At 62.6% G+C, this 52,923-nt stretch carries 63 protein-coding genes (2 of these 63 only partly in view); 30 read left to right on the forward strand and 33 right to left on the reverse strand.

Going from position 1 to position 52,923, the window contains the following annotated elements; translation table 11 throughout:
• The 6 genes from ACS0VV_RS14045 to ACS0VV_RS14070 form a co-directional block, all read right to left on the reverse strand.
• Positions 1–374, reverse strand: partial view of an endonuclease domain-containing protein gene (locus tag ACS0VV_RS14045; RefSeq protein ID WP_483533313.1) — the 5' portion only. It extends 169 nt beyond the left edge of the window; 374 of the gene's 543 nt are visible here — the first part of the coding sequence; it begins with the start codon at positions 372–374; its stop codon lies beyond the left edge, outside the window.
• Entirely contained in the window at positions 371–634 is a 264-nt protein-coding gene (locus tag ACS0VV_RS14050) for a hypothetical protein (RefSeq protein WP_483533314.1), read from the reverse strand. Before ACS0VV_RS14050 ends, ACS0VV_RS14045 begins: the two co-directional genes overlap by 4 nt.
• Before the next feature lie 151 nt (positions 635–785).
• The gene (gene sufB / locus ACS0VV_RS14055) at positions 786–2,282 is read right to left on the reverse strand and encodes a Fe-S cluster assembly protein SufB (protein WP_483533315.1); all 1,497 of its coding nucleotides are present in this window, start codon (positions 2,280–2,282) and stop codon (positions 786–788) included.
• A complete protein-coding gene (locus ACS0VV_RS14060) occupies positions 2,279–2,701 on the reverse strand; it encodes an SUF system Fe-S cluster assembly regulator (protein WP_483533316.1) in 423 nt (140 codons plus the stop codon). The genes sufB and ACS0VV_RS14060 overlap by 4 nt, the downstream gene beginning before the upstream one ends.
• 362 nt (positions 2,702–3,063) lie before the next feature.
• Positions 3,064–3,930, reverse strand: a complete 867-nt coding sequence (locus ACS0VV_RS14065; RefSeq protein WP_483533317.1) for a helix-turn-helix domain-containing protein — start codon at positions 3,928–3,930, stop codon at positions 3,064–3,066.
• Between the two features lie 153 nt (positions 3,931–4,083).
• Entirely contained in the window at positions 4,084–5,883 is a 1,800-nt protein-coding gene (locus ACS0VV_RS14070; RefSeq protein ID WP_483533318.1) for a DUF885 domain-containing protein, read from the reverse strand.
• Positions 5,884–6,177: 294 nt separating this feature from the next.
• On the opposite strand from ACS0VV_RS14070, the gene ACS0VV_RS14075 reads away from it, so the two are divergent.
• From ACS0VV_RS14075 to ACS0VV_RS14090, 4 genes are all read left to right on the forward strand, one after another.
• Positions 6,178–7,209: a quinone-dependent dihydroorotate dehydrogenase gene (locus tag ACS0VV_RS14075; RefSeq protein ID WP_483533319.1), complete on the forward strand. Its 1,032-nt coding sequence runs from the start codon at positions 6,178–6,180 to the stop codon at positions 7,207–7,209.
• A gap of 11 nt (positions 7,210–7,220) precedes the next feature.
• Complete coding sequence (gene ggt / locus ACS0VV_RS14080; RefSeq protein WP_483533320.1) at positions 7,221–8,951, forward strand: gamma-glutamyltransferase; 1,731 nt, start codon at positions 7,221–7,223, stop codon at positions 8,949–8,951.
• Between the two features lie 155 nt (positions 8,952–9,106).
• Positions 9,107–10,840, forward strand: a complete 1,734-nt coding sequence (locus ACS0VV_RS14085; protein WP_483533561.1) for an AMP-dependent synthetase/ligase — start codon at positions 9,107–9,109, stop codon at positions 10,838–10,840.
• A 146-nt stretch (positions 10,841–10,986) separates the two neighbouring features.
• On the forward strand, positions 10,987–12,570 hold the full coding sequence (locus ACS0VV_RS14090) for a hypothetical protein (protein ID WP_483533321.1): 1,584 nt from the start codon (positions 10,987–10,989) through the stop codon (positions 12,568–12,570).
• A gap of 26 nt (positions 12,571–12,596) precedes the next feature.
• On the opposite strand, the gene ACS0VV_RS14095 is transcribed toward ACS0VV_RS14090, so the two are convergent.
• The 4 genes from ACS0VV_RS14095 to ACS0VV_RS14110 form a co-directional block, all read right to left on the reverse strand.
• The gene (locus ACS0VV_RS14095) at positions 12,597–13,115 is read right to left on the reverse strand and encodes a hypothetical protein (RefSeq protein WP_483533322.1); all 519 of its coding nucleotides are present in this window, start codon (positions 13,113–13,115) and stop codon (positions 12,597–12,599) included.
• On the reverse strand, positions 13,112–13,612 hold the full coding sequence (locus ACS0VV_RS14100) for a hypothetical protein (protein WP_483533323.1): 501 nt from the start codon (positions 13,610–13,612) through the stop codon (positions 13,112–13,114). The genes ACS0VV_RS14095 and ACS0VV_RS14100 overlap by 4 nt, the downstream gene beginning before the upstream one ends.
• Positions 13,613–13,835: 223 nt before the next feature.
• Positions 13,836–14,822, reverse strand: a complete 987-nt coding sequence (gene thiS, locus ACS0VV_RS14105) for a sulfur carrier protein ThiS (RefSeq protein WP_483533324.1) — start codon at positions 14,820–14,822, stop codon at positions 13,836–13,838.
• 22 nt (positions 14,823–14,844) lie between these two features.
• Positions 14,845–15,225, reverse strand: coding sequence for a MerC domain-containing protein (locus ACS0VV_RS14110; RefSeq protein WP_483533325.1), 381 nt, complete (start codon positions 15,223–15,225; stop codon positions 14,845–14,847).
• A gap of 115 nt (positions 15,226–15,340) precedes the next feature.
• Here ACS0VV_RS14110 and ACS0VV_RS14115 point away from each other — a divergent pair, with 115 nt between their 5' ends.
• From ACS0VV_RS14115 to rpsI, 5 genes are all read left to right on the forward strand, one after another.
• Positions 15,341–16,402: a COX15/CtaA family protein gene (locus tag ACS0VV_RS14115; protein ID WP_483533326.1), complete on the forward strand. Its 1,062-nt coding sequence runs from the start codon at positions 15,341–15,343 to the stop codon at positions 16,400–16,402.
• Positions 16,399–16,734: a divalent-cation tolerance protein CutA gene (gene cutA, locus ACS0VV_RS14120; protein WP_483533327.1), complete on the forward strand. Its 336-nt coding sequence runs from the start codon at positions 16,399–16,401 to the stop codon at positions 16,732–16,734. The genes ACS0VV_RS14115 and cutA overlap by 4 nt, the downstream gene beginning before the upstream one ends.
• A gap of 14 nt (positions 16,735–16,748) precedes the next feature.
• On the forward strand, positions 16,749–17,477 hold the full coding sequence (locus ACS0VV_RS14125) for a hypothetical protein (protein WP_483533328.1): 729 nt from the start codon (positions 16,749–16,751) through the stop codon (positions 17,475–17,477).
• 167 nt (positions 17,478–17,644) lie between these two features.
• A complete protein-coding gene (gene rplM / locus ACS0VV_RS14130; RefSeq protein ID WP_483533329.1) occupies positions 17,645–18,124 on the forward strand; it encodes a 50S ribosomal protein L13 in 480 nt (159 codons plus the stop codon).
• On the forward strand, positions 18,124–18,660 hold the full coding sequence (gene rpsI / locus ACS0VV_RS14135; protein ID WP_483533330.1) for a 30S ribosomal protein S9: 537 nt from the start codon (positions 18,124–18,126) through the stop codon (positions 18,658–18,660). Before rplM ends, rpsI begins: the two co-directional genes overlap by 1 nt.
• An 87-nt stretch (positions 18,661–18,747) precedes the next feature.
• On the opposite strand, the gene ACS0VV_RS14140 is transcribed toward rpsI, so the two are convergent.
• Positions 18,748–19,539, reverse strand: coding sequence for a metallophosphoesterase family protein (locus tag ACS0VV_RS14140; protein WP_483533331.1), 792 nt, complete (start codon positions 19,537–19,539; stop codon positions 18,748–18,750).
• Positions 19,512–19,778 (reverse strand): hypothetical protein, encoded by a 267-nt coding sequence (locus ACS0VV_RS14145; RefSeq protein ID WP_483533332.1) that lies wholly within the window; start codon positions 19,776–19,778, stop codon positions 19,512–19,514. Before ACS0VV_RS14145 ends, ACS0VV_RS14140 begins: the two co-directional genes overlap by 28 nt.
• A gap of 253 nt (positions 19,779–20,031) precedes the next feature.
• Here ACS0VV_RS14145 and ACS0VV_RS14150 point away from each other — a divergent pair, with 253 nt between their 5' ends.
• Positions 20,032–20,346: a UrcA family protein gene (locus tag ACS0VV_RS14150; protein ID WP_483533333.1), complete on the forward strand. Its 315-nt coding sequence runs from the start codon at positions 20,032–20,034 to the stop codon at positions 20,344–20,346.
• 85 nt (positions 20,347–20,431) lie between these two features.
• Here ACS0VV_RS14150 and ACS0VV_RS14155 read toward each other — a convergent pair whose 3' ends face one another.
• The 3 genes from ACS0VV_RS14155 to ACS0VV_RS14165 all read right to left on the reverse strand — a co-directional run bounded on the left by ACS0VV_RS14155 (position 20,432) and on the right by ACS0VV_RS14165 (position 23,990).
• Positions 20,432–21,178 carry a LytR/AlgR family response regulator transcription factor gene (locus ACS0VV_RS14155; RefSeq protein WP_483533334.1) on the reverse strand — a complete coding sequence of 249 codons (747 nt, stop codon included), beginning with the start codon at positions 21,176–21,178 and terminating at the stop codon, positions 20,432–20,434.
• On the reverse strand, positions 21,175–22,359 hold the full coding sequence (locus tag ACS0VV_RS14160; RefSeq protein ID WP_483533335.1) for a sensor histidine kinase: 1,185 nt from the start codon (positions 22,357–22,359) through the stop codon (positions 21,175–21,177). The genes ACS0VV_RS14155 and ACS0VV_RS14160 overlap by 4 nt, the downstream gene beginning before the upstream one ends.
• Positions 22,360–22,466: 107 nt before the next feature.
• Positions 22,467–23,990 carry a fumarate hydratase gene (locus ACS0VV_RS14165; protein ID WP_483533336.1) on the reverse strand — a complete coding sequence of 508 codons (1,524 nt, stop codon included), beginning with the start codon at positions 23,988–23,990 and terminating at the stop codon, positions 22,467–22,469.
• Positions 23,991–24,119: 129 nt separating this feature from the next.
• Between ACS0VV_RS14165 and ACS0VV_RS14170 the strand changes: the two genes are divergently transcribed.
• Genes ACS0VV_RS14170 through ACS0VV_RS14185 form a run of 4 tightly spaced genes read left to right on the forward strand, consistent with a single transcriptional unit; the run spans position 24,120 to position 27,020 of the window.
• Complete coding sequence (locus ACS0VV_RS14170; protein ID WP_483533337.1) at positions 24,120–24,740, forward strand: protein-L-isoaspartate O-methyltransferase family protein; 621 nt, start codon at positions 24,120–24,122, stop codon at positions 24,738–24,740.
• Between the two features lie 2 nt (positions 24,741–24,742).
• Positions 24,743–26,188, forward strand: coding sequence for a TolC family outer membrane protein (locus ACS0VV_RS14175; protein WP_483533338.1), 1,446 nt, complete (start codon positions 24,743–24,745; stop codon positions 26,186–26,188).
• Complete coding sequence (locus ACS0VV_RS14180) at positions 26,189–26,641, forward strand: DUF2497 domain-containing protein (RefSeq protein WP_483533339.1); 453 nt, start codon at positions 26,189–26,191, stop codon at positions 26,639–26,641.
• Between the two features lie 16 nt (positions 26,642–26,657).
• Positions 26,658–27,020 (forward strand): (2Fe-2S) ferredoxin domain-containing protein, encoded by a 363-nt coding sequence (locus ACS0VV_RS14185; protein ID WP_483533340.1) that lies wholly within the window; start codon positions 26,658–26,660, stop codon positions 27,018–27,020.
• Here ACS0VV_RS14185 and ACS0VV_RS14190 read toward each other — a convergent pair.
• Positions 27,017–27,355: a hypothetical protein gene (locus ACS0VV_RS14190; protein WP_483533341.1), complete on the reverse strand. Its 339-nt coding sequence runs from the start codon at positions 27,353–27,355 to the stop codon at positions 27,017–27,019. The two genes, ACS0VV_RS14185 and ACS0VV_RS14190, sit on opposite strands and share 4 nt — an antisense overlap.
• A gap of 108 nt (positions 27,356–27,463) precedes the next feature.
• Between ACS0VV_RS14190 and ACS0VV_RS14195 the strand changes: the two genes are divergently transcribed.
• From ACS0VV_RS14195 to xth, 3 genes are read left to right on the forward strand one after another with little or no spacing between them, the layout of a single operon-like run.
• Positions 27,464–27,892, forward strand: a complete 429-nt coding sequence (locus ACS0VV_RS14195) for a CBS domain-containing protein (RefSeq protein WP_483533342.1) — start codon at positions 27,464–27,466, stop codon at positions 27,890–27,892.
• A gap of 36 nt (positions 27,893–27,928) precedes the next feature.
• Positions 27,929–28,255, forward strand: coding sequence for a HesB/IscA family protein (locus ACS0VV_RS14200; protein WP_483533343.1), 327 nt, complete (start codon positions 27,929–27,931; stop codon positions 28,253–28,255).
• Positions 28,256–28,266: 11 nt separating this feature from the next.
• Positions 28,267–29,052 carry an exodeoxyribonuclease III gene (xth, locus tag ACS0VV_RS14205; protein WP_483533344.1) on the forward strand — a complete coding sequence of 262 codons (786 nt, stop codon included), beginning with the start codon at positions 28,267–28,269 and terminating at the stop codon, positions 29,050–29,052.
• Between the two features lie 45 nt (positions 29,053–29,097).
• Here the strand turns inward: xth and ACS0VV_RS14210 are convergent, their stop codons facing one another.
• The 10 genes from ACS0VV_RS14210 to ACS0VV_RS14255 form a co-directional block, all read right to left on the reverse strand.
• Positions 29,098–29,781: a cell wall hydrolase gene (locus ACS0VV_RS14210; protein ID WP_483533345.1), complete on the reverse strand. Its 684-nt coding sequence runs from the start codon at positions 29,779–29,781 to the stop codon at positions 29,098–29,100.
• A gap of 223 nt (positions 29,782–30,004) precedes the next feature.
• Positions 30,005–30,340, reverse strand: coding sequence for a DUF1491 family protein (locus ACS0VV_RS14215; protein ID WP_483533346.1), 336 nt, complete (start codon positions 30,338–30,340; stop codon positions 30,005–30,007).
• Entirely contained in the window at positions 30,337–30,816 is a 480-nt protein-coding gene (locus tag ACS0VV_RS14220) for a PaaI family thioesterase (RefSeq protein WP_483533347.1), read from the reverse strand. Before ACS0VV_RS14220 ends, ACS0VV_RS14215 begins: the two co-directional genes overlap by 4 nt.
• The gene (locus ACS0VV_RS14225) at positions 30,803–31,264 is read right to left on the reverse strand and encodes a PTS sugar transporter subunit IIA (RefSeq protein ID WP_483533348.1); all 462 of its coding nucleotides are present in this window, start codon (positions 31,262–31,264) and stop codon (positions 30,803–30,805) included. The genes ACS0VV_RS14220 and ACS0VV_RS14225 overlap by 14 nt, the downstream gene beginning before the upstream one ends.
• 122 nt (positions 31,265–31,386) lie before the next feature.
• Positions 31,387–31,956 carry a ribosome hibernation-promoting factor, HPF/YfiA family gene (hpf, locus tag ACS0VV_RS14230; protein ID WP_483533349.1) on the reverse strand — a complete coding sequence of 190 codons (570 nt, stop codon included), beginning with the start codon at positions 31,954–31,956 and terminating at the stop codon, positions 31,387–31,389.
• 55 nt (positions 31,957–32,011) lie between these two features.
• The gene (dnaQ, locus tag ACS0VV_RS14235) at positions 32,012–32,698 is read right to left on the reverse strand and encodes a DNA polymerase III subunit epsilon (protein ID WP_483533350.1); all 687 of its coding nucleotides are present in this window, start codon (positions 32,696–32,698) and stop codon (positions 32,012–32,014) included.
• A 16-nt stretch (positions 32,699–32,714) separates the two neighbouring features.
• Positions 32,715–33,335, reverse strand: a complete 621-nt coding sequence (coaE, locus tag ACS0VV_RS14240; protein WP_483533351.1) for a dephospho-CoA kinase — start codon at positions 33,333–33,335, stop codon at positions 32,715–32,717.
• Positions 33,332–34,216, reverse strand: a complete 885-nt coding sequence (aroE, locus tag ACS0VV_RS14245; protein WP_483533352.1) for a shikimate dehydrogenase — start codon at positions 34,214–34,216, stop codon at positions 33,332–33,334. Before aroE ends, coaE begins: the two co-directional genes overlap by 4 nt.
• Positions 34,213–34,791, reverse strand: a complete 579-nt coding sequence (locus tag ACS0VV_RS14250; RefSeq protein ID WP_483533353.1) for a Maf family protein — start codon at positions 34,789–34,791, stop codon at positions 34,213–34,215. Before ACS0VV_RS14250 ends, aroE begins: the two co-directional genes overlap by 4 nt.
• The gene (locus ACS0VV_RS14255) at positions 34,788–35,624 is read right to left on the reverse strand and encodes a pyruvate, water dikinase regulatory protein (RefSeq protein WP_483533354.1); all 837 of its coding nucleotides are present in this window, start codon (positions 35,622–35,624) and stop codon (positions 34,788–34,790) included. The genes ACS0VV_RS14250 and ACS0VV_RS14255 overlap by 4 nt, the downstream gene beginning before the upstream one ends.
• A 306-nt stretch (positions 35,625–35,930) precedes the next feature.
• Here ACS0VV_RS14255 and hemE point away from each other — a divergent pair, with 306 nt between their 5' ends.
• The 5 genes from hemE to ACS0VV_RS14280 all read left to right on the forward strand — a co-directional run bounded on the left by hemE (position 35,931) and on the right by ACS0VV_RS14280 (position 39,755).
• Positions 35,931–36,947: a uroporphyrinogen decarboxylase gene (gene hemE / locus ACS0VV_RS14260; RefSeq protein WP_483533355.1), complete on the forward strand. Its 1,017-nt coding sequence runs from the start codon at positions 35,931–35,933 to the stop codon at positions 36,945–36,947.
• 33 nt (positions 36,948–36,980) lie between these two features.
• Positions 36,981–37,424: a CopD family protein gene (locus ACS0VV_RS14265; RefSeq protein ID WP_483533356.1), complete on the forward strand. Its 444-nt coding sequence runs from the start codon at positions 36,981–36,983 to the stop codon at positions 37,422–37,424.
• Positions 37,425–37,603: 179 nt separating this feature from the next.
• Positions 37,604–38,860 carry a transcription termination factor Rho gene (rho, locus tag ACS0VV_RS14270; RefSeq protein WP_483533357.1) on the forward strand — a complete coding sequence of 419 codons (1,257 nt, stop codon included), beginning with the start codon at positions 37,604–37,606 and terminating at the stop codon, positions 38,858–38,860.
• Between the two features lie 15 nt (positions 38,861–38,875).
• Positions 38,876–39,310: a hypothetical protein gene (locus ACS0VV_RS14275; protein ID WP_483533358.1), complete on the forward strand. Its 435-nt coding sequence runs from the start codon at positions 38,876–38,878 to the stop codon at positions 39,308–39,310.
• A gap of 55 nt (positions 39,311–39,365) precedes the next feature.
• A complete protein-coding gene (locus ACS0VV_RS14280; protein ID WP_483533359.1) occupies positions 39,366–39,755 on the forward strand; it encodes a BLUF domain-containing protein in 390 nt (129 codons plus the stop codon).
• Between the two features lie 15 nt (positions 39,756–39,770).
• On the opposite strand, the gene ACS0VV_RS14285 is transcribed toward ACS0VV_RS14280, so the two are convergent.
• Positions 39,771–40,469: a dienelactone hydrolase family protein gene (locus ACS0VV_RS14285; protein ID WP_483533562.1), complete on the reverse strand. Its 699-nt coding sequence runs from the start codon at positions 40,467–40,469 to the stop codon at positions 39,771–39,773.
• Between the two features lie 72 nt (positions 40,470–40,541).
• Here ACS0VV_RS14285 and ACS0VV_RS14290 point away from each other — a divergent pair, with 72 nt between their 5' ends.
• The 6 genes from ACS0VV_RS14290 to ACS0VV_RS14315 all read left to right on the forward strand — a co-directional run bounded on the left by ACS0VV_RS14290 (position 40,542) and on the right by ACS0VV_RS14315 (position 46,405).
• Positions 40,542–40,802 carry a DUF6489 family protein gene (locus ACS0VV_RS14290; RefSeq protein ID WP_483533360.1) on the forward strand — a complete coding sequence of 87 codons (261 nt, stop codon included), beginning with the start codon at positions 40,542–40,544 and terminating at the stop codon, positions 40,800–40,802.
• Between the two features lie 11 nt (positions 40,803–40,813).
• Positions 40,814–42,094 (forward strand): tRNA uridine-5-carboxymethylaminomethyl(34) synthesis GTPase MnmE, encoded by a 1,281-nt coding sequence (mnmE, locus tag ACS0VV_RS14295; RefSeq protein WP_483533361.1) that lies wholly within the window; start codon positions 40,814–40,816, stop codon positions 42,092–42,094.
• 87 nt (positions 42,095–42,181) lie between these two features.
• Positions 42,182–44,053, forward strand: coding sequence for a tRNA uridine-5-carboxymethylaminomethyl(34) synthesis enzyme MnmG (gene mnmG, locus ACS0VV_RS14300; protein WP_483533362.1), 1,872 nt, complete (start codon positions 42,182–42,184; stop codon positions 44,051–44,053).
• A complete protein-coding gene (gene rsmG / locus ACS0VV_RS14305; protein ID WP_483533363.1) occupies positions 44,050–44,676 on the forward strand; it encodes a 16S rRNA (guanine(527)-N(7))-methyltransferase RsmG in 627 nt (208 codons plus the stop codon). Before mnmG ends, rsmG begins: the two co-directional genes overlap by 4 nt.
• Complete coding sequence (locus tag ACS0VV_RS14310) at positions 44,673–45,449, forward strand: ParA family protein (protein WP_483533364.1); 777 nt, start codon at positions 44,673–44,675, stop codon at positions 45,447–45,449. The genes rsmG and ACS0VV_RS14310 overlap by 4 nt, the downstream gene beginning before the upstream one ends.
• The gene (locus tag ACS0VV_RS14315; RefSeq protein WP_483533365.1) at positions 45,446–46,405 is read left to right on the forward strand and encodes a ParB/RepB/Spo0J family partition protein; all 960 of its coding nucleotides are present in this window, start codon (positions 45,446–45,448) and stop codon (positions 46,403–46,405) included. Before ACS0VV_RS14310 ends, ACS0VV_RS14315 begins: the two co-directional genes overlap by 4 nt.
• 81 nt (positions 46,406–46,486) lie before the next feature.
• On the opposite strand, the gene ACS0VV_RS14320 is transcribed toward ACS0VV_RS14315, so the two are convergent.
• Both ACS0VV_RS14320 and ACS0VV_RS14325 read right to left on the reverse strand, forming a co-directional pair.
• Positions 46,487–47,419, reverse strand: coding sequence for a glycine zipper 2TM domain-containing protein (locus ACS0VV_RS14320; protein WP_483533366.1), 933 nt, complete (start codon positions 47,417–47,419; stop codon positions 46,487–46,489).
• A 143-nt stretch (positions 47,420–47,562) separates the two neighbouring features.
• On the reverse strand, positions 47,563–48,042 hold the full coding sequence (locus ACS0VV_RS14325; RefSeq protein ID WP_483533367.1) for a GAF domain-containing protein: 480 nt from the start codon (positions 48,040–48,042) through the stop codon (positions 47,563–47,565).
• A gap of 62 nt (positions 48,043–48,104) precedes the next feature.
• Here ACS0VV_RS14325 and ACS0VV_RS14330 point away from each other — a divergent pair, with 62 nt between their 5' ends.
• Positions 48,105–49,580 (forward strand): PQQ-dependent sugar dehydrogenase, encoded by a 1,476-nt coding sequence (locus ACS0VV_RS14330; RefSeq protein ID WP_483533368.1) that lies wholly within the window; start codon positions 48,105–48,107, stop codon positions 49,578–49,580.
• A 21-nt stretch (positions 49,581–49,601) separates the two neighbouring features.
• On the opposite strand, the gene ACS0VV_RS14335 is transcribed toward ACS0VV_RS14330, so the two are convergent.
• Positions 49,602–50,426, reverse strand: coding sequence for a DUF815 domain-containing protein (locus ACS0VV_RS14335; protein WP_483533369.1), 825 nt, complete (start codon positions 50,424–50,426; stop codon positions 49,602–49,604).
• A gap of 26 nt (positions 50,427–50,452) precedes the next feature.
• On the opposite strand from ACS0VV_RS14335, the gene ACS0VV_RS14340 reads away from it, so the two are divergent.
• A complete protein-coding gene (locus ACS0VV_RS14340; protein ID WP_483533370.1) occupies positions 50,453–51,370 on the forward strand; it encodes an L-threonylcarbamoyladenylate synthase in 918 nt (305 codons plus the stop codon).
• Here ACS0VV_RS14340 and ACS0VV_RS14345 read toward each other — a convergent pair.
• The 3 genes from ACS0VV_RS14345 to fdxA all read right to left on the reverse strand — a co-directional run.
• A complete protein-coding gene (locus tag ACS0VV_RS14345) occupies positions 51,367–51,705 on the reverse strand; it encodes a hypothetical protein (RefSeq protein WP_483533371.1) in 339 nt (112 codons plus the stop codon). The genes ACS0VV_RS14340 and ACS0VV_RS14345 overlap by 4 nt on opposite strands.
• 158 nt (positions 51,706–51,863) lie before the next feature.
• Positions 51,864–52,397 (reverse strand): CarD family transcriptional regulator, encoded by a 534-nt coding sequence (locus tag ACS0VV_RS14350; protein WP_483533372.1) that lies wholly within the window; start codon positions 52,395–52,397, stop codon positions 51,864–51,866.
• Between the two features lie 227 nt (positions 52,398–52,624).
• Positions 52,625–52,923 carry the 3' portion of a ferredoxin FdxA gene (fdxA, locus tag ACS0VV_RS14355; protein ID WP_483533373.1) on the reverse strand. The gene runs 40 nt beyond the window's last position, so 299 of the gene's 339 nt are visible here — the last part of the coding sequence; its start codon lies beyond the right edge, outside the window; it ends in the stop codon at positions 52,625–52,627.

Raw genomic sequence — 52,923 nt, forward strand, 5'->3', positions numbered from 1 at the left:
TCGGCGGCCTTCAGATGCATCACGCGGATGCCGACGCTTTCGAGGCTCTTGTCACGGCGGCGATTGAGCGCCTCGTCATCGCCTTCCTCGTCGATCACGATGGCCATGCCGAGATTGTGGCAATTGAAATCGACAATCGCGCTGCCGACCACCGCGAAGCGTTTGAAGGTGTATCGGCCAAGATCGGCAGTAGCGAACCGCTCGGCGAGCGCCTTGTGCGCGGGGCTGGCGAACCGCTTCATCTCGCGCGCGCGATCATGCAGCGCATCGAGCCGCTTGTCGGAGATTTCCCAGCCACGGCCCTTCTTCTTGAGCGCGGGAGCTTCGGGTGAGTCCGACGGATCGCGGAGGCCTAGGGTTTTTCGGTCAGTCATAGCGATGAAAGAACAAGGTAGCCGATCCCAAAGAATACTGTTGCAAGGAATAACTGGGTGAATCGATTGACGATGCTGGTCTTGAGGCGTTCTCTTCGATCTGCTCTTCGACGCGCATCTTCGCCCTCTTTGCGCCGACGCTCAGCCTCGGAAGGCGAAACATAACGCTTGGAAATTCTGGAGATGTCGAGGACTTGCCGATCATATTCGGTATCGGAACGACAATAGGGGCAGAGATATGCTCGCTCGTCGATTTCCATTCTACACATACCGCACTGCATCACTCTAAGCTCCCCTCAACCGAGAGCGCCAGCTCGTCATTGCGAGCGTAGCGAAGCAATCCAGCTCCGGCGCTGCTGGATTGCCGCGTCGCTTTTGGCTCCTCGCAATGACGGTTGATAGGGAGCGCACTCATCCGACCGAACCTTCAAGTGAGATCGCCAATAGCTTCTGCGCTTCCACCGCAAACTCCATCGGCAGTTCTTTTAGCACGTCTTTCGCAAAGCCGTTGACGATCAGCGCCACCGCCTCTTCCTCGCCCAGTCCGCGTTGCATCGCGTAGAAGAGCTGGTCGTCGGAGATTTTGCTGGTGGTCGCCTCGTGCTCGATCTGGGCACTCGGATTCTTCACCTCGATATAGGGCACGGTGTGCGCGCCGCATTCGCTGCCGAGCAATAGCGAATCGCACTGGGTGAAGTTGCGCACGCCATCGGCATTCGCCGCCACGCGCACCAGCCCGCGATAGGTGTTGTTGCTCTTGCCCGCCGAAATCCCCTTGGAGATGATCGTCGAGCGACTGCCTTTGCCGTTGTGGATCATCTTGGTGCCGGTGTCGGCCTGCTGGTGGTTATTCGTAACCGCGACCGAGTAGAATTCGCCTACACTGTCTTCGCCATTGAGCACGCAGGACGGATATTTCCACGTCACCGCAGAGCCGGTTTCGACCTGCGTCCATGAAATCTTGCTGCGAGCACCTTGGCACAGTCCGCGCTTGGTGACGAAATTGTAGATCCCGCCCTTGCCCTCGGCATCGCCGGGATACCAGTTCTGCACGGTCGAATATTTGATCTCGGCATCTTCCATCGCCACCAGCTCGACCACGGCGGCGTGGAGCTGGTTTTCGTCGCGCATCGGCGCGGTGCAGCCTTCGAGATAGGAGACGTATGTTCCCTTCTCGGCGATGATCAGCGTGCGTTCGAATTGCCCCGTATTCTCCGCATTGATGCGGAAATAGGTCGAAAGCTCCATCGGGCAGCGTACGCCTTCGGGGATGTAGACGAAGGTGCCGTCCGAAAAGACCGCGCAATTGAGCGTCGCGAAGAAGTTATCCTTCTGCGGCACGACCTTGCCGAGCCACTTCTTCACCAGCTCCGGATATTCGCGGATCGCCTCGCTAATGGAGAGGAAGATGACGCCCGCCTTCTTCAATTCCTCGCGAAACGTAGTGGCGACGCTAACAGAGTCGAACACCGCATCCACCGCCACCTTGCGCGCGCCTTCGACGCCTGCGAGCACTTCCTGCTCGGCAATCGGAATACCTAGCTTGTCGTAAATCGCCTTGATCTCGGGATCGAGTTCATCGAGCGATTCGAGCTTGGGCTTCTTCTTCGGCTCGGCGAAGTAATAGGCGTCCTGATAGTCGATTTCGGGATAGCCGAGCTTGGCCCAATCGGGCTCTTCCATGGTCTGCCACAGGCGGAAGGCTTTCAGCCGCCAGTCGAGCATCCATTCGGGCTCATTCTTTTTCGCCGAGATAAACCGCACCGTGTCTTCGGTGAGGCCCTTCTCGGCAAATTCGGTCTCGATATCGGACGACCAGCCATGCTCGTATTCGGCAGCCTTGGCGGCCGCCGCCTTGGCTTCTGCATCCATTTCGGAGCGGTCTTTGAGGTCAACCTGATCGGTCATGCGACTTCCTGTTCGTGAGTTTCGTTTCGCGCCAGCTGCACCAGCGAGATATTGGCGAGTGCGCCGCGCAGAGCGGCGTTCACCAGCGGCCAATGCGGTTTGACCGCGCAATTCTGCTCGACCACGCATTCGGCGCCGGTGACGCAGGAGGTGAGCGCAATCGGCCCCTCTACCGCCTCGACAATATCGGCCACCGTGATCGCCGCCGCGGGCCGCGCCAGCTGCAATCCACCGCCCGCACCGCGTGTCGAGCGGAGCAGGCCGGCGGCGGAGAGCTTGCTCACCACCTTTTGCACCGTCGGCACGGGCAGCCCGGTCTCGCTCGCCAGCTCGGCTGCAGACGTGCGTCCGCCACCGCAATGGCGCGCGGCGGCGCTCATGGTGACGACCGCATAGTCGGCAAGGTTGGACAGGCGCATTTCGCTCGGCTCGTTAATCGGACTGAATTGTTCCGATTAGCCATTTGAGCATCCGCGCCGCAGAATCAAGCGATTCCGGTTTGTTGCGAGTCGTTAGCATTTTCTCCTTTCGAAGCCGCATCCGCGGCTTCGTCCTCGCTAGACGCGCTCCGCTGCGCTGCGCGCCCGCTGCGGGCGGGCAGTCGCCCTAGGTCGTGCGCTGGTCGCGCCCGAGTATTGCGCACAATGGAAAGCGATTGGATTGGCGCCAACGGCGCCAACCGAGCGCACAGCGCGACCCGCAGGTGCCGCGCAGCGGGAACGAAGTCCCCGCGGAGCGAATAGCACCGAGGATGCCCGCCCGGATGGGCGAGCGTAACCGATCAAGACGCCCGAAAATCCTGCAACCGTTTGAAATTCTTCATTTGGATCAGCGTTTTCATGATCGGCTGGTCCTCCCCGCCCAGCCGCGAGGGGGTGAAGCCGGAGAAATGTCTGATCTCTTTCACCATATGCGGCTGGTCGTAAAAGGCATCGGCAATCGCGGTTGCTTCGCTATCGGTGAGGTCTTCGCGGCTCAGCATGGCGGCGGCGCGCAGCGCGCGGTACTTGCGCGACAAGGCAGCAGGCGGAAAGCCGAAATAGCGTTCGACCAGTCGCTCCGACTGGCGACGCGAATAGGCAAGCGTGTCGAACAGCGCTTCGATATCGGGATTGAGTGCGCTGCCCAGCCAGCCAATGGTCGCCTCGATCAGTGCTTCGTGGCGTTCGGGCACGGTGCCGAGCCGCTCGAAGATCCACTCGCCGAGCTCCATGCAGGCGGCTTCGGGGGAGATTTCGCCGGCCTGATAACGCGTGCTCAGATCATCGGCAAACAGGTCTATCCGTTCACCGAGCAATTCGCGCGCCGGAAAGAACCGGTCGATATGGTGATTGGCGGGCGCGTCGGTCAGCGCCGCCCAACCGAGCGGTGTCAGCGTGGCACCGATCGTGTCCCACGGCCCGTACATCGTAAAACGCCGCGCGCGCGAAAGACCGCTCATTAGATTGGCCCGCGCGAAGACATCCTGCGTGTAATCCTCGAACTCCATCTTGCCCGATCCGACAGGAAAGAGCGTCAGTTGCCCCAACCCGCCGGAATGCGCGTCATGCACCACCGGCTCTTCCGTCTTGAAGAAGAATAGCACGGTGAGATGCCGCGACAGATGCGCGGGCGGATCATAATATTCGAGAATGAAACGGGACTGCATGGCTAGCCAAGTGCGACCCGCTTGCCATGCAGACCCGAAGCACGCGCCATGTCCAGCCGCGGTGACAAGGCTGGCGGCGCTATGTGCACTGCCTTCATAGCGGGCCTGCGCGCACTTCCATTGTATCGCAGCGACATTCTCATGCAGTTATGGTTAACGCTGCTCTGATGCAATCCATGCATCAACCTGCTCTTCGAGTATGTCGAGCGGCACCGGCCCGTTGGTCAGCACCACCTCGTGGAACATCCGGATATCGAAATCCTCGCCCAACCGGCTGCGCGCCCGCTCGCGCAGTTCCATGATCTTGAGCTTGCCGATCATGTAGGCGGTCGCCTGTCCGGGATAGACGATATAGCGTTCGATCGCCTTGCGGATATCGCCATCGGGATTGGGCGTGTTCTCGGTGAGATAGGCAATCGCTTCCTCGCGGCTCCAGCGTTGCGAGTGGATGCCGGTATCCACCACCAGCCGCGTGGCGCGCCACAACTCCATGCCAAGTCGCCCGAAATCGGAATAGGGATCGGTGTAGAAGCCCATGTCTTTCGCCAGTTCCTCCGAATAGAGGCCCCAGCCCTCGGTATAGGCGGTAAAGCCGCCGAACCGGCGGAAGGGTGGCAGATCGCCGAGCGCGGTCTGGATCGAACGCTGCATATGGTGGCCGGGCACCGCTTCGTGATAGGCCAGCGCCTCCAGCTCGTTGCGGCTCATGTCATTGAGATTGAACAGGTTCACATAATAGGTGCCTGGGCGCGATCCGTCGGGTGCGGGGCTCTGGTAAAACGCCTTGCCCGCGCTCTGTTCACGGAAGGCTTCGACCGGCTGCACGCGCAATTCGTATTGCGGCAGCGTGATGAAATAGTCGGGCAGCCGCGCTTCCATCCGCGCAACCACGGCATCGACTTCGGCCAGGTAGTCCTCGCGGCTGGTGTGGAAAAAGCGCGGATCGCTTCGGGTGAAGGCGAAGAACTCCTGCAAGGTCCCTTCGAACCCCACCTGCACCATAATCGCGCGCATCTCGCCGTGGATTCGCTCGACCTCGCGCAGGCCGATGGCGTGGATTTGGTCTGCGGTCAGATCGGTTGTTGTGTAATAGCTTAGCAGCGCATCGTAATAGGCAGCGCCATCGGGGAAACGCCAGACACCGTCTTCGGTTGGTGCCGTCGCTTGCTGGCGGAGCATTTCGGTGCGCAGCCGGGCATAGGCGGGGACGGCGTAATCGCGCCAGGCGGCTTCGGCGGCAGTAATCATGCTGCCCGATTCGTCTTCCGGCAAATCCAGCGACGCGACTTCATCGCGAAAATCCTCCAGCACGGCATTGTCCATGCCTGCCGCCAGCAGATTGTCGATATCGCTCAGCACATAGGGATAGACCCAGTCGGGCGGCATGATGCCGCGATCCGCGCGCGCGGCCGATTGCGCCACCAGCGTGTCGAGATGCGGCCCGATCCCGGCAATCCGCTCGATATAGGCGCGGGCGTGGGCGGGCTCGCTAACGGTGTGGGTGTTGATCAGAAAAGCGGGAATCCCGCTCTGCGCGCCGTTCATCTGGTCGAAGATGTATCCATAATCGCGATAGGGTTCGAGCAGTTCGGATCGATCCGACACCGCTTCGAACAGGCGATAGGACAGCGCATCCTGTCCCTCGAGCGCCGCCAGATCATACTCGCGCTGCATCCGCTGCACATAGGTGCGGCGCAGATCGCGGCGGGCATCTTCGGCAGCATCGGAAGGGTCGGTCCAAAGGTCATAATCCGCGTCGCGAATGCCGCGATAGGTCTTCCCCTGCGGCGACATGGCGAGCGTGGCGGCGTCATATTCTTCGAAGAAGGTGTCGATATCGGCAGGAACGGGAGCGGTGGCGGTGGCGGGCACCTCGGCTTGGTTTGCGGCACAAGCGGATAGCGTCAACGCGGCCGAGGCAAGCAAAGCGGCGCGGAGAAGTGGCGAATTCATACAGGCGATCCTTCCTCGGTCATTTGCGCTTTTGCCTAAGCCAATGCGCAAGGCAGGGGAAGGGGGCCAAAAAAATGGGCGGCGATCCAAGGGATCGCCGCCCGTAAAGTGGAGAACTCGTTACGCCCTGCGTTCCGAGCCCTTCGGGTCGCAAATTTGGATTAGCTGATTCGCGCTCTGTGCTATTGTAAGAAGGCGACAGAGCGTGTTTCCCATGCGATTTTTCGCGTTTTGTTTTGCAACTGCATCGCAATGGCGTTGCGCCTGCGGGGGTTCTGCTGCCAAAGGCCGAAAATGCTGTTTTCGACCCTTCGTCCCGCCATCCATGCCCTCGATCCGGAGCGCGCGCACCGGCTGACCATCGCCGGGCTCAAAGCCATGCCCGGCAAACGCATTGCGGACTATCCGGCGGGTCTGAGCGTCGAAGTGGCGGGGTTGCGCTTTCCCACGCCGCTGGGGCTCGCGCCCGGCTTCGACAAGGATGCGGAGGTGCCGCGCGCGATGCTGGCGCTGGGTTTCGGCCATGTCGAGGTCGGCACGCTCACCCCGCGCCCGCAGGAGGGCAATCCCAAGCCGCGCCTGTTCCGCTTGGCCGAAGACCGCGCGGTCATCAACCGCATGGGGTTCAACAATGGCGGCATGGAAGCCGCGCATCGCCGCCTGCTCAAACGCGGGCGCGACCGGGGGCTGGTCGGCGTCAATGTCGGGGCGAACAAGGATACCGACGACCGGATTGCCGACTATTGCATGGGCGTTGCCGCCATGGCGAATGTGGCGGATTACATCACCGTCAATATCAGCTCGCCCAACACGCCGGGCCTGCGCAATCTGCAAGCCAAGGGGGAGCTAGAGGCACTGCTGGAAGCTCTCGCCGCGCAGCGGAACGAAGGCCAGCCGCCGGTCTTCCTCAAAGTCGCGCCCGATCTAGAGGACGGCGATCACGAACGGATCGTTCGTGCGGCGCTGGACAATGGCATTGCCGCGCTGATCGTCTCCAACACCACCATTTCGCGCCCCGCGCTCGTCTCGCGCCAAGCGGGCGAGGCGGGCGGATTGTCGGGTGCACCGCTCAAACCGCTCGCTCTGGCGCAATTGCGACGCTTCTATGCCGTGGCCAAAGGCGCATTGCCGCTAATCGGCGTCGGCGGCATCACCAATGCGGAGGATGCGTGGGAACGCATCCGTGCAGGGGCGCATCTGGTGCAACTCTATAGCGCGTTGGTCTATGAAGGGCCGGGCCTGGCGAAGCGCATCAACCGCGATCTGGCAGCACTGATGCAGCGTGATGGCTTTGCCACCATTGCCGAAGCGGTCGGAAGCGAATAGCAATCGGCGGTATGACACCGCTTCGCCTCATCCTCGCCGCGCCCGCGCTTCTTGCGCTGGCTGCTTGCCAGACCACTGCGCAGCCCGCGCCAGAGCCGGTTACCGCGCCTCCGCCCGCCAGCCAGAGCGGGGCCGTCAGCGCCGCCGATCCGCGCGCGACCGAGGCGGGCGCGCAAATCCTGCGGCAGGGCGGCAGTTCCACCGATGCGGCGATTGCCGTGATGCTGGCGCTGACCGTTGTCGAGCCGCAAAGCTCCGGGATCGGCGGCGGCGGGTTCTTCGTGCGCAGCGATGCCGAAGGCGGGCTGGTCACGCTTGACGGGCGCGAATATGCCCCGCTTGCCGCCGGACCGGACTGGTTCCTCGACGAAGACGGCGAGCCGCTCGGCTTTCGCGAGGCGGTGATCAGCGGACGCTCGGTCGGCGTGCCGGGCAATATCGCGCTGGCGGCAGAGGCCCACGCGCGCTTTGGCGTGCTCGCTTGGGACGACCTGTTCCAGCCCGCGATCCGGCTGGCGCGCGACGGCTGGGTGCTGAGCGAGCGCGGGGCGGCCTTTGCCGCCCGCGTGCCCGAACGCGCCGCGCATGAAGCGGCTGGTCGCGCGCTGTTCTTCGACGCTGATGGCAATCCGCTGCCCCCCGGAACGCGCGTCACCAATGAAGCACTGGCGCAAACGCTGGAAAATATCGCGGCTGCCGGGCCCGACTATTTCTACCAGACAATCGCCGCGCCACTAGCTGGTCATGTCGCTGCCAATACGCCCGGCGAGGCGGACATGACGGCCGACGACATTAACAGCTACCGCGTGAGCGAGCGCGATGCGCTGTGCGGGCCGTATCGCGAATATACGATCTGCTCGATGGGGCCGCCATCTTCTGGGGCGACCACCGTGCTGGCGATCCTCGGCCAGCTCGAACGCTTCGATATCGCCGCCATGGGTGCCGACAGCCCGGTCGCGTGGCACCTGTTCGCCGAGAGCCAGCGTCTCGCCTATGCCGATCGCGAGCTTTACCTTGCCGATGCCGATTTCGTGCAGGTGCCCGCGCGTGGACTGGTCGATCCCGCCTATTTGGCGCAGCGCAGCCTGCTCTTGTCGCCCGATACGCGGATGGCCGGCGTGGCTGCGGGCACGCCCGCAGGGGCGAGCATGGCGCTTGCCGACGGGGACGAGCCGGTGGAGAACGGAACGAGCCACTTCTCGGTTGCCGATAGCAGCGGCAACGTCGTCTCCTGGACCTCCACCATCGAAGGGCCGTTCGGATCGGGGCTGATGTTCGGCGGCTTCTATCTCAACAACGAGCTGACCGATTTCAGCTTCCGTCCGGAAGTCAATGGATTGCCCGTGGCCAACCGGGTCGAAGGGCGCAAACGCCCGCGCAGCTCGATGTCGCCGACCATCGTGTTCGATGCGGACGGCAATGTCGTGCTCGCGATCGGAGCAGCAGGCGGGCCGACCATTCCGGTTCAGGTCGCCAAGGCGCTGATGGGCTATATCGACTGGGATATGAGCGCGCAGGACGCGATCGCCATGCCCATGCTGTTTTCTCCCGGCGATACCATCGCGGTGGAACAGGACAACGTCGTGCCCGGCCTGATCGAAGCCCTGCAGGCGATGGGCCACACCGTCACCCAGCGCGATCTGCCTTTGAAGGCCAATGCGGTCGAATTGCGCGATGGCCGCTGGATCGGCGCGGCCGATCCGCGCAGCGAAGGCATCGCGACCGGTCTCACCATTCCATAGGCGAACCCTTGCCCACCGGCCTCATGCGCCCTAATTCGCCAGTGTAACGAAAAGCCGCCGGGCCAACCGGCGCATTCGGGAAGGACATTTGCGTGCTGCAGGACATCGAAAACGCCCAGAATCTGGTCGAGCTGTTTCTGAAACGGGCGGACGCCATGGGCGAAGCGCCGTTTCTCGGCTTCAAGCATGAAGGCACATGGCAAACCATCAGTTGGGCCGAGGTCGCGCGGCGGGTCTGCCTGATGGCGGAAAACCTGCGCGCCATCGGTCTGCGCGATGGCGACCGGGTGGTGATCGTGTCCGAGAACCGCCCCGAATGGTGCATTGCCGATCTCGCCATCATGGCGGCAGGCTGCATCACGACTCCTGCCTACACGACGAATACAGAGCGCGATCACAGCCATATTCTCGACGATTCGGGCGCGAGCGCGGTGATCGTCTCCAATGCCAAGCTGGCCAAGCCGCTCTTTTCCGCAATCATGGCCACCGGCAAGGTCCGCCATGTTGTGGTGATGGAAGGCGTTTCCACCGCGCAATCGGGCTCGTTCGACCTGCATGACTGGAACGCGATGATGGCGGGCGATGCCGCCGCTGCGCGCGCGGCAGTCGATGCCCGTATCGCCAATATCAAGCGGCCGGACACCGCCTGCATCATCTACACGAGCGGCACCAGCGGTGCCCCGCGCGGCGTGATGCAGCCGCACGCCGCCATCCTGTGCAATGTCGAAGGCGCGGCGGAAATCCTGACCGAGGATTTCGGCATCAAGGACGAACGCTTCTTATCCTTCCTGCCATTGAGCCATGCCTACGAGCATTCGGGCGGGCAATTCCTGCCCATCGGTGTGGGGGCAGAGATTTTCTATTCCGAAGGCCTCGAAAAGCTCGCCAGCAATATCGAGGAAACGCGGCCCACCATCATGGTGGTTGTCCCGCGCCTGTTCGAAGTGCTGCGCACGCGGATCATGAAGCAGATCGAGAAGGAAGGTAAGATCGCCAATTACCTGATGTCCCGCGCGCTCCAGATCACCGCGCATGAAAGCGAGCATGGCTCCAAGCGGCTGCTCGACCGGCCGATGGATCTGATCCTCGAAAAGACGCTGCGCCCCAAAATTCGTGCCAAGTTCGGCGGGCGGATGAAGGCGATGGTGTCGGGCGGCGCGCCGCTCAATCCCGAAGTCGGCAATTTCTTCGAAGCGATGGGCCTCACCATGCTGCAAGGCTATGGCCAGACCGAAAGCGGCCCGGTCCTGAGTTGCAACCGGCCCAAGGTCGGACTCAAGATGGACACGGTCGGCCCGCCGATGCGCGGGGTAGAGGTGAAGATCGCGGATGACGGTGAAATCCTCGTGCGCGGGGAGCTGGTGATGACCGGTTACTGGCAGCGGCCCGAAGATACCGAGCGTACGCTGGCGGGCGGCTGGCTGCATACGGGCGATGTCGGCCACTTGGACGAAAAGGGCCGGATCAAGATCACCGACCGCAAGAAGGACATTATTGTCAACGACAAGGGCGACAATGTCGCGCCGCAAAAGCTCGAAGGGATGCTGACGCTGCAACCCGAAATCAGCCAGGCGATGATCGTGGGCGACAAGAAGCCCTATATGGTCGCGCTGATCGTGCCCGATGCCGAATGGGCGCTCAGCTGGGCGCGCGAGAACGACATTCCGTTCGACTTGAAGGCGCTGCAAGACCTGCCCGCTTTCCGCAGCGCAATCAAAGCAGCGATTGACCGCACCAATGCGGACCTCTCGGTAATCGAGAAGGTGCGCAAGTTCGAATTCGCGGACGAGCCGTTCTCGGTCGATAACGACCAGATGACGCCGACAATGAAAATCCGCCGCGGCTTTATCAAGGAAGCCTATGGCGAGCGGCTGGAAGCGCTCTACTAGGAAGGCGGCGACCTACTCCGAAGGTCTGTAGAACGCGGTGAACCGAATCTTCACCCTGTTCCGGCATATGCGCTGATCAATCCTCTAAACCCGCAACGCTGCAAAGGCTTTGCGGCGGGGACAATTGATCAGGGATATTGCTTCCAATGCGTGTTTTTGCTGCGGTCTCGGCTCGCCACACTGTTCTTACCGGCCTGCTCGCCTCGGTTGCCGGTCTAGCGCTCCTCCCCTCCGCCGCCGCGGCGCAAGACGCGGGCGATATCGATGCGCGCCTCGCGGCAATGGAGGCGCGGCTGAATGCGCTGGCGGACGAGAATGCAGCCTTGCGCGAGCAGGTTGAGGAGCTGGAAAGCGAACAGCGTGCCCAGCCCCCGCGCCTGCCGCCGCCGCCTCCGCCGCCCGTGATGCAGGCGCGTTCGCAGCCTTCCGCACCGCAGGCGCAGGCAAGCCACGGCAATGACGATCCGCATCGCGCATCCGGCTTTATCGGCACCAATAGCGAGTATGCCTTCGCCATTCTCGACCACACCGAGAACATCACCACCCGCCCGCTGGTGCTGCTCGAAGCCCAGCAGGACGGTTTGCTCGATAACCGCGTGACGATTTCAGGCCAGGTCACCGCGATTGCCAATTACCAGTGGACCGATACCGACAGCCAGTTCGGCTATCTGATGCGCCACCCGACCAGCAACAACCAGCTCGGCAGCAATGTCTCCGAAGCGGTGCTGCACTCGGTCTCGGCAGCGGTCACCGCGCAGGTCGCCCCACGCGTGACGGCCTTTGCCGAAGTGCTGTATGATCCGCAGCAGAGCTTTGGTGCGGGCACGATTACCGCGCTCAGCCGCAACCAGCTGCAATTGCGCCGCGGCTGGGTGATGTACGGCGATCTCGACGAAGCGCCCGTCTATGCGCTGATCGGCAAGATGGATGTGCCCTTCGGCCTCAACGACACGCTCAACCCTTTCACCAATTCGACCAATTGGCACGCCTTCGCCCCGCTCGCCTATGGCGCGCAGGTCGGCTTCTATTCGGATGGCTTCCATGTCCGCGCAATGGCGGTGCAGGGCGGGGCGCAGTTCCGCTCGGCCAATGTTCCGGTGGAAGGCACTTCTGTCCCCTCGCGGCTCAACAATTTCGCGGTCGATGCGCGCTATACGCTCGATCTGGGGGGAGTGGGCAACAGCCTGATGGTGGGCGGCAGCTACATCCACGGCACGGCCTATTGCCAAGGCTATCCGATCTTCCACTTCAACCCCTGTGCGGACAACAATCCGGGCGTCGCGGCCTATGCGCGGCTCGATTACGGCGATCTCGATCTGCTGGCCGAATATGCGCAAACAACGCAGGTATGGGCGGGCACGCAGGTGCCTAATCCGGCCAATCCGCTCAGCCAGTTCGAAGCATTCGCGCCTTCCGCGCTGACGCTCGGTGGACGCTACGGCTTCGGCCAGCGGCTGGCCAATGGCGAGCGCTCGATCAGCATTTCGGGCGAATTCAGCCGCTTCTTCGCCGGGCCCGAGGGCGCGCCGTGGCGCCGCCAGACGCAATGGGTGCTCGGCGCATCATGGCAGGTCGTGCCGAATGTGAACCTGTTCGGCGAATTCGTCCATGTCGACGGCTTTGCCCCGCTGAACTTCCTCACCGGCGGCAATTTCCCCGATGGTAGCACATGGTCTGACCCTGATGTCGATACCAATGTGGTAGTGGCAGGCGCGCAGGTGGCGTTCTAGCCGAAGAGCGGCGGCAAGAGACGGGCTTAATCCACGCGAGGCGACTCTTGCTCAGCAAATCGCGTTTGATAGAAGCCAAGCTGCTGTGCCATGGCCGCGCTGGTTTTCGTAAGCTTCTGCGAGAATATCTCTGCCTCGGCTTGCGTGACCGCCCAACGCTCGTCAACGCCCGCATTTGAGCGGTAAACGGTCATATCAAGTAAAGCGATCCACGTCCCGTCGGTTTGGTACCCCACGGTAAGGACGCCATGCGCAAGAATAGGCCTTCGCTTTTCAATTGAATCCCAATCGCGCAACACTTGAGTTAATCGGGTGTCTTGTTTCGCGGTCTTTGGAACCCCTTCCAGTACCTTCTTCAGCTCTGCCAGCCGTTGGCCAGCCAAATGCTTGATAGACCTCGTTGCACCTGTCTGATGCGCAACTTCGAGCGCGCGGGCAACGGCTCGTTCTGTCCTTGCGAAACGGTCCAAACAACCGCCGCGCCATTCAGCGGGCGTCGGCATTTTAACATCAGAGAACTGCGCTCCGGCAATCGGAGCGTTCATGCCGCCTCTTCAACCTTCTCGGGATAGAAACCCGGTTCGCGCTTGGACCAGCCGGGTGCGGTCGCGGCGGACTCGCTCAGCGATTGCAGCAATTGCTTGCGTCGTTCAGGCCGGATTTGGGGCAAGGCAGCCGCCGCGCAGAAGGCGGCAGGCAGAAACGGCCGCGAGGCGGCACCGAGCAGGCGTTCATAGAGGAAGCGGTAGGCGGAAAAGCCCTCAAGCTGTTCCTGCGCAAGGTCCTGCGCGGTGATCCGCGCCAGCGTACCGATAAAGTGGTCGAGCCCGTCAAAGCCGCCATCGCCGGGAATGTGGTCACGCATCTGCCGCAATTCGCGATAGGCGATATATTGCCCGCGAATGGCGCGTTGATCGTCAGCCGTACGGCTCCAGTTCTTGAAAGCATCGCCGCGGCCCATGGCGATATCGAGCGAGCGCTCGATAAATTCCTGCTCATGCGCGGCGAAACCCGCAAATTCGCGCATTTCGGAGATGGTCATGGACGCAGTGCGCGCGCTTGGCATTTCAAAGGACTCCACCTGTTGTGAAGCCAGTGTCGCGCAACGTGGTTAATATATTATGGATTGTTGATTTGTGTGTTTCTCGGCGGCTGAAAGCCGACGACCGAGCCCGACCGGGCGACCGCAGGTGCCGCGTACCCCGGACTTGATCCGGGGGGAGCGAATAGCACCGAGGATGTGGGCGCGGATGCGCTCACACAAATCAAATGAGCCCTGCGAGCGGGCTGCTGGGATCAGCATATTTCCGCCGCCCCATACGGCCCGCCAGATATGCATCGCGGCCCGCTTCCACCGCCAGTTTCATCGCCCGTGCCATGCGGATCGGGTCTTTCGCCTCGGCAATCGCGGTGTTCATCAGCACGCCATCGCAGCCCAGCTCCATGGCGACCGCCGCGTCAGACGCGGTGCCCACACCGGCATCGACCAGCACCGGCACGCTCGCGCCTTCGACTATCAGTCGGATCGTCACCTGGTTCTGGATGCCGAGGCCTGAGCCGATCGGCGCGCCCAAAGGCATGATCGCCACCGCGCCTGCATCCTCCAGCTGCTTCGCCGCAATCGGATCGTCGGTGCAATAGACCATAGGCTTGAAGCCCTCCTTGGCCAGCACTTCGCAGGCGCGGATCGTTTCGACCATATTGGGGTAGAGCGTCTTCGCTTCGCCCAGCACTTCCAGCTTCACCAGATCCCATCCCCCAGCCTCGCGCGCCAGCCGCAAAGTGCGGATCGCATCCTCGGCAGTGAAGCATCCGGCGGTGTTGGGGAGGTAAGTGATCTTCTTGGGGTCGATATAGTCCATCAGCACCGGCTGACCGGGATCGGTGACGTTGACGCGGCGCACTGCCACAGTGACGATCTGCGCGCCCGATGCTTCGACCGCTGCGGCGTTCTGCGCGAAGTCCTTGTACTTGCCGGTGCCGACAATCAGGCGGGACGTGAAACGGTGTCCAGCGACTTCCCAGCTGTCATCGCTCTCGCCCGAGCCGCCGCCGACAAAATGCACGATTTCGAGCGTATCACCGTCATTCAGCGCGATCTCGCCTAGCTTCGAACGCGGGGCGATCTCGCCATTATGCTCCACCGCCACCTTTTCCGGCGCAAGGCCGATCTCCCGCACGAGATCGGCGATAGTGGAGGCGGAAGTCTGGCGGGGATCGCCATTGACGGTCAGGGAGAGCGGCTGGGTCATCATCCCCGCCATGTAGAGCGTGTCAGGCGTGACGCAAGTTGAGGATGTGGCCTGCAGCAACCAGTGTGACACCAATGCCCGTCAAAACCGCCTCTTCAAAGCCGTGGCCGACGGCAAGTGCCCCGCCCATAAAACTCAGACCCATCATCGCAATCACGAACGGTCCGCGGCGACGGTGGCGCACCGCGCCAATTCCGATGGCCACAGCCGCAACCAGCGTCGCCAGAACCAGGCCGATCTTGTGGATCGCCGGATCGAGCAGCCAGCTCACGCCCCAGGTGGCACCCAGACCAAGACCGGCAACGAGCACAATGCCCAGCACACAATGCAACAGGCAGAGCGCCGACAATGCGACGCCCACGCGGTCAAGCTTGCCGCGAATCCAAGGTGCTATCTGGGCCACACGCTCCAGATATGTGATGCTGTAACATTGCGCAAGAGGGTGCAGGCGATTCCACTGCCATTATGGCCCAACGTGCCGCTTGCGAAATGGCGGGCGAAGGCGCATTTGGCGCGCCATGGCTTCGAATGCTGACATTGTGATGGGCACGGATAGGGCGTCTCCGCGCATCCGCCCGCTTGCGCTGGCGAACTGGCTGTTGGGTGTGGCGGTGCTGGTGCTGGTAATGATTGCCGTTGGCGGCATCACCAGGCTGACCGAAAGCGGGCTCTCGATCACCGAATGGAAGCCGATCACCGGCGCAATCCCGCCGCTCACCGAAGAGCAGTGGCAGGTCGAATTCGCGCTCTACCAGACGACCGGCGAATACCAGTTGGAGAGCGGCCCGGCGGGAATTAATCTGGAATCGTTCAAATTCATCTACTTCTGGGAGTGGTTCCACCGGCTGTTGGGGCGGATCATCGGCCTCGCCTTTGCACTACCTCTGGCGTGGTTGTGGGTGAAGCGCGCGATCCCCGCTGGCTACAAGCCGCGCCTGCTCGCGCTGCTGGCGCTGGGCGGGCTGCAAGGTGCATTCGGCTGGTTCATGGTCCGCTCCGGCCTCAACACCGAGATGACCGATGTGTCGCATTTCTGGCTGTCGATCCATTTGCTTACCGCGTTTGTGACGCTGGGCGGCCTCGTCTGGACTGCGCTTGATCTGCGACAGGTCGCGGTGGGGATTGAACGGCCCGCGCGGTTGACCGGGCTGGCGACTGGCGTGCTCGCAGTGCTCTTCCTGCAAATGCTGCTCGGCGCATGGGTCGCAGGGCTCAATGCTGGCCATGCCTCTAACACCTGGCCGGGCATGACCGGCGGGTTCCTGCCCGATGTCGACTGGTCGAAAGGCACACTTTGGGCGTTCACGCATGACCCGTTCCTGCTGCACTTCATCCATCGCTGGTGGGCCTTTGCGGCGGTCGCCGCACTGATCGTGCTCGCGATCCGGGTGAAGCCGTTGCTGCGCCGAGCTTCGGTGTCGCTGCACTTGGCCTATGGTGTGCAGATCCTGCTCGGCATTGCGACCGTCCTAAGCGGTGTCGCGCTCTGGCTGGCGGTGGCGCATCAGCTGGTGGGGGCCTTGCTTGTGGCCAGCTTCGCCTGGTGCGCGCACGTGGTCGGCAGAGCGAAGGCGGCATGAGCGAAGGCGGCGCCCTGATCTGGTCTCCCTTTGGCGACCGGCAGAGCGCTCAGGCGGTAGTCGAAACCCTGCTGGCGGAAAAGCTCATTGCCTGCGCCAATATCCTGCCCGGAGTAACCTCGATATTCCGATGGCAAGGGCGGATCGCGCAGGCGGAGGAATTCGGCGTCCTCTTCAAAACCTCGGGGAACCTGCTAGACAAGGCAACCAGTCGCATCGCGGAGCTTCATCCCTATGAAACGCCCGCCATACTTGGTTGGCGAGCCGGAGCTGCTCCGCCTGTGACGCTGGAATGGCTGCAGCAGAGCCTCGCTTTGCCCCGGCAGGAATGAACGGAGGAGGTAGGGTGAAACGCAGGGATGCCTTGGGCGCAATTCTGGTTGCAAGCATCGCTCCTGTTTTGGGCACCCGCACTGCCTTCGCCGCGCCCGTTGCTCGCACGCTGATCAATCCGCCAGCAGCGCCGATGCGCTTTACGAGAAGGTTGCGGCGCAGCCTTGCCGACGGTCGCGAAATTACCGTTTTGCGCAGCTTTACGGTGCGTTTCGCACCTGCGCCCGAAGGGTTTGACCTCGCCGGTTCGCAAGCCGGAGTGGAAGTGGACTTGCCCGAGCAGCTCGCTGCATTCGCCGAGCTGGAAAGGGCGCGCGATGATAGCGCCATGTTCCCGATCAGCCTAGATCCCTTCGGCCAGATCGCGGCCAGCCGCGCTGCAGCGCCGCTGAGCGCGCAGGCTGAACAGGCCATCGCGCATGCTCTCGCCGCGATCGAGCGGCAAGGCCATGCCCCGGACGATCGCGAGCGGTTGCGGCAATTCGCTTTGGCGGTCCACAACAGTGGCGGAGCGATCACCGCGCATATGCCAGTAGACCTCTTTGCGCCCATGGGCGGTTTGCAGGAGGCCCGGCAAACATTGGCTCTGGGTGATGGAATGCAGGGTGAAGTACGCACGCTCTTTGATGGCAATACCGATGCCGACACCGGCCTGATGCAATACGCGTGGCGCGAGATCATCACCGATGTCGATGGTGACCGGCGCACCAGTCGCGAGGAATGGTCGCTCATGCTTGCATAGGCGGATCGTCTGCCCGCGAGGTTGGTGGTACTATTTTACCTCTCCGCAAAGGCGCGGATTTGCTTGACTTGCTGGCTTTCAGGCGACAAATGCGCGCTTCCGCAGCGGCGCTGACACCGATTCTCCGGCCAGCGCTGCACGCATGAACTAACTCAAGGAACAAAGCCATGAAGGCGCTGAGCAGGACCACCCGGTCGATCAAGCCGGCCGAGGTCGAAAAGAAATGGCACCTGATCGATGCCGAAGGTCTGGTTGTTGGCCGTCTCGCTACGATTATTGCCAATATTCTGCGCGGCAAGCACAAGCCGAGCTACACCCCGCACGTCGATTGCGGTGACCACGTCATCGTTATCAATGCCGACAAGGTGCAGTTCACCGGCGGCAAGGCTGCCAAGAAGCATTATTACAAGCACACCGGCTATGCCGGCGGCATCAAAGACATCACCGCAGACAAGGTTCTGGCCGGTCGTTTCCCCGAGCGCGTGCTGGAAAAGGCTGTCGAGCGCATGATCCCGCGCGGTCCGCTGGGCCGTGACCAGATGCGCGCGCTGCACCTGTATAACGGCACCGAGCACCCCCATGGCGGGCAGCAGCCCGAAGTGCTCGACGTCGCCTCGATGAACCGCAAGAACAAGGTGACCGCATAATGGCTACCGAAGACACCAAGACCGCAACCGATCTGGCTGATCTGAAGGACGTGATGAGCGATGCTCCGGCTGCAGACGCTGCTACCGGCGAAGGCGAAACCGTTGCTGCCGCGCCGACCATGCCGCTGCGCGAGCAGGAGCTTGACGCACAGGGCCGCGCTTACGCTACCGGTCGCCGCAAGGACGCCACCGCCCGCGTGTGGCTGAAGCCCGGCACCGGCAAGGTCACCGTCAATGGCAAGGATCAGGAAGTGTATTTCGCGCGCCCGACGCTGCGCCTCGTCATCAACCAGCCCTTCGCCATTTCCGAGCGCGAAGGCCAGTATGACGTGGTGTGCACCGTGTCCGGCGGCGGCCTTTCGGGCCAGGCTGGCGCAGTGAAGCACGGCATCAGCCAGGCTCTGACGAAGTACGAACCGGCGCTTCGCTCGACGATCAAGGCAGCAGGCTTCCTCACCCGCGACAGCCGCGTGGTGGAGCGCAAGAAGTACGGCAAGGCCAAGGCCCGCCGCAGCTTCCAGTTCTCGAAGCGTTAATTTTCACGGGCTTCGGCCCCACACAAGTTTCCTCGACGGAGGAAAATGCGAAGGGCGGCTCCCCACGAGGGGGTCGCCCTTTTTGCGTCAGCCGCGCAATGCTGCTCCAGCCAGACGATCTCCCATTCTCCGCACCCGCACAGCCAGCGTCGCTCCATCCCAAGCGAGCTCGTTGAAACTCGGCGGAGTCTTGCGCAGCCTTTGCGATAATGTCCCCGCGCCGATCATGCGGACGGGGCCGTGCGGGGTGTCTTCCATGATGTCGAAGGCGTCATGCACATGGCCTGACAGCACGCCCAGCACATTGCGCTTGGCAAGCTCGGCGAGCGCCTGTCCGCCTTTATGCGTCAGCGCCGTGCCCTGCGTCCCCGTTTCGCGCAAAGGGTGATGCACGCAGACGAGCGCGCGAGTCCCTGAAGGCAGTGCGTCTATCCGCGCGAGGCAGGCATCCAGCTCGCTCTCGCCAATCCACCCTTTCGACCAGTTAAGCCGCGGCTGCGCGGCGACATTGGAATTGAGCGGCACCAAGGCGAGGCCGGGTATCTCGACCCGCGTCTCGACATCGGCTTTGAAGGCGCGGAAGCGTGCCAGCGGGTTCAGATAGCGTTCGGGCAGCGCGTAAGACGGGATGTCGTGATTGCCCGGCTCCACCATCACCGGCACGCCGATGCGCGTAATCCACTCCTTTGCGGCGGCAAATTCGTGATGGCGCGCGCGCATGGTGAGGTCGCCAGTGATGATCATCCCGTCGGGCGCGTGCGCGGCAATCTCGCGCTCGACCCAGGCCAGCGCCTCGCGGTCTTCATAGCCGAAATGGATGTCGGACAGGTGGAACAGGAGTGCTTCGCCCATCACACCCGCCGCTTCACGATCAGCCATGCTGCCGAGCCATTGATGAGCGAATAGGCGGCATAGAGGCCCACCCAATAGGCGGCGCCCGCAAACGCCATGAACAACGCTGCGCACAGCAAAGTGAATTCGAAAGCCAGCGTGCCTATGCGCAGCATCCGTAGATGCGCGGGCGGCATTTCGGTCACCATCGCATGGCCGCTTTCGATCACGGCGCGGTGCCAGGCGAAATTGCCGATGCCGAGCAGAAAGGCGATAAAAATGGCCATGCAAACGGCAATGCCAAAGCGCGACCCGGAGCGCAATGCGCGGTTGGTGGAGCAGGCAAGGCCGTTCGTCGGACAACTGACTCGCTCGTCGACAGTTTACACCCGCCAATCGACCTGGCGAGGCGAATCATCCGGCATTGGCCTACATCCGTAATCGCACCGCAGGCGTTCCAGTCCCACCGGCTGCGGTGCGACCCTCCCCCGGGACAGGGAGGGGTGAGCTTTCCAAGCAACCCCAAGGAGGAACCCCCCAATGAAAACCCGCATTTCCGCATTCGCCATCGCTGTCGCAGCGAGCACGCTTGCCCTCTCCCCGGCCATGGCTGCTGACGGGCAAGAGCGCCGCGCCAGCGTATCCTATGCCGATCTCGACCTCGCCACCGAAGCCGGGCTTGAAGAACTGGACCGCCGGATCGACGTTGCCGCGCGCCGCGTTTGCGCATTCAACGAACACCAGGTCGGCTCGCGCATCCGCAGCGCCGAAACTCGCGCCTGCTACGATGCCGCCAGAAGCAGCTTTGAAGATCGCTTTGCGGCGATTATCGATAGCGCCAATTACGGCGGCTAGGCCAACCGACAGGCTGACCCCCGCGAAAGGGCGTTTCCGGATCGGAGGCGCCCTTTCCTTTGCCATCCCGGGGACGCACAAAGGCTCAGCGGCCGGCCATCGCTTTCACACGCTTCAAATAGGTTCGTCCTATCCGCAGCGCCTCGCCGTCCTCCAGCTCCGCACACCATACGCCCAGCCCTTCATGCTTTAGCCCGCGAATATAATCGCGGCGCAGAATGGTCGAACGGTGGATGCGGATGAATTTTTCAGGATCGAGCTTTTCCTCGAGCCCGGCGATGGTTTGCAGCAGGAGATAGCTGGTGTCGCCGACGTAAAGCCGAACATAATCACGCTCGGCATCGATGCGGAACACCTGTCCGGCCTCGATGCGCAGCAATTCCGAACGGTGCGGCACCCAGAATTCGCCCAGCCAGCGCTCGTCATCCCCGGCAGCGACCGACGTCTCGCCCCGCCTTGCGAGCGCACGCTCGATCGCCCGCTCCAGCCGTTCGGAGGCGACGGGTTTGAGCACATAGTCGATCGCTTCAAGATCAAAGGCTTCGACCGCAAAATTTTCGTGCGCAGTAACGAAGATGACCGCGGGCTTGGGCGATTGCTCGCGCGCGGCCTTGGCTACGGCCAAACCATCCATTCCGGGCATGGTCATGTCGAGCAGCAGCAGATCGGGCGAAAGCTTCTCGGTAAGACGCAAAGCCGCTTCGCCGTCGCTCGCCGTGCCGATAACGGTTAGCTGTGGAATTTCCGCACACAACACCTGCATCCGCTCGATAGCGAGCGGCTCATCATCGACAATCAGGGTGCGCAATATCTCGCGTCCAGCCTCTGTCATGCTGCCACCATCTCCGCCATGCGCAGCAGCGGCAGCCGCAAATGCGTGGTGAATCCCTCTGCCGTATGGCCCGAGACGATGCTCGCTTCATTGCCGAAGCGCGCCTGCAGGCGCTCGCGGATATTGTTGAGGCCAATGCCGAAGCCGGGGCGGACATCGTCGGGCACTTGGCTCGAATTGCCATTGTCCGACACGCTCACCACCAGCCGCCCGTATTCCTCGCGCGCGGAAATCCGGATGGTGACCTGCCCGCTCGACGGCGCCACCGCGTGCTTCACCGAGTTTTCGACCAGCGGTTGCAGGATCATGCCGGGAATGAGTGCATTCTCAAGCTCGGCAGGCACATCATATTCGGCGACCAGCCGCAGCGGAAAACGCACGGCTTCGATATCGAGATACAGCTTTTGCAGCGCCACTTCCTCTCGCAGCGGCACGTCCGCCGTCGTATCCTCGGCCAGACTGCGGCGATAGAAGGTGCTGAGCATCTGGATCATCTTTTCGGCCGCTTGCGTCTTGCTGGTGAGCACCAGTGCCGACAGCGAATTGAGCGTGTTGAAGAGGAAATGCGGGTTCACCTGATAGCGTAAGGATCGCAGCTCCGCCGCCTTGGCCGCATTGCGGAACTCCTGCTCGCGCCGCTCTGCCGCCCGCGCCTTTTCGCCCGTCAGCAAAGCCAGATACAGCGCACACCAGGCGAGCATCATGAAATAGCGGCTCATCGTGATTTCGATGGCGTATTGCACATTGCCGCGCGCGAGGAACTGGGAGAAGCCCTCCAGCTGCTCGTCATCGACCTCTTCTTCGGGCACGCCGCTGGTCTGCACGAATTCCTGCAGGATCCGCTCGTCGAGCTCCGATTGCAGCTCGGCAAACACCACGCGGTTGGCCTGCATACTGAGGAAAGCGGCGGGCAGCGCAAACACCAGGGCGGCGGTGATCTTCGCCCACAAAGGCCGCGCATCGAACATCCGCAGGAAAACCCACAGGCCAAGCGTGATGAACATCCCCGCCAGACAGGTGAGCATTCGCGGCAGCACCATTTCCTGCGCGATATCCATGCCGAGCAATTCGGCGCGCAGGGTCATCAGCAGGAAATAGGCGAGCCACAGGCCCGCCACCGACAGCAGCACCATTTTGAACGGCACGCGCGCGATTACACTTTTGGAATTGGCTTCTTCCATAGCGCCCGTTTAGCCCCCAATGGCCGAATTGCACCACCCGTCGGCAGCGGTTTCCATCGAAACCGGTGCAACGCTGGTCGATGAATCGTACCTCATGGGCGACAGAATCAGGCTTTGAGCAGACCTTCCTCGCGGATTTTCTCGCGCCAGTGCAGCGGGGCGAGCGTGTGGACGTTGTTGCCCGCGCTATCGACCGCCACGGTCACCGGCATATCCTTCACGGTGAATTCGTAGATCGCTTCCATGCCGAGATCCTCGAACGCGACGACCTTCGCTTCCTTGATCGCCCGCGCCACCAGATAGGCCGCACCGCCGGTTGCCATCAGGTAAGCGACTTTGAACCGGCTGATGACTTCGACCGCGTCCGCGCCGCGCTCGGCCTTGCCGATCATAGCGAGGAGGCCCAAATCGAGCATCATCTCGGTAAACTTGTCCATTCGGGTGGCCGTGGTGGGGCCGGCGGGGCCGACCACTTCGCCCATCACCGGATCGACCGGGCCGACATAGTAGATCGCGCGGCCTTTGAATTCGACGGGCAATTCCTCGCCGCGTTCGAGCATATCCTTGATCCGCTTATGCGCCGCATCGCGCCCGGTCAGCATCCCGCCATTGAGCAAGAGCCGGTCACCGTGCTTCCAGCTGGCCACTTCCTCCGGCGTCAGATTGTCGAGATCGACGCGCTTTGCTTCCGCATCGGGTTCCCAATGCACATCGGGCCATTGGTCGAGATCGGGCTGCGGCAAATAGGCGGGGCCGCTGCCGTCCAGAGTCACATGGGCGTGGCGGGTGGCCGCGCAATTGGGGATCATCGCCACCGGCTTGCCCGCAGCATGGCATGGCCAGTCGAGGATTTTTACATCAAGCACTGTCGACAGTCCGCCCAATCCCTGCGCGCCAACGCCTTGGGCGTTCACCGCGTCGAAAATATCGATCCGCAGCTGCTCGATATCGCTCTGCGCCCCGCGCGCCTTCAGTTGCGCCATATCGATCGGGTCCATCAGCGATTGCTTGGCGAGCTTCATGCAATGCTCTGCCGTGCCGCCAATGCCGATGCCGAGCATTCCCGGCGGGCACCAGCCCGCGCCCATACTCGGAATCTGCTCGATCACCCAGTCGACGATATTGTCTGACGGGTTCATCATTTTGAACTTGCTCTTGTTTTCGCTGCCGCCGCCCTTCGCGGCAACATCGATGCTCACAGTATCGCCCGGCACCATTTCGACCGAGAGCACGCAGGGCGTGTTGTCGCGGGTGTTGCGGCGGGTGAAGGCGGGGTCAGCGAGAATGCTGGCGCGCAGCTTGTTCTCGGTGTGGTTATACGCGCGGCGCACCCCTTCATCGACAACCTCTTGCAAGCTCTTGGTCGATTCCAGCCGGCAATTCTGCCCCCATTTGATGAACACATTGACGATGCCGGTGTCCTGACAGATCGGTCGATGGCCTTCGGCGCACATCCGGCTGTTCGTCAGGATTTGCGCTATCGCATCCTTGGCTGCCGGACCTTGCTCCACCTTATACGCCTCGCCCAGCGCCTGGATGTAATCCATCGGATGGTAGTAGGAGATAAATTGCAGCGCGTCGGCGACCGTTTCGATCAGATCGGCTTCGCGGATGGTAATCATGTCGCTCATCGGTGACTCGCTCCCTTTGGTCGAGTGGCCCATAGGCATTCAGTCCTGTTGCGGTCAAAGGCCTTGGCGCAGGCCAATGCAAGTCTTAAGGACGTGCCGGATTTGAATTTGGACGAAAGTATAGCAGACGTGACCACGCTCAACCCGCTTGACGCTGCCGAAGCCGCGAATGTTGCCAGCAATCCTGCCCGCCGGGCGATGATCGACAGCCAGCTGCGCACCAGCGGTGTCAACACGCCGTTCGTTCTGAAGCGCATGGGCCAAGTCGCGCGTGAAGACTTTGTGCCGGCAAAATCGCGCAGCCTTGCCTATGTCGACCGGGCGATCCGGCTTGATGACGGCAACTGGCTGCCCGCGCCGCTGGTGCAGGGCAAGATGCTCGAAGAAGCCGCGCCGCGCGGTGATGAGAAGGCGATTATCGTCGATGCCGGATCGGGCTATCTGGCAGAGCTGTTCAAGCCGCTGGTGGCCGAATTGACGGTGCTTTCGCCCGAAGAAGCGGTCGGCAAGGGCACCAAGGGCAAGGGCGCCGACCTGCTGGTGATCGACGGCGCGGTGGAGGAAATCCCCGCCAATCTCGCCAAGCGCCTTGCCGATGGCGCGCGCATTGTCACCGGCGTCGCCACGAATGGCGTTACCCGCATCGCGGTGGGCCGCAAGGCCGGGGACAGCATCGCGTTGCTTCCTGTGTTTGACATCGGCATCCCGCAGCTGGCGGCCTTCGACAAGCCCAAGAGCTGGGCGTTCTGATCATGGGAATAGGGCGCAAGGCTCTCGGCTTGCTCACCAGTGCAAGCCTGCTGGCGGGTACGGTTGATCCCGAAACGCTGAAAGAGGCCTTGCTGCGTGCCTATGAAACCAATCCGACGCTGGCCGCCGCGCGCGCGCAGCAGCGGGCGACGGACGAGACGGTGACGATCCAGCGCGCCCAAGGGCTTCCCACTGCCGGGGTTTCGGGCCGCTATTCGGAACTGATCCAGCAAAGCTCGCCCGCGATTGTTTCGCCTGAACGTATTTTCAACGGCAATCTCAACGCCACGGTGCCGATTTATAGCGGCGGCGCGGTGCGCAATGGGGTGCTGGCAGCCGAAAACCGTGTCGAGGCGGGCCGCGCCGATCTGCGCGGCACCGAGAGCGCTATCTTCTCGGCAGTTGTGGCTGCCTATATGGATGTGATCCTCAACGAAGCGCTGGTCGAATTGTCGTTGAACAATGTCGCCGTGCTCGAAGTCAATCTCGAAGCCACGCGTGACCGGTTCGAAATCGGCGATCTCACGCGCACCGATATCGCCCAGTCCGAAAGCCGTCTCGCACTGGCCAGAGCCACGCTCGAAACGGCCGAAGCGGGACTGATCCAGGCGCGGGAGAACTATATCGCGCTGACCGGCGCGGCACCTGTCGATTTGCAGGCGCCCCCGCCACTGCCGGGTCTTCCGGCCAGCGCCGACGATGCGGTCGACATCGCGCTGGTGCATAATCCCGATCTGATCGCAGCGCGCGAGCGGGCCGAGGCGGCTGGGTTCGACATTGCAGTCGCCGGTTCGGGCCGCTTGCCCAGAGTGAGCGCGTTCAGCCAGGTCGATTACACCAATTTCCTCGGAACGCTTGGTGCAGGCAATAATAGCGGTACCGATGTGACCGCAGGCGTTTCGGTCAGCATCCCGCTGTTCCAAGGGGGGCAAGTCGCCGCACGGCAGCGGCAGGCCACCGCGCAGTCGCAGGCCGCTCTGGAGAATGTCTATGCGGTGGAGCGCAATGTCATCGCGCAGGTGCGCGCTGCCTTTTCCAGCTGGCGGGCTTCGCTGCGAATCATCGAATCGAGCGAGATTGCGGTTGATGCGGCTGAATTGAGCCTCGAAGGCGTGCGCGCAGAGAACTCCGTCGGCAACCGCACCGTGCTCGATATTCTCGATGCCCAACAGGAATTGCTGCGCGCGCAGGTGCAATTGGTGACCGCGCGGCGCAACGCCTATGTGGCGGGCTTCACCCTCCTTGCCGCGATGGGCCGTGCCGAAGCGCGCGATCTCGGGCTGGAGGAAGAGGGCGTGCTGTATGACCCGATCGACAATGCCGAGCGGGTGCAGAATATTATCTGGGACTGGCAGCGTGACCCCGCACCAGCACCCGAAAGCACGCGCACCGTTGACATTCCGGCGCAAGATGCGGAGATATCGCGCTCCACAGCATCGGGGGATTGAATGCGGCAGCAAGGCGAACCGTCGGTCGAGGAAATCCTCGAATCGATCAAGCGCGTGATGGAACGCGATGATCGCGATCTGGGCGAGTTTGCGCCGCGGCGTGTAGCCAGCGCCATTCCGCTCGACAACGCCGCCGCGACCGAACCCGACGATGTGCTCGATCTGGCCGAGGCCGGATCGCCGCTGGAGGAAGAGGACGAGATCGCCTCCGAAGCGCCGCTGACGACTGACGAGGCTGCCGAGGCGATGCGCAAATCGCTCGCCGCGCTGGCCATGCTGTCCGAACCGCCCGCGCGCCCGCAAATCGTGCGCTCGGGTGAAACCTCGCTCGAAGGCATGGTGCGTGAAATGCTCCGCCCGATGATGGCGCAATGGCTCGACGCGCATTTGCCCGGGATTGTCGAGCGGATGGTGAAAGCAGAGATTGCCCGGATTGCGGGCAAGAAGCGATAGGCCGCTGGCAGACCCGATGGATACCGCAGCGCTGGCCGAAAAGGCGCTCGCCCGCATCGGCGGCGATGCGATCGGGCGGCATATCTTCCTTTGCGCCATGTCCGAAAAGCAATGCTGCTGCGATCGCGGTACGGGCGAGGAAGCGTGGTCCTATCTCAAGGGGCGGCTGAAGGAGCTGGGTCTGGTCGGGAAAGGCGGCATCCAGCGCACCAAGGCCGATTGCCTGCAAATCTGTGTCGCCGGCCCCATCGCGGTCGTCTGGCCCGACAAGGTCTGGTACCATTCCTGCACGCCCGAAGTGCTCGAGCGGATCATTCAGGAGCATCTGATCGGCGGCGAGCCCGTGGAAGACTTCCGTATCACGCCGCCACAGAGCTAATCCTCTTCGCGCCAGCCGAGCGTGCGCCTGTCGCGCGGCGGATTCGCAGGATCGAGGCTGTCGAGCGAATTGTCGACCGAGGCATCGTGCCCGGAACCATTCGAGAGAAACACCAGCCCCATGAGCGCGCTCATCAGGAGCATCGACGCGCCAATCCCCAGCGCCACCGCGATGAAGAAATGCGGCGAGACATTGTCCGCCTGCGTGTAAATCACCAGCATGGCAATCGCCACGACGGTGACGGTGATCGTCAGCATCAGCCGCATCAGCCAGCGATAGCGCGCCCATGCATGGGCCGCGTTGGCAGGGTCTTCCAAGGGCGATTTGCCGTTCATGGATCCGGCCATGAACCGGTGGGTGCAGAATGGCAACCGGACAAAAGGGTGGGGATTTGCACAGACTCGGCAAGTCGTGGCATTCTTCGCGCGAAGGGAGTTTGCCGTATGACCATCGCCAGCATGATGGAGGGCCGCGACGAAGCGGTTGTCTCCTGTTCCCCCACCGATACTGTGCAACACGCCGCCGCCCTGCTTGCCGAAAAGCGCATCGGTGCCTTGCCGGTGATGGACGGGGACGCGGTGGCAGGCGTCTTTTCTGAGCGCGACCTGCTCTATTGCATCGCCCGAGAAGGGGCAGCGGTTTTGAACCGCAATGTCGGCGAAGTCATGACCGCCCCCGCGATCACTATCGAACGCGGCGAAAATGTCCTCACCGCCTTATCGATGATGACCCGCCGCCGCATCCGCCATTTGCCGGTCATGCATGGCGGGAGGATGGTCGGCTTCGTCTCGATCGGCGATCTGGTGAAGTACCGGATGGACATGATCGAGGCCGAAGCGCAGCAGATGCGCGAATATATCACCACCGCCTGACTTGAGCGCAGGCGCGGCGCGCACTACATCACGACTATGAGCAATACTCTCACCCTCAGCGAATCTGCCGCCGCGCGCATTGCGAAAATCGCGGAAAAGCAGGGGAAGCCTGCCGTGCTGCGTCTGTCGGTCGAAGGCGGGGGCTGCTCGGGCTTCCAGTACAAGTTCGATCTGGGCGAGCCCGAAGGCGACGACATGGTGAGCGAAACCGCCGGGGTGAAGCTAGTGGTCGATCCGGTCAGCCTCGATCTGGTGGCGGGCAGCGTGGTCGATTTCGTCGAATCGCTGGGCGGCGCGGCGTTCCGCGTCGAAAACCCCAACGCCGCCGCAGGTTGCGGTTGCGGTTCCAGCTTCGGCATCTAAAGTCGGCGGCGATGAAAATCGCCAGCTTCAATATCAACGGGATCAAGGCGCGCCTGCCGCGCCTCAAGGAATGGCTAGCGGAAACGCGGCCGACGGTTGCCTGCCTGCAGGAAATCAAGACACAGGATGAAGGCTTTCCGGCGAGCGAGTTCGAAGAGCTTGGCTATCATGCCATCTGGCACGGCCAGAAGAGCTTTAACGGCGTCGCCATCCTCGCCGACGGCGTGCAACCGGTCGAAACCAAGCGCGGTCTTGGCATTGACGGCCCCAAGGAAGGCGAGGGCGAGCAGGCGCGCTATCTCGAAGCCGATGTAAACGGCGTGCGCGTGGTCAATCTCTACCTGCCCAATGGCAATCCGCATCCGGGGCCGAAATTCGACTACAAGCTGGCTTGGATGGAGAAGCTGCGGGCGCGGTTGCAGGAACTGCTGGCAAGCGAGCAACCCACCGTCGTGGTCGGCGATTTCAATGTCATCCCGCATGACCGAGACGTGTGGTCGGTAAAATCGATGGCGTCCGACGCGCTGATGCAGCCTGAATCGCGCGACGCCTATTTCCGCATCCTCGGGGATGGCTGGACCGATGCGCTGGCCACGCTCAATCCGCGCGGCGGCGTGTGGACCTATTGGGATTACCAGGCGGGCGCGTGGCAGCGCGATCACGGCTTCCGCATCGATCACGCGCTTTTGTCGCCCGAATGCGCCGACCGGCTGCTGGCGGCGGGTGTCGACAAGGACCATCGGGCGCGCGAAAAGGCGAGCGATCACGCGCCGGTATGGGTAGAATTGCGGGACTAGAAGGCCGTTCGCGAACCCGCATCAGCAGGTTCGCACAGCCACTCCTCAGCGATAGAAAATGTGATTGTCGATCTGCGCGCGGCGCGACAGGCGTCCGGCCCAGCTTGGGCGGACATGGGTCGCGTGGAAATACAGCGCATCGCCGACCGGGCTCTCCCACATATCGCCATGCGCAATGCGGGCAATTGCCTTGGCACGCGTCCACGCGGCCGAGCCGGTATTGGGCGAAGGGATGTGGCCGCCACGCACGAAGGAGAATTGCGAAGGCTGGGTGACGACGGCGCAGTAATCATCGGGGAAGCGGTTGCTTTCGGCGCGGTTGATGATCACCCGGGCCACCGCCAGCTGCCCGTCAAGCGGCTCGCCGCGCGATTCGAAATATACGGCCTGTGCAAGGCACATCATTTCGCGCGACATTTCGTCGCTGGTGTCGATTTGCGCAACCAGCTGGCGCAGGCTTTCAGCGTTATGGGAGGATTCCCCAGCGGCAGGCGCCTCCGGCGTTTCCGGAATGTCTTGCACCACTTCGCGGGGAACGAAGCGGACCTGCGGATCGCTCGCGGTCTGCTCCGACTGAATCTCGGTGGGTACCGTTTCGGCCTGCTGCTGCTCGGCTGCGGCCAGCGCACGGTCCTGCGCTGTAGCTCCACTGCCCACGGCGCCAAAGCTGCCGGCGAACAGGGTTGTTGCCAGGGCAAGCGCCCCGACGCGTTTGGTAACAATCGTCATCGATCCCGTAACTCACGGCGGTGAGATGCCCGGCAAGTCTGCGGTCGCGGCCTCTTTGTGTGCCGTCTGTCTACCCGCGATCCGTCCCAATTGGACTTGCTAGCATTCTCCCCGTCTGCGCGCTGTCATGCACCGCCGGAATGCGGAGCGAGACAACATACGCTTCTGTCGGAAAGTCGCGGCGCAGATAGCCGCGATGGTTTCATAGTCAACTAACGAAGGGTTAAAGCCCGATGAAACGTTCGGGATTTGCGACGTCCAGCTCCAGCTGCCACAAATCCGGGTCCTGGGCGCTGCGACGGGCGCAATAAAGGGTAAATTCGTTAGGATTTGCAATATCTTGTGTCTTGGACAGCGTCCATCGGCGCGACCCGTCCAATTGCGGCATCCGCTCATATGCGCGCAATTTTGTTCCATTTTCGCAACATATAATCATAATTGTGCCCGCCTGCTTTTCACCTCTTGCGAGCACGGTGGCAAAGCCGCCTTCGGCCTGGACCGCGCGGATCAGGCCTTGCACTTCGAGTTGGGCGGGGAGCCGATCGTCCATCGCGCTCATTCCGGAACGCCGTATCCGGCGAGACCCGAAAGCGCGATATGCGAACGCATGAAGGTGCCCGTTCCGCGCCCGATTTCCTCGCCTTCCTCATCTACCAGATGCGCCTCGGCCACAAAAACGCGGCGTTTGCCGCTCACCCAGCGGCCCTCGGCAATCACTTTCCCCTTACGCAGCGGCTTGGTGAAATGCAGGTTGAAACCGGTGGTGAGCAGGAAACGGTCGGATACCAGCGAATTGGCGGCGTAGAAGGCCGCATCGTCGAGCATTTTGAAGTAGAGGGTGCCGTGTGTTGCGCCAGCGGCGTGGAAATAGTCCTCGCCAGTTTCGAACGTGATCCGCGCATGGCCGGGCGCGAGGACGTCCAGGCGCGACGCGAACAGGCGGTTGATCGGCGCGCTGGCGTAAAGCTGTTCCAGCGCCCGGAAATGCGCCGCCGCGCCGTTGCCCGCCGCCGCTTCAGCCTCAGGCTGCGTCACGATCCGTCACATTGGTGAGCATCGCGTAGATCGCTTCGGGATTGGACATTTCGCTCAGCGTATCGTGGATCCGCTCGTCACGCACCAACCGCGAAATCGCTGCCAGCGCGTGAAGATGCGTCGCGCCGCAATTTTCAGGCGACAACAATCCGATGACCAGATCGACCGGAAGCCCGTCCGCCGCCCCGAAATCGACCGCCTTCTGCGGCTTCAGAAAGGCGATGATCGGGCGCGTGATACCATCGATACGCGCATGGGGAATGGCCACACCCCGGCCGAAGCCGGTGCTGCCGAGATTCTCGCGCTCTTCCAGCTTTTCCAAAACGGTTTCGGCATCAAGCTCCCACGCCCGCGCGAACAGCTGCGCGAGTTCGGCCAGAATCTCCGGCTTGGATGCGGCGCTGACGATTGCGACCGATTCGGGTTTGAGAAGATATTCGGCAGTCATTCTTCGTGTCTTCGGGGGTTTTCGCACACTCGCACGACATCCCTTAGGATGTGTGAACCGCGCCAAAACAAATGGTTTTTGGGTCCGGTCGCGGTTCCCGATGCGGGTAACGAGCGGCGCTGTCAGGACGGTTCGACCCACCCGATCGAGCCATCTTCGCGGCGGTAAACCATATTATGTCGCCCGGTTCCAGCATTTTTAAAAAACAGCGCATTGGTGTGGCGCAGATCAAGTAGCATGACCGCGTCGGACACGCTCACCTCGGGCACATCGATGCGGGTTTCGGCAATAACCGGCGGCGCATCCGCCACTTCCAGCTCTTCGACATCGGGCTCTTCGGCGGCGAAGATTGTGTAGGCAGCCTCTTCTTCGCGCGCGGCGTGTTGTGCCTGTTCGTGCCGGTCTTTCAAACGGCGCTTGTAACGGCGCAGCTGCTTTTCGATTTTCTCCGCCGCTTGGTCGAAGGCCTGGTGCGCATCCTGTGCCTGGCCGTGGCTCTTGAGAATCAACCCGTGATTGACGTGCAGGACGATGTCGGCGGCAAATGCGCTGGACGGCGCCTTGCCAAAAGTGACCGAGGATGACAGCGCCCGACTGAAGTGCTTGTCGACTATGCTGGTCAGCCGGTCAGCGGCGTGTTCCTGCAAAGCGGTTCCGGTATCGACCTGATGTCCCGACACGCGAATATCCATGGGCGGCTTCTCCTTCTTGTTATCGTTGCGCTCCCCCGGAGATGGTGAGTGCGACTCACGAGTTCCAGAGCGGGCTTTTGAGAGTGTCGAGAAAAGCGCGGTGACGTGCAAGCTCTTCCGCACTGGCCGCGTGCGGGCGCGGCGCGCGATATTCGCCCAGCTTGGGGATGAAAACCGCGGTTTGCGTCTTGGTTTCGACCGTATTGTCCACCGCCAGCTGCAAGCCGATCTGCCGCCCGCCGGTCAGTTCGACATACACCTGTGCGAGCAATTCCGCATCAAGCAGCGCCCCGTGCAGCACGCGGTGCGACCGGTCGACGCCGTAGCGGCTGCACAAGGCGTCGAGCGAATGCTTCGCGCCCGGATGCCGTCGCCGCGCGATGGCCAGCGTGTCCACCATGCGCTCTTCGCCGATGATTGCGTGGCCGCAGGCGGTCAGTTCGGCATTGAGGAAGCCGAAATCGAACTGCGCATTATGCGCCACGAGCGGGGCATCACCGAGGAAGGCGAGTAATTCGTCCACCCGATCGCGGAACAGCGGCTTGTCGGACAGGAATTGCGCGGAGAGGCCGTGCACCCGTTCGGCCTCTACCGGCATATCGCGTTCGGGATTGAAATAGGCGTGAAAGGTCGCGCCGGTCAGCACGCGGTTGACCATTTCGATACAGCCGATTTCCACCATCCGGTCGCCCGTGGCGGGATCGAGGCCGGTGGTTTCGGTGTCGAAGATGATTTCACGCATGGCAGTCTCTATCGGCCTAGTCAGGGTGCGCGTTCAAGTCGGCACGCAGCTTCTCCACCAGAGTTTCGACCTGCTGCCGCGTTTCTTCCAGAGTGCCGCTAGTGTCGATGATGTAGTCGGCGCGGGCGCGCTTGGCGGCATCGGGCAATTGCAGGGCGAGAATATCGGCGAGCTTTTCCGGCGTCATCCCCTCACGCGCCAGAGCGCGGGCGCGTTGCACCGCTTCGGGGGCGGAGACAACGACGACAGCGTCGATCCCGTCCGTGCCGGTTTTCTCGAACAGCAACGGGATATCGAACACGACAAAGGGCGTGCTTTCGTGGGTTTGCAAGAAGCTCTCCCGCTCGCGCGCAACTGCCGGATGGATCAGCGCTTCGAGCCGGGCGAGCTTGTCGCGGTCGCCGAACACCATTGCGCCGAGCACGTCGCGATTGACGCCTTCTGGCCCCGTCGAGCCGGGAAACATCGCCTCGATTTCGTCAACCAGCGCGCCACCCGGTCCCTGCATCGCGCGCACTTCGGCATCGGCATCGAAAACCGGAACGCCCAAATCGGCAAACATCGCCGCAACCGTGCTTTTGCCCATGGCAATCGAGCCGGTGAGACCGAGGATGAAGGGGTGCGCACCTTCGGTCATGACGTCAATAGCTCGCGTAAGGCCGCATCGCCGTCGCTGCGTGGGGGAGCCTTGCCGAAGAAGCGTTCAAAGGCGGTCGCTGCTTGGCCGATCAGCATCGACAATCCGTCAATCGTGCGGAATCCTCTCGCACGTGCGGCGGCGAGCAATTCGGTTTCGCGAGGATCGGTGACGATGTCGTAGATAATGCTGCGCGGCGGCGCGTGGCTGAGATCGAAGGCCAGCTGTGCCTGCCCGCGCATACCCAAGGGACTCGCATTCACCACCAGATCGAGGCAACCTTCGCGGTCGTCAAAGGCGAAATCGGTCGACCGCGCAAAGTGATCGAGCGGTGCAATATAGTGCTCGCCATCGGGATCGATGGAATCGAGCAGCGCCTGCGCCTTGGCCGTATCGCGTCCGGCGACCACCAGCGTGAAGCCGCGATCCGCAAGTCCGGCGATAATCGCCCGCGCCGCGCCGCCCGTGCCGATTATGCGCGCCATACGGAAATAATGCGTCTCTTCCAGTTCAGCTTCAAGCGGTTCGAGAAAGCCCTCGACATCGGTGTTGGATCCGATCAGCGCGCCATTGTGCCGCCGCGTCACCGTATTGACCGCGCCGACCAGCTCCGCACCGATTTCAAGCCGCTCTAGCAGCGGAATGATCGCCTGCTTGTGCGGCATGGTGACATTGCACCCGCGCCAGTTAGGATCATGCCGCCGTGCCGCGATGTAATCGCCGAGCTGGTCGGGCTTGACGTGCTGCGCACGGTAGGTGGCGTCGAGACCCAGCTCGCTTAGCCAGTGGTTGTGGATCACCGGTGATTTGGAATGCGCAATCGGATCGCCGATCACTTCGGCATAGGGTTTTCCGGGCGAAGGCGCGAAAACCTCGCTCATCTTTCGAGCACGCCCAGTTCGCGCAGCGCGCCCAGCACCGGGATGAGCGGCATCCCGAGGACAGTGAATGTATCGCCCTCAATCCGCTCGAACAGCTGCACGCCCATCGCTTCGATACGGAAAACGCCCACACAATAGCCGACATCGGGCCATTCGGCGTCGAGATAATGCGCGATGAAATCCTCCGACAGCTCACGCACGTGCAGGCGCGCGACCGAGCCGCCGCGCCACGCAATCGCGCCACCAACCGCCAACGCCGCTGCCGCGTGCAGTTCCATCACTCTCCCCGAAAAGAAGCGCAAATGCTCCACTGCATTGGCGCGATCACTCGGTTTGTCGAAACGCTGCCCGTCACACACGACAAGCGAATCGCTCCCCAGCACGGGAATGCCGGGTGCGGCAACCGCCAGCGCCTTGGCTTCGGCCAGCGCGAGCGCAATTTCCGCTGCGGGAGCACCCGCCATCCGCGCTTCAATCGCGCGCTCGTCCAGATCGGCGGGCCGTGCCTCGAACGGCACTCCGGCATCGCGCAGCATCGTCTGCCGCGAGGCGGACTTGGACGCGAGAATGATCATGGCAGGCCCTTGGGCTGGGCAGGTCTGGCATCGCGCTCCTGATACAGGCGGATCACCGCCGCCGCCGTTTCCTCGATCGAGCGCCGCGTCACATCGATCACCGGCCAGCCATTATCAGCGAACATCCGCCGCGCGAAGGCGACTTCCTTCTTCACCCGCTCACCGTCGATATAGTCGGTCTCCTTCGTCTCGTTGAGCGACAGGAGCCGGTTGCGGCGGATTTGTACCAGCCGGTCGGGCGCGGTGGTGAGGCCGACCACCATCGGCTTCTTGAGGCGGAACAGCAGATCGGGCGGCGGTGCCTCGACGACCAGCGGGATATTCGCCGTCTTGAAACCGCGATTGGCGAGATAGATGCTGGTCGGCGTCTTGGACGTGCGCGACACGCCCGCCAGCACGATATCTGCCGCTTCCCAGTTTTCCCAACCGATCCCGTCATCATGCGCGATGGTGAACTGGATCGCATCGACGCGCGCGAAATAGGCCTCGTCCATCGCGTGCTGGCGGCCAGGCTTGCCCTTGGCTTCCTGGTCGAGGCTTTCTTCGAGCGCCTCGGTCACCGCTTCCAGCGCATCGACGTGTTTGAGACCCAGCGCGCGGGCGCGTTCCTCCAGCCGTTCGCGGATTTCGGGGTTCACCAGCGTGTAGAGCACAAGCCCCGGCTTGGCCTTGAACTCTTCGACAATGCGATCAAGATGCTGGCGTGATCGCACCATGGGCCAGAAATGCCGCACGACGTCCTGATCCTCGAACTGCGCCAGCGCAGCCTTGGCGATCATTTCCAGCGTCTCACCGGTGGAATCGGACAGGAGATGAAGGTTCAATCTGGTCATGTGGATATGTGCTGGCATAAACCACGGGAGGGAATGGCGGACAAGAGAGGGATGGAATTTCACCCCCGCTGGCAGGCGATTCGTGCGCAGGGAAATACCGCGATGCAAATATTTCTGTCCCCGCTTGTGGGAATCGGGGAGAACCTTTGCTTGACGACAGGAATCAACGAGTCGATGCCTGCTCACGCACCTCGCCCGGTGGGGACAAAGGGACTCACAGCCCGGTATCCCCGCTATCCACAGGGCCAACAAACAACATAATTCTTATATAAATATAATTATTTATTGGATTGGACGTAATTCTCGATGGCTGGACCTCTTCTCGAAAACCTGCGCGGCACCCGAACCGAGAGGCGTCCGGTCTGGCTCATGCGGCAGGCTGGACGCTATCTCGAAGAGTATCGCGCGTTGCGGGCAGAGAAGGGTGGGTTCCTCGAGCTGGTCTATGACAGCGAGGCGGCGGCCGAGATTACCTTGCAGCCCTTGCGGCGTTTCGGTTTTGACGGAGCGATCCTGTTTTCCGACATTCTGATCGTGCCGCACGCTATGGGGCAGGATTTGTGGTTTGAAGCGGGCGAAGGGCCCCGATTGGCTCCGCAATTGATCGACGGCGCGTGGCGGCACCTCGAAACTGCCAAACACCACTTTGACCCCGTCTATGAAACCGTCCGGCTGACCAAGGCGCAGCTTTCCGATGATGTGACGATGCTGGGCTTTATCGGCTCGCCATGGACCATCGCGACCTACATGATCGCCGGGCAAGGTTCGAAGGATCACGGCATGGCCCGTGCGCTCGCCTATCGCGACCCTGGGGCGTTCCAGTCGCTGGTGGATGCGATTACCGAAGCGAGCCTCGAATATCTGATCGGGCAGATCGATGCCGGCGCCGAAGCGGTGCAATTGTTCGACAGCTGGGCAGGCTCTTTGAGCCCCGACCAGTTCGAACGCTGGGTGATCGCGCCGAACACGCGGATCGCGGCTGCTATCCACGAAGCGCGGCCCGGTGTTCCGGTGATCGGCTTTCCGAAGGGTGCAGGTGCAAAATTGCCAGCCTATGCCCGCGAGACGGGTGTCGACGGCATCGGCATTGACGAGACGACCGATTCCGTTTGGATCGCGTCGCAATTGCCGGCCGGAATGCCGGTGCAGGGCAATCTCGATCCGATGCTGCTGCTGGCGGGCGGAGAAGCGCTCGATGTTGCGGCGCGGCGTATTCTTGACGCTTTCGCCGACCGCCCCCACATTTTCAATCTCGGCCACGGGATCGACAAGGAAACGCCGGTGGAACACGTGCACCAGCTGCTCAAAGTGGTGCGGGGATAGACGCGGGCGCGGGGCGGCTCTAAGAGGTCCGTCATGCAGGAATTTCTCTCGCTCACCTATTTCTGGCTGAAAGCAGGGCACATCATTTTCATGGTGTTCTGGATGGCTGGCCTGTTCATCCTGCCGCGCCAGATGCTCTATCTGCATCCCTATGGCGTCGAAGCGCCGGAAACCGCGATCTGGGCGGACCGAATGGGGAAGCTGCGCAAGATCATCCTGACGCCGAGCCTGATCGTCGTCTGGGTGCTCGGCCTGCTGCTGATGAGCGCGATCGACGCGCATACGCAGGGCTGGTTCCACGCCAAATTGTTCTGTGTACTGCTGCTCACCGGCTATCACGGCTTTATGGTCGCGAAGGCCAAGAAGATGCTCACCGGCGAGCGTCCTTTGACCGAGAAGCAATTGCGGCTCTATGGCGAGATTCCGGGCGTGCTGCTCGCGCTCATTGTGGTGTTGGTGGTGGTCAAGCCGTTTTGATCTCCGGATCGCGTCCGCTTCGAGCGCCCGCATCATCATTCGTGAATTGACCGCGCCACCGCCGTGGCATATTAAAACCCTATTCCGGCACTAAGGTCGCTGCACAATGGCGGCCGGGTCTGCTTTCTCCAAGCCCATACGGCCCGCCGGCTTCCCCAACGTATACGGATATACGAACCATGCATTTGAAAGAACTGAAACAGCGGACGCCGGCAGAGCTTGTCTCGATGGCAGAGGAAATGGGCGTCGAAGGCGCCAGCACCATGCGCCGGCAAGACCTGATGTTCGCCATTCTCAAGGAAGTGGCGGAAGATGGCGAGGAAATCCTCGGCATCGGCACGATCGAAGTGCTGCAGGACGGCTTCGGCTTCCTGCGCTCGCCCGAGGCGAATTACCTTGCCGGGCCGGACGATATCTACGTCTCGCCCAACCAGGTCCGCAAATGGGGCCTGCGCACCGGCGACACCGTTGAAGGCGAAATCCGCGCGCCCAAGGATGGCGAACGCTATTTCGCGCTGACCAGCCTGCGCCAGGTCAATTACGAAGATCCCGATGCGGTGCGCCATCGCACCAATTTCGACAATCTCACCCCGCTCTATCCCGACGAGCGCCTGCATCTCGACACGAAGGATCCGACCGTCAAGGACAAGTCGGCGCGCGTGATCGACCTCATCTCGCCGCAGGGCAAAGGCCAGCGCTCGTTGATCGTCGCGCCGCCGCGTACGGGTAAAACGGTGCTGTTGCAGAACATCGCCAAGGCGATCACCGACAACCACCCTGAAGTGTTCCTGCTGGTGCTGCTGGTGGACGAGCGCCCCGAGGAAGTCACCGATATGCAGCGCAGCGTGAAGGGCGAGGTCATCAGCTCGACCTTTGACGAGCCGGCATCGCGCCACGTGCAAGTGGCTGAAATGGTGATCGAAAAGGCAAAGCGCTTGGTCGAGCACAAGAAGGATGTGGTGATCCTGCTTGACTCCATCACCCGTCTGGGCCGCGCCTACAACACGGTTGTGCCGAGCTCGGGCAAGGTGCTGACCGGCGGTGTCGATGCCAACGCGCTCCAGCGCCCGAAGCGCTTCTTCGGTGCCGCGCGTAACATTGAGGAAGGCGGCTCGCTCTCCATCATCGCCACCGCGCTGATCGATACCGGCAGCCGCATGGACGAGGTCATTTTCGAAGAGTTCAAGGGCACCGGCAACAGCGAAATCGTGCTCGACCGCAAGGTTTCGGACAAGCGCATCTTCCCGGCTCTGGATGTCGGCAAATCCGGCACGCGCAAGGAGGAGCTGCTGGTGGATCAGGGCACGCTAAGCAAGATGTATGTCCTGCGTCGCATTCTGATGCAGATGGGCACCGTCGACGCGATGGAATTCCTGCTCGACAAGATGAAGGATTCGAAGACCAACGAAGACTTCTTCGAGACGATGAACCAGTAAGTTGTGGCGAGATTGATGGACGAGACTTCCGGAAATCTCGCGCATATCGCCACTATTACCTCGTGTGCAGAGGCGTTGGTAATTGCCAGCGCGCTCGAACACGCGGGTATTGCGGTGTGGATTGACGGGGCCGCGCACGCTTCGGCTGACCCCCTGTCGGTCGCATTGGGTGGCCACCGCCTGCGGGTGTTTGCTGATCAATGGACCGAGGCGAGTGGCATCATCCGGGAAATCGGCCTGCCGGAAGCTGGGGTTAGCTATAGCGGTGGGCAGGCTGCGGTTGGCAAGTTCCTGTTTTTCTGGATTGGCGGGCACATTTTTTTCGCGGTTCCGGCTCTGATTGCCGGGTTCATCTCGCCGCTATGGCTGGTGATGATGGCGCTCAGCCAGTTTATCATCCCGGTCGATCCCCGTGGCTCCAATGAATACCACTTGATCGCAGAGGCTTAGGCCGTAAGACGGTTGCGGATGGAAACTTTGAAGACGAGTGGGTAGGCGCAAAGCCATGCGGCAGGTTTTGTACATTAGCAGCGCACCTGGTTTGCGTAGCGAGGACGTTGCGGCCATTCTCGATGTGTGCCGGCGCAACAATCGGGAACGCGGAATCACCGGCTTTCTCCTCTATAACGGGCGCAATTTCATGCAGTTGCTGGAAGGCGGCGAGAGCGACCTCAAGTGGTTGCTTTCCCGGCTCTCCGTCGATCCGCGACATAGCGGAATGGTGCTGCTGGCAGACAATTCCGTTGATGCCGCGGTTTGTCCGGACTGGTCGATGCAGGAAATCCGCCTTGTGGAAGACGTCGCGCAGCGGCGGGAGCGGTTGACCGACGAATTGCCCGGCGGTCTCGCCCCTGAGATCCGTCAGCTGGTGATGAACTTCGCCGCGCTCAACTAAGCTTCAGGTTCGATTTCAGCCCAGATTCCGGACGAAGAATTCTGCGGTGCGCGCATCGGCGAGGTTCGCCGCTTCGTCGTTGCGCCGTTTGCCGGTTTCCGTGGCAAAGCCATGGTCCAGCCCTTCGTAATCGTGCAGTATGGCCTTGGCTTGGTCGTCCAAGCCTTCATGCATCGCCTGTTGTGTTTCGGGCCCGACAAATCCGTCAGCCGTGGGAATGTGTAGCATGACCGGATTGGCGATGGCGGCTTTCTCGCCCAGCAATCCGTCAATTCCGACGCCGTAGTAGCACACGCTGGCATCGATATCGGTGCGCGCGGCGGTCATGAAGGCGAGCCTGCCGCCGAGGCAATAGCCCACCGCGCCGACTTTGCCGCCACCGACCTGTTCGCGCGCATGGTTGATCGTCGCCTGGATATCGCGAACACCGGCGTCCTGGTTGAACTTGCCCATTAATTCGAGCGCTTGCTGGAATTCGGCCTCGATATCGGGATCAAGCTCGACGCCGGGCTCAAGCCGCCAGAACAGGTCGGGCGCGATGGCGAGATAGCCGTCTTCGGCCAGACGGTCGCATTTGCGGCGGATGCCGGGATTGACCCCGAAAATTTCCTGAATGACGATAATCGCCGCCTTCGCGGGCTGGGTAGGGCGCGCGCAATAGGCGGCAAAGCTGCCATCGCCGTCCAGAGTGGAAATCGTCACTGTCTCGCCCATGAAGGCCTCCTGCTGGCACAATCTGTGTTTCACCTGTAACCTACGCTGCAAGGCAGAAAAGGTGTCCATATTATGAAAGTCCATATCGAGATCGACTGCACGCCGGAAGAGGCGCGGCAATTTATGGGGCTGCCCGATGTCGAGCAGGCCAATGCGATCTATATCGAGAGCATCACCAAGGCGATGCAGGGAGCTTCGAGCACTGAACAGCTCGAGCAATATGCCAAGCAGCTGGCGCCGATGGGGCAGATGGGTTTGCAAATGTTCCAGAGCTTCATGGAAGGCGCGACGCGCGGTTCGGGTCGCTCGTCGGGCGGGGGTGAGACAAAGTAAGCCTCTGATATATGGATACGATTTACGCTCTTTCGAGCGGTAAGCCGCCTGCCGGGATTGGCGTGATTCGGGTGACGGGTCCGCAGGTTGGCGCGGTGCTTGACGCACTTGTGGGCGAAGTGCCGCCTGCGCGCCATGCAAAGCGGGCGGTCTTCCGCGATGCTTCGGGCGCGATGCTCGATGATGGCCTGGTGCTGTTCTTCCCCGGCCCGCGCTCGGTAACCGGAGAAGATCTGGCGGAATTCCACTGCCATGGCGGCAAGGCGGTTATCGCGGCGGTGGAGCGCGCGATTGGCGCGGTCGGGGGATGCCGCGCGGCGCAGGCGGGCGAGTTCACCCGGCGCGCCTTTGCCAATGGCCGGATCGACCTGGCCGAGGCCGAGGGGCTGGGCGATCTTCTCGAAGCGGAAACCGAGTTGCAGCGGCAGAGCGCGGTGCAATTGGCGACCGGCAGCTTTTCCCGCCAGATCGAGCATTGGCGCGAGCAATTGCTGCGACTGTCGGCACAGGTTGAGGCGGTGCTCGACTTCGACGACGAGGACGATGTCGGCGGGTTGCCGCAGAGCTTCGGCGAAGACGTTGCGCACCTTGCCGAAGACCTTCGCAGCGCGTTGGAGGCACCGCGCGCCGAAACGCTCAAGGAGGGTTATCGCGTGGCACTAGCGGGGCCACCCAATGCGGGGAAGTCGACGCTTTTCAACGCTTTGACCGAGAGTGAGGCCGCGATCACCGCGGACATTGCCGGGACGACCCGCGACGTGCTCACGCAATCGGTTGCGCTGGCCGGAATTCCTTTCACCTTCGTCGATATGGCGGGTTTGCGCGATGCGGGCACGACGGGCGATCGCATCGAGGCAATTGGTATAGAGCGTGCTGGGGTGGAGATTGCGCGGGCGGACCGCGTGCTTTGGCTCGGCGGCGAGGGCGATGGGCCGGAGGGTGCTTGGGAAGTCGAAGCGCAATGCGATCGTGCGGAGCGTTTGCACAAAGAGCGACCGGACTATCGCGTGTCAGCGGTTACGGGAGAGGGCCTCGCCGAACTTCGTGATGCTTTGATTGCCGATGCACGCGAAGCCATGCCGAAGCCCGGACAGGCGGCGCTCAATGCGCGGCAGCGCGCTTTGCTGGCCGAGGCGCTGGCGGCAATCGAAGGAGCAGGCCATCAGACCGACCCCCTGCTGGTCGGCGAGCACCTGCGTCAGACCCGTACCGCCTTCGACGCGCTCACCGGACGAACATCGACCGAGGATGTGCTCGACACGCTGTTCGGGCGGTTTTGTATCGGAAAGTAGGTCTTGTTCCACGTGGAACACTGCAGGCGATCTCTGGATCAGCACAATGTTTTGACGCTCTGACCAACAGGCATTATCTGCCGCTACATGGCGACATTCGATGTCATTGTGGTGGGCGGCGGGCACGCCGGGTGCGAGGCTGCGGCAGCGGCGGCGCGCATGGGTGTGCGCACGGCTCTGGTGACGTTCGATGCCGCGATGCTCGGAGCCATGAGCTGCAATCCTGCGATTGGCGGGCTGGGCAAGGGCCATCTCGTGCGCGAGGTGGATGCCTTTGACGGGCTTCTTGGGCGAGCAGCCGATGCCGGCGCTATCCATTACCGGATGCTCAACCGGTCTAAGGGCAGCGCGGTGCAGGGGCCGCGCATCCAGGCCGACCGCAAGCTATTCCGCGCCAGTGTGCAGGCGACGCTCAAGGCGCAGGACAATCTCACAATTGTCGAGGGCGAGGTCGCCGCTCTGGCGATGCAGGGCGATGCCGTTGCCGGTGTCGAGCTGGCAAGCGGCGATGTGCTTCATGCAGGTCGCGTCATTCTGTGCACGGGGACTTTCCTCGGCGGAACACTGTTCCGGGGCGAGGAGCGATTCGAGGGCGGGCGCATTGGCGAGAATTCCGCGCAGAAGCTGGCGCAGCAATTGCGCGGCGCGGCGCTACCGATGGCGCGGCTCAAGACCGGCACGCCACCCCGGCTCGACGGGCGCACTATCGACTGGGCGCGGCTGGAAGAACAACCTTCGGATAGCGACCACTGGACGATGTCTCCGCTCACACCGCGGCGCGTCAACCCGCAGGTGTTCTGCGTGATCACCCGCACCAATGCGCAGGCGCATGACATTATCGCCGCCAATCTCGATCGCTCCCCATTGTTCACCGGCGCGATCGATGCGGCGGGGCCGCGCTATTGCCCTTCTATCGAGGACAAGATCCACCGCTTTGCCGACCGTGACGGGCATCAGGTGTTTCTGGAGCCGGAGGGACTCGACACGCATCTGGTCTATCCGAACGGCATCAGCACCTCGCTCCCCGTCGACGTGCAGCTCGCCATGCTGCGCGCGATGGAAGGGTTGGAGCAGGTGAAGATGGAGGTGCCGGGTTACGCGGTGGAGTACGATCATATCGACCCGCGCGCGCTCGGCAGCGATTTGCAGCTGCGCGCCATGCCGGGGCTCTATTGCGCGGGGCAGATCAACGGCACGACGGGTTATGAGGAGGCGGCGGCGCAGGGCCTCATTGCAGGACTTAATGCCGCTTGTGCGGTGTTGGGCAAGGCTCCGCCCGCGATTGACCGCGCCAATTCCTATATGGCGGTCATGGTCGACGACCTCACCCTCCACGGTGTCAGCGAGCCCTACCGGATGCTTACGGCGCGCGCCGAATATCGCCTACGGCTTCGTGCGAACAATGCGAGCAGCCGCCTGACCCCGCTGGCGATTGATCTCGGTTGCGTGGGTGCGGAGCGGCTTGCCTGGCATGAGCAGCGCGAGACGCAACGCTCCACGTGGAACACTGCACTCGACCGCGAGCTAGGCGCGGTCGAGCTTGCCGAAGCGGGCCTTGGTGTGAAGCGCGATGCGGGGCGCAAAGCTCTGCGCGAATGGCTCACCTTTCCGGCGGTGCCGTTTTCCGCGCTGACGCCATGGCTGCCCGAGGATTGCGACCCCGGAAGCGAGCTTGCCGCAGAGCTGGCGGAGGATGCGATCTACGCACCCTATCTGGCGCGGCAGGAGGCCGAACTGCGCGATCTGCGAAGCAGCGAGGCGCTTTTGCTGGGCGAAGACTTCCCCTTTGCCGATGTGCCGGGCTTGTCGAACGAGATGGTCGAGCGCCTCTCCACCGCACAACCACCCAATCTCGCCGCTGCGGGACGCGTGCGCGGGATTACGCCTGCGGCTTTGGCAGCGCTGCTCGTCCACGCCAAACGTCGCCAGCACCTCGCCCAAACGAGCCTCTCCGCATGATCGGCAATGAAGAGCAGGCGCGGGCCTTCTGCGCGGCGCGCTGCGATGCGGACGCCATGGCACGGCTCGAAAACTTTATCGGAATGCTGGCGGAAGAGAATGCGCGGCAGAACCTTGTCTCTTCAGCCAGCCTCGATGCAGTGTGGCAGCGGCATATTGCGGACAGCCTGCAACTGCTCGACCACGCTCCCAAGGACGCCTCTCCGTGGCTCGATCTCGGCTCCGGCGCGGGAATGCCTGGCCTTGTGCTGGCGATTGCGCGGCCCGATTTACGGATTGGACTGGTCGAATCGCGCCGCAAACGGATCGAGTGGCTGGAGCGGGTTGTCGAGGCCTTCGGACTACCCAGATGCGCCGTGCATGGTGACCGGCTGGAGAATGTCGAGAGCCGTGACACAGCAGTCATCACCGCGCGCGCTTTCGCGCCGCTACCCAAATTGCTCAGCTTATCCGCGCGCTTTTCCACACCGTCCACCACATGGCTGTTGCCCAAAGGGCGGTCGGGCGCGCAAGAATTGGCTGAGCAGCCAAAAGCGATTCGCGCAATGTTTCACGTGGAACAGTCGGCCACCGATGCCGAAGCGGGAATCCTCATCGGATCGGGGAGGCCAGCAAAGCTATGATCGTGATTGCCATTGCCAACCAGAAGGGCGGAGTCGGCAAAACCACGTCCGCTATCAATATCGCCACTGCCATGGCGGCGAGCGGCTGGCGCACATTGCTGGTCGATCTCGATCCGCAGGGCAATGCCTCCACCGGCGTCGGGCTGGGCGCCAGTCAGCGCGATATGTCGAGCTACGACTTGCTTGTTGACAGCGCGCCGCTCGCCGAGTGCATAACCCGCACCAATATCCCGGGACTCGATCTTGTGCCGGCAACGGTCGATCTGAGCGGGGCGGAAATCGAGCTGGTGGGAGTCGAAGGGCGTACCGACCGGCTGCGCCGCGCCTTTGCCAACCACACGGCGCATGATGTGTGCTTCATCGACTGCCCGCCATCGCTCGGTCTGCTGACCCTCAATGCCCTGTGCGCGGCAGATACCCTGCTGGTTCCGCTGCAATGCGAGTTTTTTGCGCTCGAAGGGCTCAGCCAGCTCTTGCAGACGGTCGAGCAGGTCCAGCAGCGCTTCAATCCCGATCTCGGCATTATCGGCATCGCGCTCACCATGTTTGACCGGCGCAACCGCCTGACCGATCAGGTGGCGGATGACGTTCGTGAATGTCTGGGCAATCTGGTGTTCGAAGCGGTGATCCCGCGCAATGTGCGCCTCTCTGAAGCGCCGAGCCATGGTCTGCCCGCGCTGGTCTATGATCATGCCTGTACGGGCAGTAAGGCCTATATGGATCTGGCGCGCGAACTGATCGGCCGCCTGCCGAAACAGAAAGTAGCAGCATGAGCGAGAACGATACCTCCACCGCCCCAGCCAAGCCCGCTCTGCACAAGCGCAAACTCGGCAAGGGGCTAGGCGCGCTTCTCGGTGAAGCACGGCGCGAGGAGCCGTTGGTCGCGGCGCCCGGAGCTTCGGGCGAGAGCAATGTTGCGGTGTCGGACGGGCTGGCGATGATCGCTATCGCCGATATCGAACCGCACCCCGATCAGCCGCGCCGCTATTTTGATGAGGAAGCGCTGGCAGAGCTGGCCGCGTCGATTGCCAGTCGCGGTGTGATCCAGCCGGTTATTGTGCGCCCTTTGCCGCGCGGCAAGTACCAGCTCGTTGCGGGTGAGCGCCGCTGGCGCGCCTCGCAAAAGGCGCAACTGCATGAAATTCCAGCGATAATCCGCGATCTTGAAGAGCGCGACGTCATGGCGCTGGCGCTGATCGAGAATATCCAGCGTGAAGACCTCAATCCCATCGAGGAAGCGCGCGCTTACCAGCGGCTCGCCGAGCTGGAGGGGATGACGCAGGCCGAGATCGCCACGCTGGTGGAGAAATCGCGCAGCCACGTCGCCAATCTCCAGCGCCTGCTCGCTTTGCCGGCGGCGGTGCTCGATCATCTTGAGGCTGGGCGGCTTGATATGGGTCATGGCCGCGCGCTGATCGGGCTCGACAATGCCGAGGCTTTGGCGGCTGAAGCGGTGGCCAAGGGGCTTTCGGTGCGCGAGGTCGAGAAGCTGGCGCGCAAGGCTCGTACGGGTGGCGAGGCTCCGACCCGTCGCCAGGCGCGCCCACCGCGCGACGCCACGCAGGATGCCGATATTGCGGCGGTCGAAAACCATCTCGAAGAGTTTCTCGGTCTGCCGGTGAAAATCGTCACCGATGATGATCCGCGATCCGGCTCGGTGACGGTGAAATTCCGCACGCTCGACCAGTTAGACCTGATTTGTCAGAGGCTTACCGGCGGCGGCATCTGATCCGCACATGAGAATTGCGCCGCCCAACAAAAGTTGCGCGGCGCAAGTTCCCCCCAGTTGTGGGCTGAGCTCTTGGTCGTGTCAGTCGGCGCGAAGGCGCTTGCCCCGTTGCACCGGTGCCGGTGCAGGCTCTGCACGGCGCGTGACGTGGCGCGCACGGCGGCGCGGGCGGTGGGCGTGTTCTTCAACCTCGACCCATTCTTCCTCGGTCACGATGGTCGTTGTCCCGCAGCTGCTGCAACCGCTGCTGCGGCTGCGCCGGGTCGCGACCGGCACGAGCATGACCTGCTGGCCATAGGCCCATTCGCCGCCGCCCAACTCGTGGCGACGCAGATAGGCCTCGCAATAGCGCGCGGCATAGATTTCGTTGCGGCTGTAATCGCCGTCGCCGTCGCTATCGAGGATCGAACCGATGGCCGCACCGGCAAGCCCGCCCAGTCCCGCGCCGACAACCGTGCCGAGCAGCCGGTCTTCATCGGCGATCCGGTTGCCCAGAATGCCGCCACCAACAGCACCGATGAGACCGCCGAGAAATACCTCGTCGACATCGTCATCATCGTCATATCCGCCCGCGTCTGCCATCAGGAACTGGCAGTCGGAAAGCCACTGGTTGCGCTCTTCCTCGGTATACGCGAAGCGCGGCCCCGATCGGCCCGAATGGTGATCCCCGTGATGGCCCCCACCGTGCGATTCGTGCCAGCCGCGCCCGTCATGCGAAAGGACGTGTCCGTCTTCGCTCACAAAACGGTGTTCGCCGTGGAAAACGCCGTGATAATTGGCATCGACCGTGCGACCGTCGGCATCGGTGTAGGTGCCCGTCCATTCGCCGTGCCACGTGTTCTCGCTATCCCATTCGCCTTCCCAGCTCCCGTCGTAATAGCCGTCATAGCTTTCACCGGCTTCGGGGTGGTGGTCTGCATGAATGCTGGCATAGCGATCATCCTGCGCCAAAGCGGGCGAGGACACGGCGAGCACGGCAGCGCCGGCAAGCAGAAGGGCGGGGCGGATTGGCATCGCAGGTGTTTCCCTCATCAGGTGCCGGGCGATTTGCCCGGTTAACCCGATATTTACCTACGAAAGCCGCAGAAAACCAAGGGGCAGACCGCGCCTGTCCCGTTACGGGGCAAATATGGGCGGGGAAACGCCTGTTCGTGAGGCTAGATCCGGTCCGCAAGGAGAGCGGCGAGCACCTCGAGACCCGCCTGATCCTCGGCATCGAAGCGGGCGAGGCTGGGGCTGTCGCAATCGATCACCGCAATCACCGCGCCATCGCGGATGACCGGCACGACCAGCTCCGACCGGCTGCGGGCATCGCAGGCGATATGGCCGGGGAAGGCGTGGACATCTTCCACCAGCTGCGTTTCGCCCATCGCCGCCGCGCCGCACACGCCAACGCCCACGGGAATGCGGATGCAGGCGGGCCGTCCGACAAAGGGGCCGAGCACCAGCCCGCCATCCACCATGCGGTAAAACCCCACCCAATTGGTGTCGGCGAGAAATTCGCCCAGCAAAGCGGCGACATTGGCCATATTGGCAACGCTGTCGCTTTCGCCGCGCGTCACCGCATCGGCGGCTTCGATCAGAGCGGCGTAGATTTCCGGCTTGGTGGCGCCATCGGCGGGGGCAAAATCGAACATGGCACGGCATCTAGTTGCTGAAACGATTGCCGCAAGGGAAAGCGGCGCTTATCTTGGTGTCTATGCACATTCTCAAAAAGATCCTTATCGCCCTTCTCGTCTTGGCTGTGCTCGCTGCGATTGCCATCTGGTGGCTCACGCGGCCCGATCCCGCGCAATATACGCTGGACGAGACGAGCGGCACCGATCCGGTGCTGGCAGAGCCCGATCCGCAGCTGTTCCCGACGATCGGCATTGCCGAACCGGTGGGTTGGCCGGAAGGCGCCGCGCCGACGGCTGGCGAAGGGCTGGCGGTGAACCGCTTTGCCGAAGGTCTCGATAATCCGCGCGTGGTCTATACGCTGCCCAATGGCGATGTGCTGGTGACGCTGACCAAAGCGCCCGAGCGCGAGCTGGCGGGCGGCTGGCTGGAAAACCTCGTCGCCGGATGGCTGTTCGGCAAGGCGGGCGCGGGCGGCGAATCGGCGAACCAGCTGGTGCTGCTGCGCGATGCGAATGAGGACGGCGTGGCCGAGCAGCAAATCACCATCCGCGAAGATGATCTCGATTCGCCCTCGGGCATCGCCTGGGCCGAAGACAAACTCTACATCGCCAATCACGACGAAGTGCTGGTTTTCGATTACACGCTCGGCAGCAATGCAGTGACGGGAGAGCCCGAACAGCTCACCCCGCTGCCGGCCGCGGGCAACCACTGGATGCGCAACATCATTCTCTCGCCCGATGGCCGCTATCTCTACATCGCGGTCGGCTCGGCCTCGAATATCGGCGAGGGCGGGATGGAGATCGAGGATATGCGCGCCGCGATCCACCAGCTCGATCTCGAATCGGGCGAAGCGCGGCTGTGGGGTCAGGGCCTGCGCAATCCCAACGGCATGGCGTTCAGCCCGTGGTCGGGCGAGCTTTGGACGACGGTGAACGAACGCGACATGCTCGGCAGCGATCTGGTGCCCGATTACATGACCAACGTGCCCATCGGCGCGCATTACGGCTGGCCGTGGGTCTATTACAAGAATGTGTTTGACGAGCGGGTTGAAGCCCCGATGCCGCAATTCCTCACCGAATATACCCGCAAGCCGGTCTACGCGCTCGGCGCGCACGCGGCGGCTTTGGGCATGGTGTTCACCGAGGAAGGCAGCCGCATGGGAGAGGCTTTCGGGCCGGGCGCCTTTATTGCACGGCATGGTTCGTGGAACCGCTCTCCCGCCGATGGCTATGATGTGGTGTTCGTCCGCTTTGACGCGCGCGGCAACCCTACCGGCCTCCCGATCCGCGTGCTCGAAAGCTTCCTCACCGGCGACGGCGATACCTATGGCCGCCCGACCTGGGTCGAATGGGATCGCACCGGCGCACTGCTGGTGAGCGACGATACGGCGGGTATTATCTGGCGGGTGATCGCGCCCGATGCCGCACCGGCCGCAGCGATCGAGCGCAATAGCGGCGAACGCCTGCCGCCTGTCCGTCAATTGGAAGGCGATCCGCGCCGCCGCTTGCAGGAAGCCTTCGAAGAAGGCGCGGTGCGACCCGAAGACATTATGTGATTCGCGGCTAGCGGGGCGCAACTAGAGCCGCTTGCCTGCGCGCCCCGCCAGTTCGGTCACAAAGTGCCACGCGATCCGGCCCGACCGCGCGCCGCGACGCTTGGCCCATTCGAGCGCATCGTCAGGGTCATAGGACAAACCAAAGCTCGCGGCGTAGCCCTCGATGATGGCGAGATACTCGTCCTGGCTCGCATTGTGGAAGCCCAGCGAGAGCCCGAAACGGTCAGCCAGGGCCAGACTATCGTCCGCGGCATCGCGCGGATTGACGGGATCTTCCTGCTCGACCGCATGGCGCGGAACAATCGCGCGGCGGTTCGTAGTGACCGCAAGCCGCACATTGACAGGCCGCGCCTCAACGCCGCCATCAAGCCAGCTGCGCAAATGGCGCGGGCTCGCATCATCGCCCCCGGCAAAGCCCAGATCATCGATAAATACGCAGAAATTGCGCTCAACCGCTCCCAGTGTGGCAAACAGCAGCGGGAGCGTGCCGAGCGCATCGGTGGCGACTTGCACCAGCGCAATGCTGCCGCTGTCGGCCTGTGCCTGCGCGATAGCCGCGCGCACCAGCGCCGATTTGCCCATGCCGCGCGCGCCCCACAGCAGCATATCATGCGCCGCATGGCCTGCCGCGAGCCGGTTGATATTGCCCGTTACCGCCGCCTTTTGCCCGTCAATGCCGCGCAGCAAGCCGAGCGCGGGCGCATCGATTGCCACGACAGCCCGCACGCCACCGTTGCCCCAGACATAGGCGGGCGCGCTCTGCCAATCGACATCCTGCACACAAGCAGGCGCGAGACGTTCAAGCGCGGCAGCGATGCGGGCAAGCAGTTGGGCTTGGTCTTCCATCGCCACTGTCCCTATAGGCGCAAGCGATGAGCAACAAGACTCCCGTAATCCCGGCCGATGCCGATGGCATTGCCCGCTCCGCGCAGGTGCTGCGCGATGGCGGACTGGTCGCCGTGCCGACCGAAACGGTATACGGACTGGCAGCGCGGGCGGACAGTGCGGACGCGGTGGCGAAGATTTATGCGGCGAAAGGGCGGCCTTCGTTCAATCCGCTGATCGTCCATGTGCACGATCTGGAACAGGCGCGGCGGTTTGCAGACTTTTCGGCCGAGGCGGTGGATTTGGCCGCACGCCATTGGCCCGGCCCGCTCACGCTGGTCCTGCCCCGATGCGAGGACGCTCAGCTGGCTCCCGCCGTGAGCGCGGGATTGTCCACCATCGCCCTGCGCGCGCCAGACCATCCGGTGATGCGCGCCTTGCTGGCCCAGCTGGATTTCCCGCTCGCGGCACCCTCGGCCAATCGTAGCGGCTTTATCAGTCCGACCAGCCCTGCCCACGTACTCGCCTCGATCGACGGCCGGATCGACCTTGTTCTCGACGGCGGCGTCTGCGCCAAAGGCGTCGAGTCGACGATCATTGCGGTGCGCACTGACGGTACGCTGGAGGAGCTGCGCCCCGGCCCGATCTCGCTCTTCGAGTCCCCCGCACAAAGCGGGGGCAAGATCGAAGCCCCCGGCCAGCTTGCCAGCCACTATGCGCCGGGAAAGCCCGTGCGGCTGAATGCGGCCGTAGCGGAGGCCGATGAATTCATGATCGGTTTTGGCGCTGTGGCGGGCGATTGCAATTTATCGGGCACCGGGTCGCTCGAACAGGCGGCGGCGCGGCTTTATAGCTGCCTCCATGAAGCGGCCCTTGCCGATCAACCGCGCATCGCAGTGGCCCCCATTCCCGATACCGCCGAAGGCCGCGCCATCAACGACCGTTTGCGGCGCGCTGCGGCCTAATCGTCTTCGGGCGCGGGTTCGAGCGGGATGGTCGGGATCAGCGCGTCCATCTCGGCGCGGATTTCAACCGCTTCGCGACAGCGCCTGTCGTTCCCGTCAAGGCAGTCTTCCTGCGCATCCTGATATTCGCGCTGCAATTCGCCCAGACGTTCTTCGCGGCGGCGGAGCTCGCGCCCGCGTTCGCGGTCCATCTCGTCCTGGCTGGTGGTAGCCCAGTCGGCCACTTGCCCTGCGGCGCGCACCGGGGCGGTGGCAACCTCCACCAGCGTGCTGGCTACGCACCCGCTGAGCGCAAGCACGGAAATGAGCGGTAAGGCAATCCGGGATGCACGCATGGCGGGCCTCAATCGTCAGGCCGACGAAAAATCTCGTCGCCCGCACTATGCACCCTGCCGGGTGTCAAAACAATGAATGCAGTCTCTCGCAAACACAGCGCAACAAAAAGGGCCGCCCGCATTGCTGCGAACGGCCCCTTGTCTTCTTTGCGTTACGATCAGGCCTCTTCGGCGCTTTCGTAATATTGCGGCGCGTGTTCTTTCAGCACGTCAAGAATCTTGGCGAGCGCGGTCGGCTCGTCGGTCTTTTCCATCGCTGCCAGTTCGCGCGCGAGGCGGCTGGAAGCGGCTTCGAAAATCTGCCGCTCGGAATAGCTCTGCTCGGGCTGGTCTTCGGGGCGGAACAGGTCGCGCGTCACTTCGGCGATCAGTACGATCTCACCCGAATTGATCTTCGCTTCATATTCCTGCGCGCGGCGGCTCCACATGGTGCGCTTGACCTTGGGCTTGCCCTTGAGCGTTTCCATCGCCTCCTTCAGCGTCTTGTCGCTGGAGAGCTTGCGCATCCCGATGCTTTCGACCTTGTTGGTCGGTACGCGGAGCGTCATGCGCTCCTTTTCGAAACGGAGGACGTAAAGTTCCAGCTGCATTCCGGCGATTTCTTCGTTCTGCAGCTCGATCACGCGGCCCACGCCGTGCTTGGGATAAACGACGTAATCGCCGACTTCAAAAGCGGTCGCATCTGCGGCCATATGCATTCCTTTCACTGGCAAACCCGCATTGTTTCAACGACAAAAGGCCTCATGCGCTGAATCTGGTCAGCCACAATGCGCATTGTCGAGAAGTAGCGGGGACCTGCCTTCCTAATCCGCCTGGCACGCGAAACCCTGCGCCAGTTGCACATTATATAACAGATTCGGGACAGAAATTCCAGTGGGTGGTGAATCGCCACCCTTTTGCGCAAAGGAACGCGCTTGTCTCAGTCGCCCTCGCCGGGTGCTTCTGAGAAGAATTCCTCGAACTTGCCTTCCTGGCCCTTGAAATCGTCCGCGTCGGCAGGCGGGTCTTTCTTCTCGGTGATGTTGGGCCATTCAGCGGAGAATTTGGTGTTCAGCTCCAGCCACTTTTCCAGGCCGTCCTCGGTATCGGGCAGGATTGCTTCGGCGGGGCATTCGGGCTCGCACACGCCGCAATCGATGCATTCGGACGGGTTGATGACGAGCATATTCTCGCCTTCATAGAAACAATCGACCGGGCACACTTCGACGCAGTCGGTAT

This window comes from Aurantiacibacter sp. KMU-128 (assembly GCF_056933515.1).

Coding starts and splice junctions, on each gene's coding strand:
- ACS0VV_RS14050 (WP_483533314.1), bottom strand. CDS start 634: ATGGAAATCGACGAGCGAGCATATCTCTGCCCCTATTGTCGTTCCGAT.
- sufB (WP_483533315.1), bottom strand. CDS start 2,282: ATGACCGATCAGGTTGACCTCAAAGACCGCTCCGAAATGGATGCAGAA.
- ACS0VV_RS14060 (WP_483533316.1), bottom strand. CDS start 2,701: ATGCGCCTGTCCAACCTTGCCGACTATGCGGTCGTCACCATGAGCGCC.
- ACS0VV_RS14065 (WP_483533317.1), bottom strand. CDS start 3,930: ATGCAGTCCCGTTTCATTCTCGAATATTATGATCCGCCCGCGCATCTG.
- ACS0VV_RS14070 (WP_483533318.1), bottom strand. CDS start 5,883: ATGAATTCGCCACTTCTCCGCGCCGCTTTGCTTGCCTCGGCCGCGTTG.
- ACS0VV_RS14075 (WP_483533319.1), top strand. CDS start 6,178: ATGCTGTTTTCGACCCTTCGTCCCGCCATCCATGCCCTCGATCCGGAG.
- ggt (WP_483533320.1), top strand. CDS start 7,221: ATGACACCGCTTCGCCTCATCCTCGCCGCGCCCGCGCTTCTTGCGCTG.
- ACS0VV_RS14085 (WP_483533561.1), top strand. CDS start 9,107: ATGGGCGAAGCGCCGTTTCTCGGCTTCAAGCATGAAGGCACATGGCAA.
- ACS0VV_RS14090 (WP_483533321.1), top strand. CDS start 10,987: ATGCGTGTTTTTGCTGCGGTCTCGGCTCGCCACACTGTTCTTACCGGC.
- ACS0VV_RS14095 (WP_483533322.1), bottom strand. CDS start 13,115: ATGAACGCTCCGATTGCCGGAGCGCAGTTCTCTGATGTTAAAATGCCG.
- ACS0VV_RS14100 (WP_483533323.1), bottom strand. CDS start 13,612: ATGACCATCTCCGAAATGCGCGAATTTGCGGGTTTCGCCGCGCATGAG.
- thiS (WP_483533324.1), bottom strand. CDS start 14,822: ATGACCCAGCCGCTCTCCCTGACCGTCAATGGCGATCCCCGCCAGACT.
- ACS0VV_RS14115 (WP_483533326.1), top strand. CDS start 15,341: ATGGCTTCGAATGCTGACATTGTGATGGGCACGGATAGGGCGTCTCCG.
- cutA (WP_483533327.1), top strand. CDS start 16,399: ATGAGCGAAGGCGGCGCCCTGATCTGGTCTCCCTTTGGCGACCGGCAG.
- rplM (WP_483533329.1), top strand. CDS start 17,645: ATGAAGGCGCTGAGCAGGACCACCCGGTCGATCAAGCCGGCCGAGGTC.
- rpsI (WP_483533330.1), top strand. CDS start 18,124: ATGGCTACCGAAGACACCAAGACCGCAACCGATCTGGCTGATCTGAAG.
- ACS0VV_RS14140 (WP_483533331.1), bottom strand. CDS start 19,539: ATGGCTGATCGTGAAGCGGCGGGTGTGATGGGCGAAGCACTCCTGTTC.
- ACS0VV_RS14145 (WP_483533332.1), bottom strand. CDS start 19,778: ATGGCCATTTTTATCGCCTTTCTGCTCGGCATCGGCAATTTCGCCTGG.
- ACS0VV_RS14150 (WP_483533333.1), top strand. CDS start 20,032: ATGAAAACCCGCATTTCCGCATTCGCCATCGCTGTCGCAGCGAGCACG.
- ACS0VV_RS14155 (WP_483533334.1), bottom strand. CDS start 21,178: ATGACAGAGGCTGGACGCGAGATATTGCGCACCCTGATTGTCGATGAT.
- ACS0VV_RS14160 (WP_483533335.1), bottom strand. CDS start 22,359: ATGGAAGAAGCCAATTCCAAAAGTGTAATCGCGCGCGTGCCGTTCAAA.
- ACS0VV_RS14165 (WP_483533336.1), bottom strand. CDS start 23,990: ATGAGCGACATGATTACCATCCGCGAAGCCGATCTGATCGAAACGGTC.
- ACS0VV_RS14175 (WP_483533338.1), top strand. CDS start 24,743: ATGGGAATAGGGCGCAAGGCTCTCGGCTTGCTCACCAGTGCAAGCCTG.
- ACS0VV_RS14180 (WP_483533339.1), top strand. CDS start 26,189: ATGCGGCAGCAAGGCGAACCGTCGGTCGAGGAAATCCTCGAATCGATC.
- ACS0VV_RS14185 (WP_483533340.1), top strand. CDS start 26,658: ATGGATACCGCAGCGCTGGCCGAAAAGGCGCTCGCCCGCATCGGCGGC.
- ACS0VV_RS14190 (WP_483533341.1), bottom strand. CDS start 27,355: ATGAACGGCAAATCGCCCTTGGAAGACCCTGCCAACGCGGCCCATGCA.
- ACS0VV_RS14195 (WP_483533342.1), top strand. CDS start 27,464: ATGACCATCGCCAGCATGATGGAGGGCCGCGACGAAGCGGTTGTCTCC.
- ACS0VV_RS14200 (WP_483533343.1), top strand. CDS start 27,929: ATGAGCAATACTCTCACCCTCAGCGAATCTGCCGCCGCGCGCATTGCG.
- xth (WP_483533344.1), top strand. CDS start 28,267: ATGAAAATCGCCAGCTTCAATATCAACGGGATCAAGGCGCGCCTGCCG.
- ACS0VV_RS14210 (WP_483533345.1), bottom strand. CDS start 29,781: ATGACGATTGTTACCAAACGCGTCGGGGCGCTTGCCCTGGCAACAACC.
- ACS0VV_RS14215 (WP_483533346.1), bottom strand. CDS start 30,340: ATGAGCGCGATGGACGATCGGCTCCCCGCCCAACTCGAAGTGCAAGGC.
- ACS0VV_RS14225 (WP_483533348.1), bottom strand. CDS start 31,264: ATGACTGCCGAATATCTTCTCAAACCCGAATCGGTCGCAATCGTCAGC.
- hpf (WP_483533349.1), bottom strand. CDS start 31,956: ATGGATATTCGCGTGTCGGGACATCAGGTCGATACCGGAACCGCTTTG.
- dnaQ (WP_483533350.1), bottom strand. CDS start 32,698: ATGCGTGAAATCATCTTCGACACCGAAACCACCGGCCTCGATCCCGCC.
- coaE (WP_483533351.1), bottom strand. CDS start 33,335: ATGACCGAAGGTGCGCACCCCTTCATCCTCGGTCTCACCGGCTCGATT.
- aroE (WP_483533352.1), bottom strand. CDS start 34,216: ATGAGCGAGGTTTTCGCGCCTTCGCCCGGAAAACCCTATGCCGAAGTG.
- ACS0VV_RS14250 (WP_483533353.1), bottom strand. CDS start 34,791: ATGATCATTCTCGCGTCCAAGTCCGCCTCGCGGCAGACGATGCTGCGC.
- ACS0VV_RS14255 (WP_483533354.1), bottom strand. CDS start 35,624: ATGACCAGATTGAACCTTCATCTCCTGTCCGATTCCACCGGTGAGACG.
- hemE (WP_483533355.1), top strand. CDS start 35,931: ATGGCTGGACCTCTTCTCGAAAACCTGCGCGGCACCCGAACCGAGAGG.
- ACS0VV_RS14265 (WP_483533356.1), top strand. CDS start 36,981: ATGCAGGAATTTCTCTCGCTCACCTATTTCTGGCTGAAAGCAGGGCAC.
- rho (WP_483533357.1), top strand. CDS start 37,604: ATGCATTTGAAAGAACTGAAACAGCGGACGCCGGCAGAGCTTGTCTCG.
- ACS0VV_RS14275 (WP_483533358.1), top strand. CDS start 38,876: ATGGACGAGACTTCCGGAAATCTCGCGCATATCGCCACTATTACCTCG.
- ACS0VV_RS14280 (WP_483533359.1), top strand. CDS start 39,366: ATGCGGCAGGTTTTGTACATTAGCAGCGCACCTGGTTTGCGTAGCGAG.
- ACS0VV_RS14285 (WP_483533562.1), bottom strand. CDS start 40,469: ATGGGCGAGACAGTGACGATTTCCACTCTGGACGGCGATGGCAGCTTT.
- ACS0VV_RS14290 (WP_483533360.1), top strand. CDS start 40,542: ATGAAAGTCCATATCGAGATCGACTGCACGCCGGAAGAGGCGCGGCAA.
- mnmE (WP_483533361.1), top strand. CDS start 40,814: ATGGATACGATTTACGCTCTTTCGAGCGGTAAGCCGCCTGCCGGGATT.
- mnmG (WP_483533362.1), top strand. CDS start 42,182: ATGGCGACATTCGATGTCATTGTGGTGGGCGGCGGGCACGCCGGGTGC.
- rsmG (WP_483533363.1), top strand. CDS start 44,050: ATGATCGGCAATGAAGAGCAGGCGCGGGCCTTCTGCGCGGCGCGCTGC.
- ACS0VV_RS14310 (WP_483533364.1), top strand. CDS start 44,673: ATGATCGTGATTGCCATTGCCAACCAGAAGGGCGGAGTCGGCAAAACC.
- ACS0VV_RS14315 (WP_483533365.1), top strand. CDS start 45,446: ATGAGCGAGAACGATACCTCCACCGCCCCAGCCAAGCCCGCTCTGCAC.
- ACS0VV_RS14320 (WP_483533366.1), bottom strand. CDS start 47,419: ATGCCAATCCGCCCCGCCCTTCTGCTTGCCGGCGCTGCCGTGCTCGCC.
- ACS0VV_RS14325 (WP_483533367.1), bottom strand. CDS start 48,042: ATGTTCGATTTTGCCCCCGCCGATGGCGCCACCAAGCCGGAAATCTAC.
- ACS0VV_RS14330 (WP_483533368.1), top strand. CDS start 48,105: ATGCACATTCTCAAAAAGATCCTTATCGCCCTTCTCGTCTTGGCTGTG.
- ACS0VV_RS14335 (WP_483533369.1), bottom strand. CDS start 50,426: ATGGAAGACCAAGCCCAACTGCTTGCCCGCATCGCTGCCGCGCTTGAA.
- ACS0VV_RS14340 (WP_483533370.1), top strand. CDS start 50,453: ATGAGCAACAAGACTCCCGTAATCCCGGCCGATGCCGATGGCATTGCC.
- ACS0VV_RS14345 (WP_483533371.1), bottom strand. CDS start 51,705: ATGCGTGCATCCCGGATTGCCTTACCGCTCATTTCCGTGCTTGCGCTC.
- ACS0VV_RS14350 (WP_483533372.1), bottom strand. CDS start 52,397: ATGGCCGCAGATGCGACCGCTTTTGAAGTCGGCGATTACGTCGTTTAT.